The 56,879-nt window shown below is 63.1% G+C and carries 52 protein-coding genes (1 of these 52 cut by a window edge); 27 read left to right on the top strand and 25 right to left on the bottom strand.

Annotation, left to right across the window (positions count from 1 at the left end):
* A protein-coding gene (locus PMI07_RS23830) for a MaoC family dehydratase (RefSeq protein ID WP_007758875.1) crosses the window boundary here: on the top strand, window positions 1-92 show its 3' end. Its footprint begins 367 nt before the window's first position; only the last 92 of its 459 coding nucleotides appear in the window; its start codon lies off the left edge, out of view; the stop codon is at window positions 90-92.
* Window positions 89-556: a MaoC family dehydratase gene (locus PMI07_RS23825; RefSeq protein WP_007758874.1), complete on the top strand. Its 468-nt coding sequence runs from the start codon at window positions 89-91 to the stop codon at window positions 554-556. The genes PMI07_RS23830 and PMI07_RS23825 overlap by 4 nt, the downstream gene beginning before the upstream one ends.
* 39 nt (window positions 557-595) lie before the next feature.
* Here the strand turns inward: PMI07_RS23825 and PMI07_RS23820 are convergent, their stop codons facing one another.
* From PMI07_RS23820 to petA, 4 genes are all read right to left on the bottom strand, one after another.
* A complete protein-coding gene (locus PMI07_RS23820) occupies window positions 596-1,135 on the bottom strand; it encodes an adenine phosphoribosyltransferase (protein WP_007758873.1) in 540 nt (179 codons plus the stop codon).
* A 113-nt stretch (window positions 1,136-1,248) separates the two neighbouring features.
* Entirely contained in the window at window positions 1,249-2,124 is an 876-nt protein-coding gene (locus PMI07_RS23815; protein WP_007758872.1) for a cytochrome c1, read from the bottom strand.
* A 27-nt stretch (window positions 2,125-2,151) separates the two neighbouring features.
* Window positions 2,152-3,423 carry a cytochrome b N-terminal domain-containing protein gene (locus tag PMI07_RS23810; RefSeq protein WP_024164088.1) on the bottom strand — a complete coding sequence of 424 codons (1,272 nt, stop codon included), beginning with the start codon at window positions 3,421-3,423 and terminating at the stop codon, window positions 2,152-2,154.
* Window positions 3,424-3,437: 14 nt separating this feature from the next.
* Window positions 3,438-4,016, bottom strand: a complete 579-nt coding sequence (gene petA / locus PMI07_RS23805) for a ubiquinol-cytochrome c reductase iron-sulfur subunit (RefSeq protein WP_024164087.1) — start codon at window positions 4,014-4,016, stop codon at window positions 3,438-3,440.
* A gap of 392 nt (window positions 4,017-4,408) precedes the next feature.
* On the opposite strand from petA, the gene PMI07_RS23800 reads away from it, so the two are divergent.
* Window positions 4,409-5,347: an endonuclease/exonuclease/phosphatase family protein gene (locus tag PMI07_RS23800; protein ID WP_007772854.1), complete on the top strand. Its 939-nt coding sequence runs from the start codon at window positions 4,409-4,411 to the stop codon at window positions 5,345-5,347.
* 10 nt (window positions 5,348-5,357) lie between these two features.
* Here PMI07_RS23800 and PMI07_RS23795 read toward each other — a convergent pair whose 3' ends face one another.
* The 3 genes from PMI07_RS23795 to PMI07_RS23785 form a co-directional block, all read right to left on the bottom strand.
* Window positions 5,358-7,271 (bottom strand): ABC transporter ATP-binding protein, encoded by a 1,914-nt coding sequence (locus PMI07_RS23795; protein WP_051484249.1) that lies wholly within the window; start codon window positions 7,269-7,271, stop codon window positions 5,358-5,360.
* A gap of 154 nt (window positions 7,272-7,425) precedes the next feature.
* Window positions 7,426-9,348 carry a methyl-accepting chemotaxis protein gene (locus PMI07_RS23790; protein WP_007761818.1) on the bottom strand — a complete coding sequence of 641 codons (1,923 nt, stop codon included), beginning with the start codon at window positions 9,346-9,348 and terminating at the stop codon, window positions 7,426-7,428.
* A 251-nt stretch (window positions 9,349-9,599) separates the two neighbouring features.
* Window positions 9,600-11,456 (bottom strand): ABC transporter ATP-binding protein, encoded by a 1,857-nt coding sequence (locus PMI07_RS23785; RefSeq protein ID WP_007761811.1) that lies wholly within the window; start codon window positions 11,454-11,456, stop codon window positions 9,600-9,602.
* Between the two features lie 379 nt (window positions 11,457-11,835).
* Here PMI07_RS23785 and PMI07_RS23775 point away from each other — a divergent pair, with 379 nt between their 5' ends.
* From PMI07_RS23775 to PMI07_RS23765, 3 genes are all read left to right on the top strand, one after another.
* Window positions 11,836-12,315 (top strand): tRNA (cytidine(34)-2'-O)-methyltransferase, encoded by a 480-nt coding sequence (locus PMI07_RS23775; RefSeq protein WP_007761810.1) that lies wholly within the window; start codon window positions 11,836-11,838, stop codon window positions 12,313-12,315.
* Between the two features lie 68 nt (window positions 12,316-12,383).
* Window positions 12,384-12,866, top strand: a complete 483-nt coding sequence (gene soxR / locus PMI07_RS23770) for a redox-sensitive transcriptional activator SoxR (RefSeq protein WP_007761809.1) — start codon at window positions 12,384-12,386, stop codon at window positions 12,864-12,866.
* A 156-nt stretch (window positions 12,867-13,022) separates the two neighbouring features.
* Window positions 13,023-13,451, top strand: coding sequence for a hypothetical protein (locus tag PMI07_RS23765; RefSeq protein WP_007761807.1), 429 nt, complete (start codon window positions 13,023-13,025; stop codon window positions 13,449-13,451).
* Between the two features lie 9 nt (window positions 13,452-13,460).
* On the opposite strand, the gene PMI07_RS23760 is transcribed toward PMI07_RS23765, so the two are convergent.
* Window positions 13,461-13,718, bottom strand: coding sequence for a hypothetical protein (locus PMI07_RS23760; RefSeq protein ID WP_007761805.1), 258 nt, complete (start codon window positions 13,716-13,718; stop codon window positions 13,461-13,463).
* A 175-nt stretch (window positions 13,719-13,893) separates the two neighbouring features.
* On the opposite strand from PMI07_RS23760, the gene hemF reads away from it, so the two are divergent.
* The 3 genes from hemF (at window position 13,894) to PMI07_RS23745 (ending at window position 15,498) form a co-directional block, all read left to right on the top strand.
* Entirely contained in the window at window positions 13,894-14,808 is a 915-nt protein-coding gene (hemF, locus tag PMI07_RS23755) for an oxygen-dependent coproporphyrinogen oxidase (protein ID WP_007761802.1), read from the top strand.
* Window positions 14,809-14,935: 127 nt separating this feature from the next.
* Complete coding sequence (locus PMI07_RS23750) at window positions 14,936-15,202, top strand: hypothetical protein (protein ID WP_037088036.1); 267 nt, start codon at window positions 14,936-14,938, stop codon at window positions 15,200-15,202.
* Between the two features lie 104 nt (window positions 15,203-15,306).
* The gene (locus PMI07_RS23745; RefSeq protein ID WP_007761792.1) at window positions 15,307-15,498 is read left to right on the top strand and encodes a DUF1059 domain-containing protein; all 192 of its coding nucleotides are present in this window, start codon (window positions 15,307-15,309) and stop codon (window positions 15,496-15,498) included.
* Window positions 15,499-15,609: 111 nt separating this feature from the next.
* On the opposite strand, the gene PMI07_RS23740 is transcribed toward PMI07_RS23745, so the two are convergent.
* From PMI07_RS23740 to PMI07_RS23730, 3 genes are read right to left on the bottom strand one after another with little or no spacing between them, the layout of a single operon-like run.
* Window positions 15,610-16,872 (bottom strand): CCA tRNA nucleotidyltransferase, encoded by a 1,263-nt coding sequence (locus PMI07_RS23740; protein ID WP_007761791.1) that lies wholly within the window; start codon window positions 16,870-16,872, stop codon window positions 15,610-15,612.
* On the bottom strand, window positions 16,869-17,504 hold the full coding sequence (locus PMI07_RS23735) for a CoA pyrophosphatase (protein WP_007761790.1): 636 nt from the start codon (window positions 17,502-17,504) through the stop codon (window positions 16,869-16,871). Before PMI07_RS23735 ends, PMI07_RS23740 begins: the two co-directional genes overlap by 4 nt.
* Window positions 17,501-18,124, bottom strand: a complete 624-nt coding sequence (locus PMI07_RS23730) for a DUF1285 domain-containing protein (RefSeq protein WP_007761789.1) — start codon at window positions 18,122-18,124, stop codon at window positions 17,501-17,503. The genes PMI07_RS23735 and PMI07_RS23730 overlap by 4 nt, the downstream gene beginning before the upstream one ends.
* 201 nt (window positions 18,125-18,325) lie before the next feature.
* Here PMI07_RS23730 and PMI07_RS23725 point away from each other — a divergent pair, with 201 nt between their 5' ends.
* The 6 genes from PMI07_RS23725 to PMI07_RS23700 are packed head-to-tail and all read left to right on the top strand — an operon-like array spanning window position 18,326 to window position 26,085.
* Window positions 18,326-19,339, top strand: coding sequence for a MoxR family ATPase (locus PMI07_RS23725; RefSeq protein WP_007761786.1), 1,014 nt, complete (start codon window positions 18,326-18,328; stop codon window positions 19,337-19,339).
* Window positions 19,340-19,367: 28 nt separating this feature from the next.
* Window positions 19,368-20,291, top strand: a complete 924-nt coding sequence (locus PMI07_RS23720; RefSeq protein ID WP_007761782.1) for a DUF58 domain-containing protein — start codon at window positions 19,368-19,370, stop codon at window positions 20,289-20,291.
* Window positions 20,288-23,125 (top strand): DUF4159 domain-containing protein, encoded by a 2,838-nt coding sequence (locus PMI07_RS23715; RefSeq protein WP_024164085.1) that lies wholly within the window; start codon window positions 20,288-20,290, stop codon window positions 23,123-23,125. Before PMI07_RS23720 ends, PMI07_RS23715 begins: the two co-directional genes overlap by 4 nt.
* Before the next feature lie 12 nt (window positions 23,126-23,137).
* Window positions 23,138-25,204 (top strand): hypothetical protein, encoded by a 2,067-nt coding sequence (locus tag PMI07_RS23710; RefSeq protein ID WP_007767111.1) that lies wholly within the window; start codon window positions 23,138-23,140, stop codon window positions 25,202-25,204.
* A gap of 4 nt (window positions 25,205-25,208) precedes the next feature.
* Window positions 25,209-25,625: a GNAT family N-acetyltransferase gene (locus PMI07_RS23705; RefSeq protein WP_007767113.1), complete on the top strand. Its 417-nt coding sequence runs from the start codon at window positions 25,209-25,211 to the stop codon at window positions 25,623-25,625.
* Window positions 25,626-25,665: 40 nt separating this feature from the next.
* The gene (locus tag PMI07_RS23700) at window positions 25,666-26,085 is read left to right on the top strand and encodes a GNAT family N-acetyltransferase (protein WP_007767115.1); all 420 of its coding nucleotides are present in this window, start codon (window positions 25,666-25,668) and stop codon (window positions 26,083-26,085) included.
* A gap of 6 nt (window positions 26,086-26,091) precedes the next feature.
* On the opposite strand, the gene PMI07_RS23695 is transcribed toward PMI07_RS23700, so the two are convergent.
* Window positions 26,092-27,405, bottom strand: a complete 1,314-nt coding sequence (locus PMI07_RS23695) for an MFS transporter (RefSeq protein ID WP_007767119.1) — start codon at window positions 27,403-27,405, stop codon at window positions 26,092-26,094.
* A 78-nt stretch (window positions 27,406-27,483) separates the two neighbouring features.
* Window positions 27,484-28,002 carry an N-acetyltransferase gene (locus PMI07_RS23690; protein WP_007767126.1) on the bottom strand — a complete coding sequence of 173 codons (519 nt, stop codon included), beginning with the start codon at window positions 28,000-28,002 and terminating at the stop codon, window positions 27,484-27,486.
* Window positions 28,003-28,267: 265 nt separating this feature from the next.
* Between PMI07_RS23690 and PMI07_RS23685 the strand changes: the two genes are divergently transcribed.
* Entirely contained in the window at window positions 28,268-29,257 is a 990-nt protein-coding gene (locus tag PMI07_RS23685) for a glutathione S-transferase family protein (RefSeq protein WP_007767130.1), read from the top strand.
* Between the two features lie 207 nt (window positions 29,258-29,464).
* Here PMI07_RS23685 and PMI07_RS23680 read toward each other — a convergent pair whose 3' ends face one another.
* Entirely contained in the window at window positions 29,465-29,953 is a 489-nt protein-coding gene (locus tag PMI07_RS23680) for an NUDIX domain-containing protein (RefSeq protein WP_007767131.1), read from the bottom strand.
* 65 nt (window positions 29,954-30,018) lie between these two features.
* Between PMI07_RS23680 and PMI07_RS23675 the strand changes: the two genes are divergently transcribed.
* The 3 genes from PMI07_RS23675 (at window position 30,019) to PMI07_RS23665 (ending at window position 32,398) form a co-directional block, all read left to right on the top strand.
* A complete protein-coding gene (locus PMI07_RS23675; RefSeq protein WP_037088032.1) occupies window positions 30,019-30,972 on the top strand; it encodes a metallophosphoesterase in 954 nt (317 codons plus the stop codon).
* 98 nt (window positions 30,973-31,070) lie between these two features.
* Window positions 31,071-31,550, top strand: coding sequence for an RNA polymerase sigma factor (locus PMI07_RS23670; RefSeq protein WP_007767133.1), 480 nt, complete (start codon window positions 31,071-31,073; stop codon window positions 31,548-31,550).
* Window positions 31,551-31,552: 2 nt separating this feature from the next.
* Complete coding sequence (locus PMI07_RS23665; protein WP_007767134.1) at window positions 31,553-32,398, top strand: anti-sigma factor; 846 nt, start codon at window positions 31,553-31,555, stop codon at window positions 32,396-32,398.
* 253 nt (window positions 32,399-32,651) lie between these two features.
* Here PMI07_RS23665 and leuA read toward each other — a convergent pair whose 3' ends face one another.
* Together leuA and PMI07_RS23655 are read right to left on the bottom strand one after the other, a co-directional pair.
* Window positions 32,652-34,373, bottom strand: a complete 1,722-nt coding sequence (gene leuA / locus PMI07_RS23660) for a 2-isopropylmalate synthase (RefSeq protein WP_007767136.1) — start codon at window positions 34,371-34,373, stop codon at window positions 32,652-32,654.
* Window positions 34,374-35,015: 642 nt separating this feature from the next.
* The gene (locus PMI07_RS23655; RefSeq protein WP_007767142.1) at window positions 35,016-36,194 is read right to left on the bottom strand and encodes a benzoate/H(+) symporter BenE family transporter; all 1,179 of its coding nucleotides are present in this window, start codon (window positions 36,192-36,194) and stop codon (window positions 35,016-35,018) included.
* A 283-nt stretch (window positions 36,195-36,477) separates the two neighbouring features.
* Between PMI07_RS23655 and PMI07_RS23650 the strand changes: the two genes are divergently transcribed.
* The 4 genes from PMI07_RS23650 to PMI07_RS23635 all read left to right on the top strand — a co-directional run bounded on the left by PMI07_RS23650 (window position 36,478) and on the right by PMI07_RS23635 (window position 42,609).
* Window positions 36,478-37,428 carry a sensor domain-containing diguanylate cyclase gene (locus tag PMI07_RS23650; RefSeq protein WP_007767145.1) on the top strand — a complete coding sequence of 317 codons (951 nt, stop codon included), beginning with the start codon at window positions 36,478-36,480 and terminating at the stop codon, window positions 37,426-37,428.
* Between the two features lie 180 nt (window positions 37,429-37,608).
* Window positions 37,609-38,580 (top strand): class I SAM-dependent methyltransferase, encoded by a 972-nt coding sequence (locus PMI07_RS23645; protein ID WP_007767147.1) that lies wholly within the window; start codon window positions 37,609-37,611, stop codon window positions 38,578-38,580.
* Window positions 38,581-38,770: 190 nt separating this feature from the next.
* Window positions 38,771-41,467 carry an EAL domain-containing protein gene (locus tag PMI07_RS23640; RefSeq protein ID WP_024164084.1) on the top strand — a complete coding sequence of 899 codons (2,697 nt, stop codon included), beginning with the start codon at window positions 38,771-38,773 and terminating at the stop codon, window positions 41,465-41,467.
* A 107-nt stretch (window positions 41,468-41,574) separates the two neighbouring features.
* Window positions 41,575-42,609, top strand: coding sequence for a MerR family transcriptional regulator (locus PMI07_RS23635; RefSeq protein ID WP_024164083.1), 1,035 nt, complete (start codon window positions 41,575-41,577; stop codon window positions 42,607-42,609).
* A 130-nt stretch (window positions 42,610-42,739) separates the two neighbouring features.
* Here the strand turns inward: PMI07_RS23635 and PMI07_RS23630 are convergent, their stop codons facing one another.
* Window positions 42,740-43,330 carry an ATP-dependent Clp protease proteolytic subunit gene (locus PMI07_RS23630; RefSeq protein ID WP_024164082.1) on the bottom strand — a complete coding sequence of 197 codons (591 nt, stop codon included), beginning with the start codon at window positions 43,328-43,330 and terminating at the stop codon, window positions 42,740-42,742.
* A 215-nt stretch (window positions 43,331-43,545) separates the two neighbouring features.
* Between PMI07_RS23630 and PMI07_RS23625 the strand changes: the two genes are divergently transcribed.
* Together PMI07_RS23625 and PMI07_RS23620 are read left to right on the top strand one after the other, a co-directional pair.
* Window positions 43,546-44,130, top strand: a complete 585-nt coding sequence (locus tag PMI07_RS23625) for a HupE/UreJ family protein (RefSeq protein WP_024164081.1) — start codon at window positions 43,546-43,548, stop codon at window positions 44,128-44,130.
* Window positions 44,131-44,239: 109 nt separating this feature from the next.
* Window positions 44,240-45,088: a DUF2076 domain-containing protein gene (locus PMI07_RS23620; RefSeq protein WP_024164080.1), complete on the top strand. Its 849-nt coding sequence runs from the start codon at window positions 44,240-44,242 to the stop codon at window positions 45,086-45,088.
* 187 nt (window positions 45,089-45,275) lie between these two features.
* Here PMI07_RS23620 and queF read toward each other — a convergent pair whose 3' ends face one another.
* From queF to PMI07_RS23590, 6 genes are all read right to left on the bottom strand, one after another.
* Entirely contained in the window at window positions 45,276-45,740 is a 465-nt protein-coding gene (gene queF / locus PMI07_RS23615) for a preQ(1) synthase (RefSeq protein WP_007765146.1), read from the bottom strand.
* Window positions 45,737-46,651: a cation diffusion facilitator family transporter gene (locus PMI07_RS23610; RefSeq protein ID WP_037088117.1), complete on the bottom strand. Its 915-nt coding sequence runs from the start codon at window positions 46,649-46,651 to the stop codon at window positions 45,737-45,739. The genes queF and PMI07_RS23610 overlap by 4 nt, the downstream gene beginning before the upstream one ends.
* A 228-nt stretch (window positions 46,652-46,879) precedes the next feature.
* The gene (locus PMI07_RS23605; protein ID WP_245277228.1) at window positions 46,880-47,962 is read right to left on the bottom strand and encodes an autotransporter outer membrane beta-barrel domain-containing protein; all 1,083 of its coding nucleotides are present in this window, start codon (window positions 47,960-47,962) and stop codon (window positions 46,880-46,882) included.
* Window positions 47,963-49,258: 1,296 nt separating this feature from the next.
* Window positions 49,259-49,765 (bottom strand): GNAT family N-acetyltransferase, encoded by a 507-nt coding sequence (locus PMI07_RS23600; RefSeq protein ID WP_024164078.1) that lies wholly within the window; start codon window positions 49,763-49,765, stop codon window positions 49,259-49,261.
* Window positions 49,762-50,202, bottom strand: coding sequence for a hypothetical protein (locus PMI07_RS23595; RefSeq protein ID WP_007771047.1), 441 nt, complete (start codon window positions 50,200-50,202; stop codon window positions 49,762-49,764). The genes PMI07_RS23600 and PMI07_RS23595 overlap by 4 nt, the downstream gene beginning before the upstream one ends.
* Window positions 50,203-50,205: 3 nt before the next feature.
* Window positions 50,206-52,395: an anthranilate synthase gene (locus tag PMI07_RS23590; RefSeq protein WP_007771049.1), complete on the bottom strand. Its 2,190-nt coding sequence runs from the start codon at window positions 52,393-52,395 to the stop codon at window positions 50,206-50,208.
* Between the two features lie 310 nt (window positions 52,396-52,705).
* On the opposite strand from PMI07_RS23590, the gene PMI07_RS33765 reads away from it, so the two are divergent.
* Both PMI07_RS33765 and PMI07_RS23580 read left to right on the top strand, forming a co-directional pair.
* Entirely contained in the window at window positions 52,706-53,956 is a 1,251-nt protein-coding gene (locus PMI07_RS33765; RefSeq protein ID WP_007771051.1) for an extensin family protein, read from the top strand.
* Window positions 53,957-54,097: 141 nt separating this feature from the next.
* A complete protein-coding gene (locus tag PMI07_RS23580; protein WP_024164077.1) occupies window positions 54,098-54,499 on the top strand; it encodes an endonuclease domain-containing protein in 402 nt (133 codons plus the stop codon).
* Between the two features lie 97 nt (window positions 54,500-54,596).
* On the opposite strand, the gene PMI07_RS23575 is transcribed toward PMI07_RS23580, so the two are convergent.
* Both PMI07_RS23575 and PMI07_RS23570 read right to left on the bottom strand, forming a co-directional pair.
* Entirely contained in the window at window positions 54,597-54,974 is a 378-nt protein-coding gene (locus tag PMI07_RS23575; RefSeq protein ID WP_007762324.1) for a VOC family protein, read from the bottom strand.
* 218 nt (window positions 54,975-55,192) lie between these two features.
* On the bottom strand, window positions 55,193-56,872 hold the full coding sequence (locus PMI07_RS23570; protein WP_007762321.1) for a formate--tetrahydrofolate ligase: 1,680 nt from the start codon (window positions 56,870-56,872) through the stop codon (window positions 55,193-55,195).
* Between the last annotated feature and the right edge of the window lie 7 nt (window positions 56,873-56,879).

Here is a 56,879-nt window from a genome sequence, read left to right as displayed (position 1 = left end):
ACGAGGTAGAGAACCAACGCGGCGAGATCGTCATGCGCGGCGAGAACCCGATCATGATGCGGCTGCGAGACGCCCGGGAAGATGCTGCATGAGGCTGATCGAGCTTTCCCCGCCCGGCAAGAAGATTATCACCGGAACGCTTCTGTTCACCGCCGAGGACATCGTCCTCTACGCGAAGAAATTCGACCCGCAGCCCTTCCATGTGGATGCCGAAGCGGCAAAGAACTATGTCTTCGGCGCTCTCTGCGCCTCCGGTTGGCACACCTGCGCCGGCTGGATGAAGACCTATGTCGCCTACTGGAAAGCCGAGGTGGCGCGCCTCGAAAGCGAGGGCATCACCGCCCCGAAGCTCGGGCCGTCGGCCGGTTTCAAGAGGCTGCAATGGCTGAAACCGGTCTATGCCGGCGACAGCATCACCTATTCCGTTGCGCTGACCGAAAGCCGGCCGCTCACCTCCCGCCCCGGCACCTGGATCAACATGACCGTCTGCGACGGCGTCAACCAGCACGGTGACGTGGTGATGCGCTACGTAGGCACGGTGCTGGAATTCGCGTGAGGGGTTCCCCTCACCCGAAACGCCTCTGCAGCCGATGCGTCAGTGACCTGAGAACTCCACCAGCGTCCTGACTTCCACACCGAGCTCTTCGAGCTTCCTGCGGCCGCCGAGATCCGGCAGGTCGATGACGAAGCAGGCCGAGACGATCTCGGCGCCGAGCTGCCTGAGCAGCTTCACCGCACCTTCCGCCGTGCCGCCTGTCGCGATCAGGTCGTCGGTCAGGATCACCTTCTCACCGGCCTTCACCGCATCCACATGGATCTCCATCTCGTCGGTGCCGTATTCCAGGCTATAGGCCATCCGCACGGTCTGGTGCGGCAGCTTGCCCTTCTTGCGGATCGGCACGAACCCGGCCTTCAGCTGATGCGCCAGCGCGCCGCCGAGGATGAACCCCCGCGCCTCGATGCCAGCGATCTTGTCAATGCCGAGTCCCGCATAGGGCTCGACCAGCTCATCCACCGCCCGGCCGAAGGCAACGGCATCGCCGAGCAGCGTGGTGATGTCGCGAAAGATGATGCCGGGCTTCGGATAATCCGGGATGGAGCGGATGGCGGCGGAGAGATCGGTTTTGAAAGACATGTGAACCCAAACGATTGGCGGCAGGAACAGGGAACGAGCCTATCAACTGAAGCCCGTCCTCCCAACAAAAAAGGCGGCCGGGGCCGCCTTTTTCACATCACGAGGTCAGGACCTCAGTGTTCCTTGCTGGCATAGACCGACTTCTTGGTCAGGTAGATCAGGCCGGTGAAAATCACCAGGAAGATCAGCACCATGAAGCCGGTGCGCTTGCGTTCTTCGAGATGCGGCTCGGCAGCCCACATCAGGAAGGCCGAGACGTCCTTGGCATACTGGTCGACCGTCTGCGGCGCGCCGTCGTCATAGGTCACCTGGTCGCCACTGAGCGGCGGAGCCATGGCGAGTGCGGCAGCACTGGCGAAATACGGATTGTAATGGGTGCCCGGAGCAACCTCGACGCCAGCCGGCGGTTCCTGGTAACCGGTCAGCAGCGAATGGATATAGTCCGGTCCGCCTTCCTGGTACTGGGTGAACATGTCGAAGATGAACTGCGGGAAGCCGCGGGTCACGCCGCGGGCCTTGGCGAGCAGCGACATGTCCGGCGGCGCTGCGCCGTTGTTGGCGGCAGCGGCAGCCTGGGCATTTGCGAATGGCGACGGGAAGTAGTCGGATGGCACGGCGGCGCGTTCGAACATTTCACCGTCGTCGTTCGGGCCGTCCTGAACCTTGTAGTTGGCGGCGAACGCCTTCACCTGGGCTTCCGAATAACCCAGGTCTTCCAGCGTGCGGAAGGAGACGAGACGCATCGAATGGCAGGCGGAACAGACTTCCGTGTAGACCTTCAGGCCGCGCTGCAGCTGGCCCTTGTCATAGTGGCCGAACGGACCCGCAAAGCTCCAGTCGGTTTCCTTGGGATGGTTGATCGGAAAATGCGGCGTTTCCGAATGTTCGGCAGCGGGTGCCGCAGCGTGATTTTCCTGCGCCACGGCCGAGGCAACGCCCACTCCCGCCAGAAAGGCCAGCGAGACGAGGCTTGTAACAAGCTTTTTCATAATTCTAATCCCTCTCGGTCGCAGGCGTCAGGCGCGGGCTTCGGCGGATTTGCCGTTCTTTTTTTCAAGAACCGCTTCCGTGATGGAATTCGGAATGCGCCTCGGCGTTTCGAACAGGCCGAGCAGCGGCATGATCACCAGGAAGAAGCCGAAGTAGTAGACCGTGCCGAACTGCGACATCAGCGTGAAGACGCCTTCCGCAGGCTGGGAACCGAGCCAGCCGAGCATGATGGCGTTCGCAACGAAGAGCCAGAAGAACAGCTTGTACCACGGGCGATAGACGGCAGAACGAACCTTGGAGGTATCGAGCCAGGGCAGGAAGAACAGGATGATGATCGAGCCGAACATCACGAGCACGCCGCCGAGCTTGGAGTCGATCGGGCCGACATTGAAGGTGATGGCGCGCAGCATCGCGTAGAACGGCAGGTAGTACCATTCCGGAACGATGTGAGCCGGCGTTTTCAGGGCATCGGCCGGAATGTAGTTGTCCGGATGGCCGAGGAAGTTCGGCATGTAGAAGATGAACCAGGCATAGACGATCAGGAAGACGGAGACGCCGAGCGCATCCTTCATCGTCGCATAAGGCGTGAAGGCGACGGTGTCGGTCTTGGTCTTCACTTCCACGCCGGTCGGGTTGGTCTGGCCGGTGACATGCAGCGCCCAGATGTGCAGCACGACGACGCCGGCGATCATGAAGGGCAGCAGGTAGTGCAGCGAGAAGAAGCGGTTCAGCGTCGGCTGGTCGACGGCAAAGCCGCCGAGCAGGAACTGCTGGATCCACTCGCCAACCAGCGGGAAGGCCGAGAAGAAGCCGGTGATGACGGTCGCGCCCCAGAAGGACATCTGACCCCAGGGCAGAACGTAGCCCATGAAGCCGGTCGCCATCATCAGCAGGTAGATCACCACGCCGAGGATCCAGAGGATTTCGCGGGGCGCCTTGTAGGAGCCGTAATAGAGGCCGCGGGCGATATGGAGATAGACGGCGACGAAGAAGAACGATGCGCCGTTGGCATGCATGTAGCGCAGCAGCCAGCCATGGTTGACGTCGCGCATGATCTTTTCGACCGAGTCGAAGGCGGCACCGGTCGATGCGACATAGTGCATGGCCAGAACGACGCCGGTGAGGATCTGGACGATCAGCATCACCGACAGCATGGCGCCGAAGGTGTAGGCATAGTTCAGATTGCGGGGAACGGGGTAGGAAATGAAGCTGTCATGGATCATGCGCGGCAGCGGAAGCCGCGAATCGATCCACTTCTCGATGCCGGTCGACGGCTGGTATGTGGAATGACCGCTCATAAGTATGTATCCCCTCACCCGATCTGGATAACTGTATCGGACTTAAAACTGAAAGTCGGAATGGCGAGGTTCTCCGGGGCCGGGCCTTTACGGATACGGCCAGCCGTATCGTAGACCGACCCGTGGCACGGACAGAACCATCCATTGTATTCGCCGGACTGGCCGAGCGGCACGCAACCGAGATGGGTGCAGGAGCCGATCATCACGATCCAGTTTTCCTTGCCGGCGCCGCCCGAGCGGTCGATGCCGGTTGCCTGCGCATCGGGTGCCAGGTTGGCATTGCGGGCGACCGGATCCTTGAGCTCGGCCATCGGCACGTCGGCGGCAGCCTTGATTTCTTCCGGGGTGCGGTTGCGGATGAACACCGGCTTGCCGCGCCACTTGACCGTCAGCGACATGCCCGGCTGGAGAGCCGCGACATTGACTTCGATCGAGGCGAGCGCCAGCGTCGAGGCGTCCGGACGCATCTGGTCGATGAAGGGCCATGCCACGGAAACAGCGCCGACGGCGCCGGCCATACCGGTCGTCAGGTAAAGGAAATCACGGCGAGTGGGCTCGCCCAGTGTTTCGCTATGTGTGTCGTGCTCGCTCACGGCTCAATCATCCTTCTCACGCAATTCGCGGAAACCGCCCTGCCCCCGTCCGGGCGAATCTCGGTTGAACACAATTCGACCATAGATTCCCCAGCAATCCGGCGCGTTCTATGCTTGATCGCAAAATATGTCCAGCCTTGGCAAGGGGCTGCGACCAGTTTGTCGCGGGAAAACCCGAAGGGTTCCGGGCCACCGTGTCGGGCAGAGCACAGGCCCAAGAAACATGGCATGGAAAGGCGTGATCAGCCCGAAAAAACCTGGCCTTTTGCGAGGAAAATGACGGGGATGGCGGGCTTGCCGTTAACTGCCTTGCCGGGTGCCGCATTGCAACAAATCGGGCCTCATGTTAGGCCAAGCGCACGACAGAAGGCGGCCGTCCCGGACATACCCGAATGAGACAAACACTATCGGTTGCCATCTGCGTCATCGTGTCGCTTGTGCTGATGGCGATCGGGACGCGTTACATACACCCGCACTGGACTTTGGGAACGCTCTACAGCCTGCAGCTGCATGCAGCAGTGGCTTGCGTTTTGGCCCTGATCGTCGCGCTGCTCGTCAAGCGGCACTTCGCCGTCTGGCTGCTGTTCGCCGTCTCGGTTCTGTTTGCCGGGCATGCGGTGCTGATGGGCCGCGAATTCGCAGCACCTCTGGCGGCAGCGGAGGCCAATGCACCGACCTTCAAGCTACTGTCCTTCAACATCCTCAACGACAATTTCACCAATGCGGAAGGTATCGTCCGGACGATCCAGACCTCCGGCGCCGACCTCGTCAACATCATGGAAGCGGCACCGCTCCGCGTCTACATGGACGAGCTCGCAAAAACCTATCCCTACCGGGTCGGCTGCGGCGTGCTGATCGAGGATTGCGACCAGCTCATGCTCTCCAGGGTGCCGATCGAGGCGCCCATCGTGCAGTCGCTCAGCGACATCTTCCCCGATCGCTTCATCCTGGCGAAGGTAACCGTCGCCGGCCGGCCGATCAATTTCGTCGGCATGCATACGACCAAGCCCTATTTCGACAATTTCCATTCGATGGAACTGAACCGCGCCGCGCTGGCGATCGGCGAAACGACCGGCCCCCTGCTCCTGTCCGGTGATTTCAACGCCTCGAGCCTGGCGCCGAACATGCGACGGTTCCTCAGCAATACCGATCTGGCGACCGCCGGGTTCGAACCCGCCACGTGGCCGATCCGGGCAGGCGTGTTCGGCCTGCCGATCGACCATGTCTATGCGCGGGCGCCGCTGAAGATAAAGTCGCTGACCCGCATTCCCGATGCGCTCGGCTCGAACCACTACGGCCTGATCGCCGAGATCGCCATCACCGGGCAATGAGCGGGAAATATTATTGGGCGGCGTCCGCGGCGAGGAAGCCGCCGGACTGCCTTGCCCAGAGCTCCGAATAGAGCCCTCCCCGCACGATCAGCTCGCTATGGGTGCCGTCCTCGATGATCCGGCCCTTGTCCATGACAATGAGGCGGTCCAGCGCCGCGATGGTCGACAGCCGGTGCGCGATGGCGAGCACGGTCTTGCCCTGCATCAGCCGCTCCAGGTTTGACTGGATCGCCGCCTCCACCTCGGAGTCGAGCGCCGAGGTGGCCTCGTCGAGCACCAGGATCGGCGCATCCTTGATCATCACCCGGGCGATCGCCACACGCTGGCGCTGGCCGCCGGACAACTTGACGCCGCGCTCGCCGACATGCGCGTCAAAACCCTTGCGGCCACGCTGGTCCTCGAGGGCGGCAATGAAGGTATCGGCCTCCGCCTTGCGCGCCGCCTCGACGAGCTGCGCCTGGGTCGCGTCGGGCCGGCCGAAGAGAATATTGTCGCGGATCGACCGGTGCAGCAGCGACGTATCCTGCGTCACCATGCCGATCTGGGCGCGCAGCGATTCCTGGGTCGCTTTGGAAATGTCCTGCCCGTCGATCAGGATGCGACCGCCTTCGAGATCGTAGAAACGCAGGAGCAGGTTGACGAGCGTCGACTTGCCCGCGCCCGAGCGCCCGACGATGCCGAGCTTTTCGCCCGGCCGGATGGTGAGCGACAGGTTGTCGATGACGCCTTTTGCCTTGCCGTAGTGGAAGCTGACATTCTCGAAACGGATTTCCGGGCGTTTTACCACCAGCTGCGTTGCGCCTGGCGCATCGACCAGCCCGATCGGCTGCGAGATCAGCTCGGCCGAGTTCTGGATCGTGCCGATATTGCGCATGATGCCGTTGAGCTGCGTCATCAGCCGACCGAGCAGAAAGTTCAGCCGCAGCATCAGCGCCATGGTGAAGGCGACTGCGCCGGACGAGATCAGGCCAGAAAGCCACAGATGCACGCTCATCGCCGCCATGGTGACGATCATCGTGCCGGAGAGAAAGGCCATCGAGGCGCGCACGCTGGTGAGCAGCCGTGTGAACGCGATTATCGTGTCCTGAAAACTCTCGAAGCCCGACAGCATGTATCGGTCGTTCGCCTCGTCGCGGCCGAACAGCCTGAGCGTCTGGATATTCGAATAGGCGTCCACCATGCGGCCGCTGATCATCGATCCCGCTTCGGCTGTCTGCTTCGAATGCTCGCGGATGCGGGGCACGTAATGGCGGGCCAGTAAGGCGAAGATGGCCAGCCAGGCGACGACCACCACAGCAAGCCGCCAGTCGAGGCCCGCGACCAGCGCGATGGTCGAGACGGAATAGATGCCGACGAACCAGACGCTTTCCATGAAGGAGGTCAGGACGTCACCGGTCGCCTGGCCGGCCGACCAGACCTTGGTGACGATGCGACCGGAAAAGTCGTTCTGGAAGAAGGAGAGCGACTGGCGCGAGACGTGGATGTAGGACTGCCAGCGCACCAGGTTGTAGAAACCGGGGGTGATGATCTGCTGGTCGACGAGAGCGGTCATCAGTCCGATCAGGAAGCGGCCGATGCCGACCACCAGCGCCATGACCACCAGTTCGGTGCCGTGATTGGCGAGCAGCCCCGACCAGCCGTCGGCGGGCTTCGTCGTGTCGAGGATATCGACCAGCCGGCCGACATACCAGAACATCGCCGCCTCGACACCGGCCGCAAGCCCACCGAGCACCAGCATCACGAAGAAGGGCAGCTTTGCCTGACGGACATAGAACCAGATGAAGCCGACAAGACCCGCGGGCGGCTTCAGGTCGTCCCGCCTCGCAAATGGCTTGATAAAGCTTTCGAAGATGCGGAAGACCGATTTCAACATGGACCGGATATAGGCGGATTCTGATCGGCAGCAAAGCGAAAGCCGGCTCATGGCGGCTTACATTTTCTTAATGATCGGCGCCAAGACGATCTGCCATGGCTTCTTCGGCATCCCGCCGAGCGGGGACATGCCTTTCAGAGATCAACCGACGCCGGCTGGGGGAAGCCGGCGCCGGTTCTTCGAGGTAACGCGGGGTGACGCGACCTCAAAACTCCGACCAGTTGGCCGCAGCCTGGCCACCGCCATAAGCTTGTGCGAGCTTCTGGCCGATCGCCCGGGCAGGCGATCGAACCGGCACCGCGCCTTGCGATGCCGCCCGGACCTGCGTGCCATAACCTTCGCCAAGCTTGAACTGGTTGAGAAGCTGGATCAGCGCAGCGACCTCCCTGGCGAGACTGTGGGTCGCAGCCGTCGTCTCCTCCACCATGGCGGCGTTCTTCTGCGTGCCCTGGTCCATCTGGTTGACTGCAACGTTGATCTCCTGAAGTCCGGTCGACTGTTCCCGCGAGGTCGTGACGATCGCCGAAACGTTGCCGTCGATATTCTTGACCTGCGAGACGATCGCTTCGAGCGTCCGTCCTGTTTCGCCAACGAGATCTACGCCCTGGCGAACCTGCTCGCCGGACTTGGTGATCAGCGCCTTGATCTCCTTGGCAGCCTGGGCCGAACGCTGGGCAAGCTCGCGCACTTCTTGAGCGACGACCGCAAACCCCTTGCCCGCCTCGCCGGCACGCGCCGCCTCGACGCCGGCATTCAACGCCAGAAGGTTGGTCTGGAAGGCGATGTCGTCGATAACGCCGATGATGTTGGAAATCTCGCCAGAGGATTTTTCGATCTCGTGCATGGCGGTTACGGCATCGCGGACGATCACGCCGGAGCGCTCCGCACCCGCCTTCGTGTGGGCGACGAGCCGACCGGCTTCATCGGCGCGCGACGCCGCATCCTTGACCGCCGTCGTCACTTCTTCGAGCGCCGCAGCCGTTTCCTCCACGGAAGAGGCCTGCTGCTCGGTGCGCCGCGAAAGATCGTCGGCAGCCGAGCGGATTTCACTGACGCCGGCATCGATGGCGCGGGCATTCTCGCCGACTGCGACCAGCGTTGCCTGCAGCCTCTCCATCGAGGTGTTGAAATTAGTCCGCAGCTGATCGAGTTCACCGGCAAAGGGTGTCGCGATACGGTGAGAGACGTCGCCGTCGGCAAGACTTGAAAGACCGGATGCGATACCGTCGACGGCGACCTTGATCTGCGTTGCCTCGGCAGCTTTCTGCTGCTCGCGCATCAGCCGTTCCTTTTCGGAAAGGCTGCGGTTTTCCTCGGCACTGCGCTCTAGCCGGATACGGTCGAGCGCGTTGTCGCGGAAGACGGCGGTGGCAGCGGCCATCGAACCGATTTCATCACGGCGTTCGGTAAAAGGAATGACGCTGGCATTGTCGCCGGCGGCAAGCGCGCCCATGGCCTGGGTAATCGTTGCGATCGGTTTGGCCACGCGGAAATAGCTGATCAGCGCGGCTCCCACCGCCACGAGACCGGCAAGCCCCAGCGCTGCGATCGTCATCCACCATCCCTGCAAATAAACGTCGTCGCTTGCCGTCACGGTATTCTGGCTGATCTCATGGTTGTTCACCGTCATCGCGTCGAGCGCGGCCGTGACGGCGCGGCCGGCGTCGCGCATCGGTCCGCGGTAGGTATCCTCGGCCGCTTCGGGCACTCTTTTGTCAACCTGACCCACGAAGACCTTGGCCGCCTTGTCGTAATCCGCAAGCGCCGTTTTCAGGGCAGCAAACTGCTCCCGCGTCTGCGGCTGCTGGGTGGTTTCAGCGAAGGTCTTCAACAGTTCATCGCGTTCGGCAATGCGCTTGGCGAGGGCATCGTAGCTCGCCTTGAGCTCGTCCTGATCGTCGGCGAGGAGCAGATCGGCATGGTTGCGGCGAAGGAGGCTGACGACATGATCCATCTTGCTGATCATCATGATGCGCGGCATCCGTTCACGTCCGAGCAGATCGACCTGGTTCTTCAGCGTATCGAGAGAAATGAGTGCGGCGACGCCCTGTGCGACGGCGATGAATGTCACGCCGGCAAACAATGCCGGCAGCAGAACCTTGATCTTCAGATTGGATGCAAAACCCATGACCCTACCTCGAATGCTGGACACCCGTGCTGCCCGATCGGCATCGGCGTCCCTTGCGTTTCAAAAGACCGGCGGAGCCCAATATCCGCGGACGAGATCAGGTTGTTTGTTTAGCGCTAATGAATATTTAACACGCAATGCGAGAATTGATTGCTGATTTAGCAACCATCAATTCCCGCAACGCAACTTTAGAGAATATTTTATCGGACAAAAACTCATAGGTTTAGCATGCCGTATGATGGCGGCGGAGCTTACTCCGCCGCCTCTTCTTCGATCACGTCGTCGTGACCGATGAAGCCACCCGACTGGCGGTTCCAGAGGTCGGCATAGATGCCGCCGGTCGCAACCAGCTCGCGATGGGTGCCGGCCTCGATGATCCGGCCGCGATCGAGCACGATCAGCCGGTCCATTTCGGTGAGCGTCGATAGCCGGTGGGCGATCGCGATCACCGTCTTGCCCTGCATCAGCGAGAACAGGTTCTCCTGGATCGCCGCCTCGACTTCCGAGTCGAGCGCCGAGGTCGCCTCGTCGAGCACCAGGATCGGCGCGTCCTTCAGGAAGACGCGGGCAATCGCGATGCGCTGCCGCTGGCCGCCCGACAGCTTCACGCCGCGTTCGCCCACATGCGCATCGAGACCCTTGCGTCCCTGCATGTCGGCAAGCCCGTCGATGAAATCCCAGGCATTCGCCCGCTTCGCCGCCTCGATGATATCCGCGTCGGTCGCATCCGGCTTGCCGTAGGCGATGTTGTCGCGGATCGACCGGTGCAGCAGCGACGTATCCTGGGTGACGACGCCGATCAGCGAACGCAGGCTGTCCTGCGTGACGCCGGCGATGTCCTGGCCGTCGATGGTGATGCGGCCGCCTTCCAGATCGTAGAAGCGCAGCAGCAGGTTCATCAGCGTCGTCTTGCCGGCGCCGGAGCGGCCGACCAGTCCGACCTTCTGACCGGCCGGGATATCGAGCGTCAGGCCATCGATGACGCCCTTGCCCTTGCCATAGTGGAAGTGGACGTTGTCGTAAAGGATATGGCCCTTTTTCGCGGTCAGCGTCGAAGCGCTCTTCTGGTCCACTACGTCATGCGCCTTGGTCATCATCGACATGCCGTCATAGACGGTGCCGATGTTTTCGAAGAGCGCCGAGACTTCCCACATCACCCATTGCGACATGCCGTTGATGCGCATAGCAAGGCCGATGGCAATCGCGATCGCCCCGATCGAGATGACGCCATCCAGCCAGAACCAGATCGACAGCGCGCCGACCGTAAACAGCGCCACGCAGTTGTAGAAGTAGACCAGCGCCTGGAAACCCGTCACCTTGCGCATCTGCGCGTGCACGGTCTTCAGGAAGATATCCATGGCGTCGCGCGCATAGGTTTCTTCCCGTCCCGCATGCGAAAACAGCTTCACGGTTGCGATGTTCGTATAGCTGTCCACCACGCGGCCGGTCATCATCGAGCGGGCATCCGCCTGTTCAGCAGAGATCTTGCGCAAGCGTGGCACGTAATAGGCGACCGTCAGCGAATAGAAGATGATCCACAACACGAGCGGCACCGCAAGGCGCAGGTCGGCGGCCGCGACGATCGCGATCATCGAGATGAAATAGGTGAAGACGTAGACGAACACGTCGAGCACCTTCATCACCGTTTCGCGGATCGCGAGCGAGGTCTGCATCACCTTGGTGGAGACGCGGCCGGCGAACTCGTTGGCGAAGAACGTCATCGAGTGGCGCAGCAGGAAGCGGTGCATCTGCCAGCGTGCGATCATCGGGAAATTGCCCATCAGGATCTGATGCATGATGAGCGAGTTCAGCGTCGCGACCGCCGGCAGGCCAACCAGCACCACGAAGGCCATGAAGAACAGTTTCGGCCCTTCCCTTTCCAGGAAAGTCGTCCGATCGGCATTCGACAGCCAGTCGACGATATCGCCGAGGAACTGGAACAGCGCCACTTCGCCGATCGCGATCAGCATCGTGCAGGTCGACATGATGACGACCCAGGGCCAGACCGGCTTGGTATAGTGCCACAGGAAGGCCGCAAGGCCGGCGGGCGGTAGTGCGGGCGCCTCGTCAGGATAAGGATCAACGCGCCGTTCGAACCACGAGAACATGAAAAAGCTCCGTAAATCGGATTGCCGTGCCGGCTCGGCACGCAAGGCGGCCAGAATCGGGCGGCGAAAACCTAGGATACCGAGGCCGGATGTCGGCCACGTAACGAGTCAGGAAGGGAAGAGTTTGCGAGAAACCGCGAACGCCTAGGCCAGAAAGCGAATAATCTGGCGGCGGAGGCGCGAAAGCACGGTCATATCCATGTAGGCCTCCATAAGTGGCGTTGAGTGACACAAGTCTTCTACCCTCTCGGGCACAGATTGAAAAGAGCAAATCGCCGCGTCCGACCACCCAGGGCTTTTCTGTTGCCCGATCGTCACAGCCATGCCGTGCATCGAAAGAGCTTGAGATCGAGCGCCGGTTTCCCGTAAGGACGGGCCTATGACCAACATTTCCTCTGGCCTGCACATCGCCCTTTACCAGCCGGATATCGCAGGCAATACCGGCACGATCCTGAGGCTCGCCGCCTGCCTTGGCCTTTCGGTCGATATTATCGAGCCGGCGGGCTTCGACATTTCCGACCGGAACCTGAAACGCTCGGGCATGGACTATCTGGAGAGCGTCACGCTTGCCCGCCACGTCAACTGGCAGCGTTTCGATGACTGGCGCAAGGCAAACGGCAGGCGCGTCGTGCTTGCCTCCACCAAGGCCGCCCTGCCCTACACGAGCTTCGCGTTCCGGCCGGACGATATCCTGCTCTTCGGCCGCGAAAGCGCCGGCGTGCCGGACCAGGTGCATGAGGCCGCCGACGCCCGCATCCTGATCCCGATGGTCCAAGGCCAGCGCTCCATCAACGTCGCCATGTCGGCGGCGATGATATCAGGCGAGGCGCTGCGGCAGACGGGTTTTTTTCTTCATTGACCTAGGCTCCGGTTTTCTTTCAGCAAGCCTCTACTATAAAACCTCAAGCAATATTGAGGTCAACAGCATTGACGAAGAAAAATCCAGGTGCCAGGCTGGAGCTGGAACTGACGGTCGGCGAAGTGGCGACACGCAGCGGCGTGGCGGTCTCGACCCTGCATTTCTACGAGACCAAAGGGCTGATCCAGAGCCGCCGCAACCGCGGCAACCAGCGCCGTTATCCCCGCGTCGTGCTGCGTCGGGTCGCGGTCATCAAGGTTGCCCAGAAGACCGGCATACCACTCGCCGATATCGCCGAGGCGCTTTCCGTCCTGCCGCACGACCGGCCGCTGACGGCAAAGGACTGGCAGCGCCTTTCGGAAACCTGGAAACGCCAGCTCGACGCACGCATCGCCAGCCTCACGGCGCTGCGCGACCACCTGACCGGCTGCATCGGCTGTGGCTGCCTGTCAATGCAGGACTGCCCGCTCAGGAACCCGCTCGACATGCTCGGCGAAAAGGGTGCGGGGCCGATCTTGCTGGAGGCGGACGAAGAGGTGAATGTCAGTTGATTGCGCGGATAGGCTCACTCCCTGCTCCCGCCTGTTCAGCATCTTTCGAAAAACACATGTCAAACCGATCGAAGGCCATGGGCCAAACATCGGAGATCGCCTATGTTTCCGCGATCGAGCTTCGTACTTCCCAGCCCCAGGCCATCAAGGACCGAGATGCGCAATCTGCTTTTCTACACGATGACTGTTGCCGCCCTTGCCCTAACGGCTTCGTCCGTCTGCGCCCAGGAGGCAGAACACTATACCGCGGTCAGCAAGACGGCGATGAGCGTCACCGGCGACGTCTGGCTGGACGATTTCAGCATCACCTTCGAGAACGAGGAATCGCTGGAATTCTCCGACCTCGTCGCCGACAATTTCCGCGTGAATGGCAGGCGGGTGCCGGCATCGGTCTACCGCGTCGCGGAACCGGCCGATCCGGAACTCGAGAACGGCAACCAGCTCTGCGGATCGGGCGACGTAACCTATGTCGCCAATTGGGCGTCGGCCAAGGGAATGTCGGCGATCGCCGTGTTTACGGGGAGAAATCCGCCGAAGAGCAGCGACGAGATGTGCGCGCTCTACACCTATGAGGACCCGCAGTGATGGATCGGGTCAATCCGCCGTCGGCAGCCGGCGCATGGTAAATTCGATGCGGTCGCCTTCGAGCTGGCGCCAGCTTTCCACTTCCGTCCAGTAGGCGGCCTTCGGAAATTCCTGAAACCATTCGCGCGCCTTTTCGCGCGCTTCTTCCCGCGAGAGCTCGAAAGTCTGCCGCACGAACATGCCCTGTCGCTCGCCGGCCTTTTCCTCCCGGTGGCGGTCGATCCTGCGTTTCAGCCCGTCGAGCGGCGGGGGTGTGAACTTTGCCATGAAAGCCTCTGATCAGCACCTGTTTATGAGGTAAAGATAATGCCGAGCGACACGCTTTGCGAGTCTCATTTTCCACCTGCGACAACCGATGGAATGGTTCGCGAAAGCCAGAACTGCTAATCCCCGATCGGAAAAATGCGAATCGCGCCAAGGGGATGGCGAGAGGAATAAAGACATGGAACGGCCGGTACTGCCAAAGGGGCTGCCCGAGGACATCGAAGACAAGAAGGCGACGGCGCGCGCCTGGTTCGAGAGCCTGCGCGACACGATCTGCGCCTCGCTCGAAGGCCTCGAGGACGAGCTGACCGGCCCCCTCTCCGACCAGGAGCCCGGCCGCTTCAAACCCAAGGACTGGCTGCGCGACGGCGGAGCCGGTGGCGGCGGCAGGATGTCGATGATGGAGGGGCGCGTCTTCGAGAAGGTCGGCGTCCACACCTCGACCGTCCATGGCGAGTTTTCCGCGGATTTCCGCAGCCAGATGCCGGGTGCCGAGGAAGACCCGCGCTTCTGGGCGTCGGGCATTTCCCTGATCGCCCACCCGGTCAATCCCAACGTGCCGACCGTCCACATGAACACCCGCATGGTGGTGACGTCGAGCCAGTGGTTCGGCGGCGGCGCCGACCTGACTCCGGTGCTCGACCGGCGCCGCACCCAGACGGACCCCGACAGCACGCTCTTCCATCGGGTTATGGAAATCACCTGCAAGCGCCACGAGGCGGTCGCCGACTACGATCGCTACAAGGCCTGGTGCGACGACTATTTTTTCCTGAAGCACCGTAACGAAGCGCGCGGTATCGGCGGCATCTTTTTTGACTGGCTGCATCCTGTCGAGGAAAAGGGCGGCTGGGATGCGGACTTCGCCTTCGTCCAGGATGTCGGCCGTGCCTTCAACCTCGTCTATCCGAAGATCGTCCGGGCCAATTTCAACAGGCCGTGGACGGAGTATGATCGCGACGAACAGCTGATCCGCCGCGGCCGCTATGTCGAGTTCAACCTGCTTTACGACCGGGGCACGATTTTCGGGTTGAAGACGGGCGGCAATGTCGAGTCCATCCTGTCGTCACTGCCTCCGGTTGTAAGGTGGCCTTAGATCTAAATCACGAAATTAACGATTTCGGGTAAAAAACAGGCCCCAATATCTCGCCCTTAACAAATGCGATATCAGAATCGATTCGGCGGTGGTAGCGTCCCCTTGGTTGTACCGGAGGAGGATCGCCATGATGGCACCGAATAGCATGCCCATGCCGGATGCGTCTGAGAACAAGGACGCCCGTTCCCTTGACACCATTGAAATGATCGACCGCCTTGCGACGGAATTGCGCGCGAGAACCGGCGGCGAGCTTCCCCATTCCTTCTATGTGGACCAGGTCACGCGTCAGCTTGCCGGCAAGTCGGTCGCCACGTCGGCTGCCAATGACGAACCGGCACGGGAAAGGGGTAAGGAACAGGCTTCCGTCTTCCACGCCTGGGCACTTTCCGAATAAACGCCGGGAACGGTCGTTGTAGTTTCCGAGTTATCGGGATTGGCGGCCGGCGGATATGAGGAGATGTCCGCCGCCTCCAGTCCAACGCTAACAGGAGAAATGTCATGCGACTGTTCGAATGCGGAACGCTCGTGCCAGGTTGCCAGTGGCATACCCGTGCCGATGAGGATGCCGAAGTGGTTCGCCGCGCCGTGGAACATCTGCGTACGGCCCACGGCGAAGAGATCATCCGCGAAAACATGGTCGAGAACATCAAGGCGCGCATTCACGACGAAAACGGAGCTGCAGCGGCCTGACGCCTGGAACGGACCGAGGCGGTCAGCCGTTCTGCATCGAAGCGCTCGGGTCTGTTTTCGTAAGCCGTAAGCGGCAAGCCGCCGGATGTCAGAGCGGTAAACCGCCTGACATCATAGCGAACTACGGATCATATCTTCCAGCCGGGCAGCCAGCGCCGCCCGGTCGAGAGCAAAATTGCGCTCCACCCAGAAGTCTTCCAGTTCCTTCAGAATTTCCCCGACCCGCTTTCCGGCCGGCACGCCGGCTGCGACGATGTCGGCACCGCCGAGCGGGAAGACCGGCTTCTCGTACTTCTCCGCCCTCTTCAGCAACACCGACAGCCGCGCGGATTTGCGCATCGCCGCCGGATCGCCTTCCGCCGCGGTTCGCGCCGAGGCGAGAGCAAGCTTCAGCCGCAGGATCAACCCCTCCGCGCCGTGGCGGTAAAGCAGCCGGTCGAAGCCGACATCAGTCACCTCGTCCGGCGGCGCCGGCGCATTCGCCCAGGCTGCAAGCCGGGTAGCTTCTGCATTCGACATCCTCAAACGCTTCGCCAAGGCATCCAATCGCGCCGCGTCCGGCGGCACGATCGCCGCCAGCCGTAACATCGGGTCGGGAAGCCAACCGAGCGCCTTTTCAGCCGCAACGAGGCCGTGAATGCCGTCGATACCCCACTTTTCCGTCTCGGGCAGGACTTCGGTGAGCACGCCCGCCTGCCGCATCCACAGCAGCGCGCGGGAAGGATCCGTGGCGGAGAGGAGTTTCTTTGTCTCGGACCAGACCCGCTCGGCCGACAGCGTCGAAAGCTTGTCCTTGGCGCGTGCGCAGGCCCTCAAACCATCCGCATCCGGCCGGCCGGAACCGTAGTGGGCAAAGAAGCGGAAGAAGCGCAGGATGCGCAGGTAGTCCTCGGCAATCCGCTCGGCGGCCTCGCCGATGAAGCGGACAGTGCGCGTCTGGATATCCGGCAGCCCGTTCACGAGGTCGATCACCTCGCCTTGAGCGTCCGCATAAAGCGCGTTGATCGTCAGGTCCCGCCGTTCGGCGTCCGCCTGCCAGTCGGTGCCGAAGGCAACCTTGGCACGCCGCCCGTCCGTCTCGATATCGCGCCTGAGCGTCGTCACCTCGAAACCGTGGCCGTCGATGACAAGCGTTACCGTGCCGTGCTCAATTCCTGTCGGCACAGCCCTGATACCGGCCGTCACCGCCCGCTCGACCACCTTTTCCGGACGAAGCGTGGTCGCGACATCGACATCGGCGACGGAAAGCCCCATCAGCGCATTGCGCACCGCGCCGCCCGCCACCCGCGCCTCGCCGCCATCGGCATTGAGCAGGGTCAGGATGCGCTGCAGCGCCGGGTCCCGGAACCAGACCTCGTCGGCTACACTGGTCATGCATAAAGCCTTTCATAGAGCGTGCGCAGAATGCCCGCGGTAATGCCCCAGATTTCTCGTTCCTCGTAGGACATCACGTAGAAATGCCGCTCCATGCCGTCCCATTCGCGGCTGCCGCGCTGGTGGTTGGCCTTGTTCATCAGGAAGGACAGCGGCACTTCGAAAACCTCGTCCACCTCGGTCGGGTTAGGCGTGATCTCGAAACCGCGCTTGACCACCGAAAGCACCGGCGTGATGCGAAAGCCCGTGGCGGCATAATAGGTCGGCAGCCGCGACAGCGTTTCGACAAAGGAGCGGTCGAGACCGATCTCCTCCTCTGCCTCGCGCAGCGCCGCCTGTTCCGGCGACCGGTCCTCCGGGTCGATCCCGCCACCCGGAAAGGCGATCTGGCCGGAATGCTGGCGCATCGTCGATGTCCGCTGCGTCAGGATCACCTTGGCTTCGTCGCCGTCGTCGACGACCGGCACCAGGACCGCCGCATCCCTCAGCTTCAGCCCCGCGGCGAAATCGACCAGCGTCGGATTGAGCAGATGGTCGCCATGATCGCGCCAGGCGTGATCGATCGGTCCGCCATTCTGGTTCAGCGCCCGGCGGCGGAAATCGCCGGCCGAAAAAAGGGGATAGTCACTCATTGCGATAAGGCGTCCAATTCGGCCTCGGGCATCACGGGAAAGACCTCCGTTCCGGAGCGGACGGAGAACATCGGCACCCCGTCTATCACGATCGCCTCACCGAGTTCCACGAGATCGTACATCACGGCGCGGGAGACCAGCGCCTCCAGCCGGCCGCGGACCAGAAGATAGGGCTTCAGCTCGCGGTTCTCGCCCGCTATCTCGAAGCGCAGGGCATGTTCCGGCCCCGCCTCCACCACATCACCGACATTTGTCCTGAATGTGAGGACGCGGCGGCCTTCACGCTGCGTCACCTGCATCTCGACCGCGAGGAAGGGCGCGTCCACGACGCGGATACCGACTTTTTCCACAGGTGTTACGAGATAGGTCCGGCCGTCCTCATCCTTTCGCAGAACCGTCGAGAACAGCCGCACAAGCGGTGCGCGGCCGATCGGCGTGCCCATATAGAACCAAGTGCCGTCGGCACGGATTTCCATGTCGATATCGCCGCAAAAGGGCGGATTCCACTTGTCGACAGGCGGTAAACCGCGCTTTCCGTCGCCCGTTTGCTCGGAAGCGCGCGAAATCAGGGCCGCAAGCCCTGCGGCATCGGCTGCCGAATTTATCGTTTGCACTGCCATCTTTCAGTCCCGGTTCGTCCGTAAGCATTGACGAAAGCAATTGTTCCTCACGAGATAGTCATTCAATACGTGCTTGTCAGCCATGTTTCGGGGAATAAGTTTGATCGGATAGGGCGGATGCTGCGATGCAGCGATTCGCCGCCGGGATATGAATAAGCCCGGCCTTGGAAAGCCTGCCGGTTCTGGATGATGGAGAGCGACATGGGCCTGATGAATTCCACCGATAGCGTCCTCGATGAAAAAGCCATCATCGCCTCCGCCGAAATGGCCCTGTCGGACATCGCCGCCATTCGCACCGAAATCGCCAAGGTGATCTTCGGCCAGGAAAAGGTGGTCGAGAACACGCTGCTGGCGGTCCTGTCCGGCGGCCATGCGCTGCTGGTCGGCGTCCCCGGCCTTGCCAAGACCAAGCTCGTCACCACGCTGGGGACCGTGCTCGGCCTCGGCGCCAACCGCATCCAGTTCACCCCCGATCTGATGCCGTCCGATATTCTCGGCTCCGAAGTCATGGATACCGACGATGCGGGTCGCCGTTCCTTCCGCTTCATCAAGGGCCCGGTCTTTGCCCAGCTTTTGATGGCCGACGAAATCAACCGCGCCTCGCCGCGCACCCAGTCGGCGCTGCTGCAGTCCATGCAGGAATACCACATCACGGTCGCCGGCCAGCGTTACGATCTGCCCGCCCCCTTCCACGTGCTCGCGACCCAGAACCCGCTGGAGCAGGAGGGCACCTATCCGCTGCCCGAAGCGCAGCTCGACCGCTTCCTGCTGCAGGTCGACGTGCTTTATCCGGAATTGGCCGCCGAACGTCAGATCCTGCTCGAAACCACCGGCATGTCGGAATCCAAGGTGCGCGGCGTCATCGACGCTGCACGGCTCCAGGAAATCCAGACCCTGATCCGCCAGATGCCGGTGAGCGACAAGGTGGTCGACGCGATCCTCTCGCTGGTGCGCTCCGCCCGCCCCGGCCACGGCAATGCCCATACCGACAAGCACGTTGCCTGGGGTCCCGGCCCGCGTGCCGGCCAGTCGCTGATGCTGACGGCCCGTGCCCGCGCCCTTTACGAAGGCCGTCTCGCGCCGTCGCTGGACGACATCTATGCGCTCGCCGAACCGGTGCTCGAACACCGCATGGCGCTTACCTTTGCAGCCCGTGCCGAAGGCATGTCGGTGCGTGACGTCATCGCCGGTCTGGTGAAGCAGGCCCGCGGCTAAAGCTGCGACGGCTTAGAAAGGAACCTGCGTGGCATCCACCATTGGCCAGATCGTAGAGCAGACGCCCAGTAGCGAAGTCCTCTCCCGAGCCCAGGCCCGCGCGACACTGGTGCCGGACTGCATGGTGGAAGCAAAGCGCATCGCCAACACGGTGATTGCCGGCTGGCATGGCCGCCGCAAGCGCGGCATCGGCGAAAATTTCTGGCAGTTCCGGCCCTATGCGGAAGGCGAAAGCCTGTCGCGCATCGACTGGCGCCGTTCCGCTCGCGACGATCATACCTATGTCCGCGACCGCGAATGGGAAGCGGCCCACACCGTCTGGCTGTGGGCCGACATGTCGCCGTCGATGATGTACAAGTCGACGCTCGCGATCGCCTCCAAGGAAAGCCGTGCGCTGGTGCTGATGCTGGCTTTGGCCGAGATCCTCGCTCGATCCGGCGAGCGGATCGGCTGCCCCGGCATCATGGAGCCGGTTTCCGCCCGCAACGCCGCGGAGCGGCTTGCTGCCTCGATCATGCACGCGCCGCCGACAACAGGCCTCCCGGATACCGCGATGATCCGCGGCCATAGCGACATCGTGCTGATCGGCGACTTCCTCGACGACGCCGACCGGGTGATGGAGCGCATCGGCCCGCTCGGCCGCCGCGGCCTGCGCGGCCATGTGGTCGAGATCGCCGATCCGGCCGAAGAGACCTTCCCTTATACCGGTCGCACCGAGTTCACCGATCCCGAGACCGGCGAAAAGCTCGTCTCCGGCCGCGCCGAGATGATCCGCGAGGATTACCAGCACGCCTATTTCGCCCGTCGCGATGCGCTCGGTGAATCGCTGCGCCGTATCGGCTGGAGCTTCGTTTTCCATCGGACCGATCATCTCGCCTCCGAGGCGCTGGTTGCCGTGCATGGCTATCTGTCCGGCTTGCCGGCAGCGAAACCGGTCGGAGACAGGTCATGAGCGCGCTGATTTTCGCCAATCCCGCCATCCTCTTCGGCCTGATCGCCCTGCCGGTCATCTGGTGGCTGCTGCGGCTCACCCCGCCGCGGCCCAAGGCGGAAGTTTTTCCGCCGCTGAGAATTCTCGCAACGGTTCTCAAGCGGGAGGAGACGCCATCAAAAAGCCCCTGGTGGCTGACGCTGCTGCGCATGGCTCTGGCCGCAGCCGTGATTCTTGCGATCGCCGACCCGGTGATGAATCCGCGTGCCAACTCCCTGAATTCCGGCGGCCCGCTGGTGCTTGTCGTCGACAATGGCTGGGCGACCGCCGCCGACTGGGAGCGCCGCGTCCAGACCGCCAACCTGCTGATCGACGACGCCGAAAGCGCCGACGTGCCGGTGTCGATCACCTTTACCGCCGATGCCAGCCATGAGGCCGTGCCGGGCAGCGCAGCGGCTGCCCGCGACAAGCTGACGGCCGCCAGCCCCAAACCGCTGGTTCCCGATCGCGCCCGCGCCGCCCAGGCGATCAGGGAAGCGATGAGCGGCACCCGTCCCGGCACGCTCGCCCTCCTCTCCGACGGCATGGCCGCCGGCAGCGACAACGACGCCATGTCGGCGCTATCGGCCCTCTCGCCCGCCGAGATGCGGCTGATCGAAGGCGACGGCCACAGCGCCGTGGCGCTGACCGACGCGGTGAACAACGCCGCCGCCATGAACGTGACGGCGACCCGCCTCTCGACGGCATCGGCGCAGCAGCTGAACGTCAATGCTCTCGACGCGCAAGGCCGTGCGCTCGCTTCCGGCACGCTGCAGTTTGCCGCAGGCTCGGGAACCGCCACAGCCGAGATCGCCTCGCCGTTCGAGCTGCGCAACGATTTCGCGCGGCTGAGCATCGATGGCCTCGCGACCGCCGGCGCCGCGCATCTCCTCGACGACGGCTTCAAGCGCCGCCGCATCGCGCTTCTCGCCGGTGAAAGCGGCAGCGACTTCCAGCCGCTCCTCCAGCCGCTCTATTACATCAGCCGCGCGCTGCTGCCCTATGCGGATGTCATCCAGCCGAACACCGCCGATCTTTCGGTCGCCATCCCGCAGATCCTGCAGGGCAATCCGTCGGCGATCATCCTCGCCGATGTCGGCCGCCTGCCGGCCGAAACCTACGCGCCGCTGCAGCGATGGATCGCTCAAGGCGGCACGCTGATCCGCTTCGCCGGCCCACGGCTTGCCGCAGCGCCCGCCGACGATCCGCTGGTGCCGGTCATCCTGCGCCAGGGCGAGCGCGCGCTTGGCGGCGCCATGTCCTGGTCGGAGCCGCAATCGCTCGCCGATTTCCCGAGCTTCGGAGCGTTCGCCGGCATGCCGCGTGCCACCGATATCACCGTCACCCGCCAGGTCCTCGCCGAACCGACGCCCGACCTTGCGGAACGCACCTGGGCAAGCCTTGCCGACGGCACGCCTCTCGTCACCGAAAAGGAGGTCGAAGCCGGCCGCATCGTACTCTTCCACACCAGCGCCGAGGCGACCTGGTCGAACCTGCCGCTATCGGGCAACTTCGTCGAAATGCTCCGCCGTCTCGTTCAGCTCGCCCGCGCCGGCGGCGCCGCTTCATCCGGCTCTGCTTCGGATGCCGCCGCAACACTCGCTCCCTACCGCCTTCTGACCGCCGACGGCATCCTGACCACCGAAACCGGCACGGCGCGGCCGATCGCGATCGCCGCCAATCAGGTGCCGGTCGCGAGCTTCGACCATCCGCCAGGCCTCTACGGCACCGAGGACGGTTTCACCGCCGTCAACCTGCTGGCGCCGAAGACGGTGATTGCCCGCTTCGATCCGACCACAGCCGGTCGCCCGCTGGTGCGAGAAGGCCTCGCCGGCGGCGAAGCCGTCTCGCTCCGCCCCGCCCTTTTCGCAGCCGCCTTCGCGCTCCTGATCCTCGACAGCCTCGTGGTGCTCTTCATGAATGGCGCCTTCTCCCGCGTGCCGACCCGCCGCCGGACAGCCGGCAGTGCCGCAGCGATGATCACCGCCCTCGCCTTCGGGCTCTTCGCCCTGATGCCCAGCCAATCGCAAGCACAGGAAATGGCACCCGGCGCCGGCACCAAGCCCGGCGACGAGCAGATCCTCGAACGCCTCGACACGACCCACCTCGCTTATGTCGTGACAGGCGAGCGGGACGTCGACAGCATTTCCGAACAGGGCCTGGAAGGCTTGAGCCAGTTCCTCACCTACCGCACGACGCTGGAACCCGGCGCGCCGGTCGGGCTCGACATCACCAAGGATGAACTCTCCTTCTACCCGATCATCTACTGGCCGATTTCCGCCACCGCGCCGATGCCGTCACAGGCGGCGATCTCCCGCATCGACGCCTACATGCGCAACGGCGGCACGGTACTCTTCGACACCCGCGATCAGTATTCCTCGCTCGACGGCGGCGGCGCGACGCCGAATGGCGAACGGCTGCAGGCGATCCTCGCCAATATCGACATCCCGCCGCTGGAGCCGACGCCAGCCGACCACGTGCTGACCCGCTCCTTCTACCTGCTCACCAATTTCCCCGGCCGCTATACCGGCAGCCCGCTCTGGGTCGAGGCGCGGCAGGAAGCCAAGAATACCGGCGCCCAGCTCTCCTCCAGCGGCGACGGCGTCACTCCGCTGCTGATCACCGGCAACGACTTCGCCGGCGCCTGGGCCGTCGACAGTCAGGGTGGGCCCGTTCTGCCGACCGTCCCCCCGGACGAGATGCAGCGTGAATATGCCTATCGCTCCGGCGTCAACATCATGATGTACATGCTGACCGGCAATTACAAAGCCGACCAGGTGCATGTCCCGGCGCTTCTCGAACGGCTTGGCCAGTAAGGACAGCCGAACATGACCATCGAATTCGCCCCCTTCTTCTCCTGGCCGATCCTGGCCGCCCTCGGCGTCTTCGCGCTGATCCTCGCCGGCCTTGCCTTCTGGCGCGGCATTCGCGGCGCGACCTTGCGCACTCTGGCGCTCGCCGCCCTGCTTCTGGCGCTCGCCAACCCGACGCTGCTGCAGGAGGACCGCGACCAGCTTTCGACGGTGGTGCCGATCATCGTCGACCGTTCGCAGAGCCAGGATACTGCCCAGCGCAAGCAACAGACCGACGAGGCGCTCGCGAGCCTCCAGGACCGGTTCTCCCGCTACCCGCGCATCGAAACCCGCGTTGTCGAAGTCGACGATGACGGTGATTCCGATACCCCGTCCACCAAGCTTTTCACCGCCCTGCGCTCCGCGATCTCTGATGTCCCCCCGGCCCGTATCGGCGGTGCGGTATTCCTCACCGACGGCCAGATCCATGACCTGCCGGGCATCAACCAGGACCTCGGCTTCAACGCGCCCGTCCATGGCCTGATCACCGGCAAGCCCGACGAATTCGACCGCCGCGTCGAAGTGGTCCGTGCCCCGCGCTTCGGCATCGTCGGCGAGGAACAGGAACTGACGCTGCGGGTCTTCGACGACGGCCGCACCGGCGGCGGGCCGGCGCAGGTTACCGTGCGCATGAACGGCCAGCAGACCGCGACGTTGCGCGCCACGCCCGGCCAGGAGACGCCCTTCTCCTTCACCGTTCCGCGCGGCGGCAACAACGTCATGGAATTTTCGGTCGCCGAGCTTCCCGGCGAAGTGACCACCGCCAACAACCGCGCCGTCCACGTCATCGACGGCATCCGCCAGAATCTCCGCGTGCTGCTCGTCTCCGGCGAACCGCATGCCGGCGAGCGCGCCTGGCGCAACCTGTTGAAGTCCGACGCCTCCGTCGACCTCGTCCACTTCACCATCCTGCGCCCGCCGGAAAAGCAGGATGGCACGCCGATCAACGAACTGTCGCTGATCGCCTTCCCGACCCGCGAACTGTTCGTCGAGAAGATCAAGGATTTCGACCTGATCATCTTCGACCGCTACAAGCACCGCGGCGTACTGCCGATCCTCTATTACGATTACATCGCCCAATACGTGAACAATGGCGGCGCGCTGCTGATCGCCGCCGGCCCCGAACATGCCGGCGAGGATTCGATCGCCTCGACGCCGCTCGAACAGGTCCTGCCGGCCGCCCCGACCGGCGAGGTCCACAGCGCCGCCTTCTATCCGCATCTGTCGCCGGAGGGCGAAAAACACCCCGTGACCCGCGGGCTCGACGGCTCCAACGCCAACCCGCCTGCCTGGGGCCGCTGGTTCCGCACCATCGACGTCGACACGCCGCAGGGCCAGACCGTCATGGAAGGCGACGGCGACCGTCCGCTTCTCGTCCTCAACCGCCAGGGCGAAGGCCGCGTCGCCATGTTGCTCTCCGACCAGGGCTGGCTCTGGGCCCGCGGTTTCGAAGGCGGCGGCCCGCATGTGTCGCTCTATCGCCGCATCGCCCACTGGCTGATGAAGGAACCGGAACTCGAGGAAGAGGCACTGACCGCCCGCGCCGTCGGCCGTACGCTCGAAGCGACCCGCCAGACGATCGGCGACGATCCGGGGCCTGCGACCATCAAATACCCGTCCGGCCGCACAGAGACGGTGCCGATGACCGCGGCCGGCCCCGGCCAGTACCGGCTGGAACGCCGCATGGAAGAGACCGGCCTGTTCGAGGTCACCAATGGCCAATTCTCGACGCTTGTGCATGTCGGCACCGTCGATGCGCCGGAATTCAAGGCGATGATCTCGACCGAGGCGACGCTGAAACCCTATGCCGACAAGACCCGCGGCCTCGTCACCCGCGTCGCGTCCGGAGACGGCATCTCGCTGCCGGATATCCTGCCGGTACGCGGCGAAGTGCGCGTCAACGATCCCGATCGCATGGTCATCCGCCTGACCGACGAAACGGTGCTGCGCGGCATCAACACGCTGCCGCTGTTTGCCGGGTTCGCCGGCCTCTCCGCCCTGCTCTTCGCAGTCGCGGCCATGTGGTGGCGTGAGGGTCGCTAAAGGCATGACGCAGATCGATGTCACCGCCTCGCCCACGGCCGAGGAACTGGCCGTGATCGGCGAAGGGCTGACCGCCTTCAACGACGCGGATGTCGGCCCGTCGGAGCGTAAAGCCCTCGCCGTACTGATCCGCGATGTCGAGGACAAGGTGATCGGCGGGCTTTCCGGTTACACCGCCTGGGGTTGGCTCTTCACCCAATGGCTGTTCATCCCCGAAACATTGCGGGGTGAAGGCATGGCGGGCAAGCTGCTGGGCCAAGCCGAGGAGGAAGCCCGCGCCCGCGGCTGCCATGGCGCCTGGATCGACACGTTCAGCCCGCTCGCCCGCAAGGCCTATATGCGCCAGGGCTACGAAGTCTTCGGCGAGCTGCCGGAATTTCCGAAGGGCCGCACCCGCACCTTCCTCAGGAAAGCTCTGTAGTCTATCCATTCGCTCCGAAAATGGGACGAAGAAGCGCCGCATGGATATCGACCTGAAAATCATCGAAGGCATGACCGCCGACGAGGAGGATTTCATCCTCGAACGGCTGATGACCCACAATGCAGTGACATTCGGCCCCAGTAACCGCCGGGAGCTGGCGGTGCCGCTGCTTGACGACGACGGCAACCTCATCGGCGGGCTGACCGGCTATACTGGCCGCGGCTGGCTCTATATCTCGATGCTCTACATCCCGGACGAGCTGCGCGGCCGCGGCCTTGCCGCCCGCATGCTCGACATGGCGGAGGCCGAAGCCCGCGCCCGCGGCGCGATCGGCGCCTATATCGACACGATGAATCCCGAGGCACTCAAGCTCTATCTCAAGCAGGGTTACACCGAGATCGGCACGCTGAAGGGCCTCGAAGGAGGCCATTCGGTGACGTGGTTGGAAAAGCGGTTCTGACCGGCCTTAGGCCAGGGAGACCTGGCGCGTCTCGGCATTGATCATCGTGGCGGCAATCGCCGCGATCACCAGCAGGCCGGCGAAAATGCCGATCGTCAGGCCGAGACCCTGGACCACGACATAACCGACCAGGGAGGGCGCCAGCAGGCCGCCGAGACGGGCCATGGCGCCGGCGGCTCCCATGCCGGTCGCCCGCGACGCGGTCGGATAGAGTTCCGGCGTGTAGGCGTAAAGCGCACCCCAGGTGCCGAGCAGCGCAAAGCTCATGATCAGCAGCGCCGCCCCGATCAGGAGGGCGCTGGGGGCTACGACGAACATCAGGCAACCGAGCGCCGACAGCAGGCAGAAGCCGATCAGCGTCGGCTTGCGACCCCATTTTTCGACGCCATAGGCTGCAAGCGCATAACCCGGGATCTGGGCAAGCGCGACCAGCACCAGAAAACCGTAACCGCGCACGAAACCGAAACCGTCGCCGGCAAGCCGTGCCGGCATCCAGGTGAAGACGCCGTAATAGGACACCGAAACCAGGAACCAGATCGCCAGGATCATGATGCTGCGCTGGCGCAGTTCGCCGGAAAATATGCCGGTCCCCTTCACGGGCGGGGGCGAGATCAGACTGGTTCCGGCACCGAGCGGTGGATGGCCATTGACAGCGAGCATCCGCTCGACAATCGCCTTGGCCTCCTCGTTGCGGCCGGAGCGCAGCAGGTAGAGCGGCGATTCCGGTACCAGGAAACGCAGGCCGAGCCCGGCGATCGCCGGAATGGCGGTGACCGCAAAAATATAACGCCAGGCATCCGCGACGCCGGCAAGGCTTGCGGCCCAGGCGGCGAGCGCGACGATCAGCGTTCCGACCGCCCAGAAACCTTCGAGCAGGACCAGCCAGCGGCCGCGGTTCCTGGCGGGCAGGAATTCCGCCATCATCGCATAATCGACCGGCAGCGTGCCGCCGACGGCTGCGCCGGTCAAGAAGCGCAGGAGAAGCAGGATCGTGAAATCCGGCGCAAAGATGGAAAGCGTGCCGAACACCGCGTCGCAGGCAACCGTGACGATCAGCACCCGGCGGCGGCCGATCCGGTCGGCGAGCCTGCCGAAACCAAGCGCGCCGAGCAGCATGCCGAGGAAGAAGGCGGTGCCGGTCTGCAGCGCCTGCGGCACAGTCAGGCCGAAGCTCGCCGCGATCGAGGCGGCCGTGAAGCCGACCGCCAGCACCTGCATCGCATCGGCCGTCCAGACGAGGCCAAAAATGCCCATCAGCCGTCGCTGGTAGGTCCCCGCCCCGGCGCGGTCGAGCGCCTCGTCCATGGTGATCGCTGCCATCCGCCTGTCCCTCGCGCTTTTCGAATCGTGCGGCCGGCATGGCCGACCGATCTGCCCGAAAGGCTTAAAGGAATTGGCCTATTCGCGCCAGCCGATGACGCCTTTCAGCCGCGGATGGACATCATCGCCGATCGGCACGACCAGAACCCGGCCCGGATCGACAGGCCCTGGGAATTCCAGCGCGTTATAGGCGACCTTCTCGAAGCCGAGCGGGCCGTAATAAGGCGGATCGCCGACGAGGATGACTGCTTCGGAACCCTTGCGTTTCGCCGCCTCGATGGCGATCCGCACCAGCTCGCGGCCGATCCCCTGGTTCTTGTGCGACGGCCGCACCGCAAGCGGACCGAGCAGATGGCCTTTCACCGTGCCCGCCATAACCGGCGTCATCCTGACCGAGGCGATCGTTTCGCCATCGTCGGCGCAGACGAAGGAGAGCGAGCGGTCATGCGGCCCCTGCTCGCGGATGCGGGCAGCGGCGCGGGTATGCCGGCCGGGGCCGAAGGCTTCCGCGTTGATGAGTTCGATGACCTCGTCATGAGACGAGTCTTCCGTGAGGTAAACGAGGTCGTGCTTATAGAGAAGGTTGTGCTGGGACATAAGGGTACCGAAGCCGTAGGATAAAGAGCGGACAGGACAAGGGATATCGATGACGCCTTTGTCGGCGTCGTGGTCGATGATCAGCGTCGTCGCAGTGCCCGTACTTCGGTCATTGAATGTTGATATCCCGAAAAAATGTGAAAAGCGACCTAGCAGGAAATTTTCGGCACGTCCAACGCAAAAACACAGCGTTCATAAAATCCTGTCTCGCATTCGCGGGCCGGTGCCGTATCTATGGCCTCAAGGAAACTCCAAGGAGATCGCCATGGGCAGGCTCGTCGACGGAAAATGGCAGGACGTCTGGTACGACACCAAGGAAAGCAAGGGCCATTTCAAGCGGGCCGAATCGCAGTTCCGCAACTGGGTGACCGCCGATGGCTCGGCCGGTCCCTCCGGCAAAGGCGGCTTCAAGGCCGAGGCCGGGCGTTATCACCTCTACGTTTCCTATGCCTGCCCCTGGGCGCACCGCACGCTGATCTTCCGCAAGCTGAAGAAGCTCGAGGACCTCGTCTCGGTCTCCGTCGTCGACTATCTGATGCTGGAGAACGGCTGGGAATTCAAGAAACGCGATGGCGCCACCGGCGACCACCTGTTCGGCTCGGACTACCTCTACCAGGTCTACCTGAAAGCCGATCCCAACTATTCCGGTCGCGTCACCGTACCGGTCCTCTGGGACAAGCTTGAGAACACGATCGTTTCGAACGAAAGTTCGGAAATCATCCGCATGTTCAACAGCGCCTTCAACGGCCTGACCGGCTCGACGGCGGATTTTTATCCGCAAACCCTTCGCAGCGAGATCGATGAACTCAATGCGGTCGTCTACGACACAGTCAACAACGGCGTCTACAAGGCCGGTTTCGCCACCGCCCAGGACGCCTATGAGGGCGCCGTCACCCGGCTGTTCGAAACGCTCGACACGCTGGAAAAGCGCCTTTCGGACAGCCGCTACCTGTTCGGCGAAACGACGACCGAAGCCGACTGGCGACTGTTCACCACGCTCTTACGCTTCGATCCGGTCTATGTCGGCCACTTCAAGTGCAACATCCGCCGCATCGCGGACTACCCGAACCTGTCCGGCTATCTCGCTGATCTCTATCAGCAACCGGGCGTCGCCGAGACCTGCAACCTGTTCCACATCAAGCACCACTATTATGAGAGCCACAGGACCATCAACCCGACCGGTATCGTCCCCGTCGGCCCGGTGATGGACCTCGACGCGCCGCATGGTCGGGAGAAGATGAAGCAGGCGGCTTGATAGAGACGCATCCGCCCCTCATCCGCCTGCCGGCACCTTCTCCCCGCAAGCGGGGCGAAGGACGCAAGCGGCAAGCTCCCAGCCTCTTCCAAACCAAAACCTGAGGTTGGGGGAGACGGTGCGGCATCTGTCCTTCTCCCCGTCAGAACGGGGAGAAGGTGCCCGGCAGGGCGGATGAGGGGCACCTTGGATCCCTCGCTTACCCTCTCACCAATAATCCGCCCTCTCCGCCTCGCCCCTCAGCTCCCGCAACCGTCGCAGCGTCGCCGCGGTCGTATCCTCCGGAAGCGCATCGAGCGCAAAGAACCCGCTCTCTGCAATCTCGCGATCCGGCGCACGCGGCGTGGTCTGCTCCACCGTCACCCGATAGAACAGCACATGGTCACGCCTGCTGGCATTGCGGTTGTAGTAGGCATGGAAAAGCACGATCTCGCCACGGATCTCCAGATTGCCTTCCTCGCGCAATTCCTTGCGCAGCGCCTCGATCGCCGTCTCCCCGCGCTCGACGCCGCCGCCCGGCATGTACCAGCCGGGGACGTAGGTATGGCGAACGAGAAAGATGCGGCCCTCGGCATCGAAGCAGGCGGCGCGCACCCCGAGCGTCATGCCGCGCGTCATCATGAAGACACGATGCAGCAGCCAGACGACGATCCGGGTGCGCAAACCGCGGATTTCCGGCACGCCTTCGCCGCTCATTCATAACTCCGGGAGCGTCCAGAAAATCGATAACGATTTCCGCCCTCATGCGTTATGTGTGCGCCATGTTCAAATTCGCGCATATTTCCGACATCCATCTGGGGCCGCTTCCAAAACTCACGCTTCGCGAGCTTTTCTCGAAGCGGATCACCGGGTTTGTGAACTGGCACCGCAATCGGCGCAAGCACCTTTTCGTCAATACGCTCGACCTGCTTTTGAGCGATTTGAAGACGCGCGAACCGGATCAGCTCGTCATCACCGGCGACCTCGTCAACCTGGCAACCAAAATCGAGACGCGGCTTGCCGGCGAGTGGCTGTGTACCATCGGCGACCCCAATGACACGACGGTGGTGCCCGGCAACCACGACGCCTATGTGCCCGGCGCGCACGACAAGTCGGTCAACGAATGGTACCCGTTCATCAAGAGCGACGACGATCCGGCCGAATGGCCCGAAGACGACCATATCTTCCCGACCCTGCGCCGGCGCGGTCCGCTCGCCATCATCGGATGCTCGACCTCCAATGCCACCCTACCCTTTTCGGCGTCGGGTTATTACGGCTCGCGGCAGGCGCGCGAAACGGTCAACCTGTTGAAGCAGGCAGGCGAGGAAGGCCTCTTCCGGGTCGTGCTGATCCACCATCCGCCGATCCGGGGCGCGGCCTCGTCGCACAAGCGCATGCTCGGCATCCGGCGTTTTGCGGCCGCGATCTCCACGGGCGGCGCGGAACTGGTGCTGCACGGCCATACCCACCTCAACACGCTCTATTGGCTGCGAAGCCAGAGCGGAAACGTGCCGGTGGTCGGCATTGCCTCTGCCTCCCAGGGCCCCGGCGGGCACAAGCCGCGCGCTGCCTACAATCTCTTCACGCTGTCCGGGGAAGCCGGCGCCTGGAACCTGCTCTGCGAGCGCTACGGCCTCACCGAACGGGGCGACGGCGTCGCGCTCGACAACAGCCGGCTTCTCTACGGCCACGAGCCCGCGACCATGTCGATTCCGCAAGTGGCGAGAATGTTGTAGAAACAATGCCGTGATTGTTGCGGAATCGCCACAATCTCGTCATAGCTAGTAGCTCGTTCTGGTTATTGCAGTAGATCATAGGTAATTCGCCCCGATCCATGACCCAACCGAGCCCATTGACCGACATCCGGCGCGATCTCGTAGCGCTCCTGCCGCGCCTGCGCCGTTTTGCGCTGACGCTGACGGGAAGTGCTGCCGAGGCCGATGACCTGGTGCGTGAAGCAGCCGGGCGGGCAATCCAGAAGAGCCATCACTGGAAGGGCGAAGGCCGGCTGGAAAGCTGGCTTTTCAGCATGATCCGCAGCACCTTCACCGATGAGGCAAAGAAGCGTCGGCGCGCTGAGGGCAATGCCGCCGACGACGCTTCCTCGGCTGAAAACGCCCGCCAGTCGAACGCGCTCGCCTGTCTGCCGGACGGGCTGGCGAGCGTCTTTCTGCTCGCCGATGTGGAAGGCTTTGCTTATGCCGAAGCCGCCGCCATCCTCGGCATCCAGCCCGATCTCTTCGCCACCCGCCTTTGCGCCGCACGTCTCAGCCTGGCGGCCATCGCCGCGGAAACGAACGAGCGGAGAGCGTGAGGATGACCATCCCCCAGCCGTCACCACTCGAATTGCGGCTTTCCGCCTTTGCCGACGTCCAGACCAGCGACGAGGAAAGGCATGATATCGAGGAACTGCTGGTCAACGACCCGCAGGCCCGGTCCCTGCACGATGCGCTGAAGCGCGGCGCCGACCTCGGCCGGCGCGCCTTCGACGACATGCTGAAGGAACCGGTTCCGCTCGATCTGGTGCGCACGATCAAGAATGCGCCGCTGCCGCGCCGGGCCATACGCCTGCCGCAGGCGCCGCGTCCGACGCTTTCCTTCAAACCGTCCGGCCTGCAGGCGATTGCCGCTTGCGCCCTGGTTTTCGTGCTCGGAGGCGGCATCGGTTATATGATCGGTGGCAATGGGGCCGCGGCGCAATTTTCGGCGTTTTCCATGCCCGGCGTCAGCAGCCGCGACTGGCTGGACGATATCATCGCCCATTACCGCCTCTATGCGCGCCAGACCAATCATCTCGCCGAAATCCCGGCCGAGCGGCCGGCCGATATCCTCGAATGGCTGACCACCAATACCGGCGTCGGTTTCCGCATCCCCGATCTCAGCGACAGCGGCCTGACCTTTGAGGGCGCCCGCCTGTTTGCCGCCGGCGGTACGCCGGTCGGCCAGCTTCTCTACCGGCGCACCGACGGCGATGGGGACGGCGACGTGATCGCCATTTCCTTCACCAAGATCCGGCCGGAGGGCAACCGCTCAATCGAGGAAATCCGCAACGACACCAGCCTCGTCTCCTGGGCCACGCCGCTCGCCACCTACATGGTCGTCGGCCCCTCCTCGGCGGCCGATCTCGACGATATCGCGGCCAAGGCTGCGGGGCTGATCTAGGCCGCGGCGCGGTTGATCTAGCTCAATCCCGGATCCATGGCTTCGGCATAACCTCCGTTGAAACCAGTGGAGGTCAACCATGCCAATCGAAACTATAGTTGTCGTCAGCTTCATCGTGGGCGCATTTGCCGTCTTTGCCGCCGCCCTTGCGTTCGCCAGCGCGACGTCGAGCAAGTAATCCCGCCCTGCGAATCAAAAAAGCCGCCCGAAGAATCAGGCGGCTTCTCTCCTATAGCTATGTGGTAACGAGGGCTTACCCCTTCGTCGCCAGCACCCGGTTCGCCGCCGAGACGATCGCCTCGAGCGAGGCTGCGACGATGTTCTTGTTGATACCGGCGCCGAAGAGTTTTCCGTTCGGGTGCTCCATCTCCACATAGGCAATGGCGGACGCGTTCGAGCCGTGCTGCAGCGAATGTTCGGAATAGTCGGCGACCGAGAGTTCTATGCCGAGATAAGTCGAGAGCGCGTTGATGAAGCCATCGATCGGCCCCGTGCCCTTGCCTTCGATCCGCTTCACCTCGCCGCCATCGATGATCTCGGCGGCGACGACGCGGATGCCCTTGTGGTCAGTGCCCGCCGGATAGGTATGGTGGTCGACGAATTTCAGCCGTGCGCCGGGTTGTTCCACGTAGCGCTCGATGAAGCTCTCATAAATACGCTTGGCGGGAAGCTCCACGCCCTCTTCGTCGGTGATCCGCTGGATTTCCTCGCGGAACTCGACCTGCAGGTTGCGCGGCAAGTTGAGGCCGTAATCCTCCGCCAGGATATAGGCGATGCCGCCCTTGCCCGACTGCGAATTGATGCGGATGATCGCCTCGTAGGAGCGCCCGACGTCGCGCGGATCGATCGGCAGGTAAGGCACTTCCCATACCGGATGGTTGGCGACCTTTATCGCCTTCATGCCCTTGTTGATCGCATCCTGGTGCGAGCCGGAAAACGCCGTATAGACCAGTTCGCCGACATAAGGGTGACGCTCGGGAATGACCATCTGGTTGGAATATTCGTAGACGGCCTTGATCCGCTCGATATCGGAGCAATCCAGTTCAGGATCGACACCCTGCGTGTACATGTTGAGCGCCAGCGTCACCACGTCGACATTGCCGGTGCGTTCGCCATTGCCGAACAGCGTGCCTTCGACACGGTCGGCGCCGGCCATCAGGCCGAGTTCAGTGGCGGCGATGCCGGTGCCGCGATCGTTATGCGGATGCAGCGAGATGATGATGTTTTCGCGGTTGTCGAGATTGCGGCACATCCATTCGATCTGGTCGGCATAGATGTTCGGGGTCGCCATCTCCACCGTCGAGGGCAGGTTGAGGATCAGCTTGTCTTCCGCGGTCGGCCGGATCACCTCGGTGACCGCGTTGCAGATTTCCAGCGCCACTTCCAACTCGGTGCCGGTAAAGCTTTCCGGTGAATACTGGAAGCGATAGCCGCCGCCGGCCTTCGCCGCCATGTCGGTGATCATCTTCGCGGCATCGACGGCGATCTGCTTGATGCCGTTGACGTCCTTGGCGAACACCACGCGACGCTGCAATTCGGAGGTCGAATTGTAGAAATGGATAATCGGCTTGTGGGCGCCTTCCAGCGATTCGAAGGTGCGGGTGATCAGTTCCGGCCGGCACTGCACCAGAACCTGCAGCGACACGTCTTCCGGCACCCCGCCCTCTTCCACGCACCAGCGGGCGAAATCGAAATCGGTCTGCGAGGCCGACGGGAAGCCGATCTCGATTTCCTTGAAGCCCATATCGAGCAGCAGCTTGAACATGCGGGCCTTGCGGTCGTGGCCCATCGGATTGACCAGCGACTGATTGCCGTCGCGCAGATCGACCGAACACCAGATCGGCGCCTTGTCGATGACCTTCGAAGGCCAGGTGCGGTCGGGAATGTTGATGGGGGGATAGGAGCGGTATTTCACCGCCGCGTCGGGCATGCCGGATTTATGGCCGGATTTCGGGGAATGAGTCTTGGCGTCCATTGTCGTCGTCTCTTCTCGCTTCACGCGTCGCTCGGCATCCGTCAGGGGGAAATTGGCCGTCGTCGATGCGGACCTTTAGCGGTCTTTTGTGGCTTGGTCTTGAATGTTCGTGAGAGGAGCTCTTATGCCGGGCGGGCTTTCGGCCGCCGGGCGCTCCTCAACGGACCCGGCAACCGCGCGTAAGGTCGAGGCTAAGAAGCGAGGAAAGCGCAAATACCATCGTCCCGGCCGCGGAGCGGCGGGTAGACGAACGGTCGGACATGATTGCGCCTGTCATGGTCATGAGCGAAGTGTATAACCGTGCAAGGCGGATGAGGCAAGTAGGCTATTTTGATTGACGAGAGATCTCAAGTCGTTCCGTGATCCACTGTGTCACGAGAGACTCGCGCGTCACGCCGAGCCGTTCCGCCTCCTTATCCAGATCGCGCAGCATCCAGGCCGGCAGATCGATATCGACACGCTGGGGTTCTAACCCCGGACGAGTAGCCTTCGACTAATCCACATATTCGCTGATGTCCTCGCCGTTGTCGAACTTCTCATCAAGTTCCGCGGCTGTGATGGTCTTCATAATGCTGCCTTTCCATTTCCCGTGCTCGCCACACAGAAATGATCTGGAAGGTGAAAAATACAACCTGAAGAATATTAGGTGTTTTTTACCACCCGCTGCAATCCCATCATCACGCCACCCGCGACAAGCCCCCAGAAGGCGCCGGAAATGCCTGCGAACGAGAGGCCCGACGCCGTCACGAGGAAGGTGATCGCCGCAGCTTCCCGCGTCTGCGGCTCGCGATAAGCGGCAAAGGCCGCGTTGGAAAAGGCGCCGATCAGGCCGAGCCCCGCCACCGCCTGTAACAGGATTGGCGGCGCCAACGACACGAAGGCGATGATGCCGCCGGCGATCAGGCCGAACACGATGTAACCGAAGCCGGCGACGATCGCCGCCCAGTAGCGTTTAGCGGGATCGGGGTGGGCATCCTCGCTGGCGCACATCGCCGCGGTGATCGCCGCCAGGTTGACCGGCACGCCACCGACCAGCCCGCCGAGGATCGAGAAGATGCCGGTGCCGGCAAACAGAACGCCCGGCGGCGGCTCGTAGTGATGCACCTTCATGATCGCGATGCCGGGAATGTTCTGCGAGGCCATGGTGACGATGAAGAGCGGCAGCGCCACCGAGATCGCCCCGTGCAGAGTGAAGACCGGCGTGATGAAGGTGAGGTCCGGGTGGATCGCCGCACCGATCTGCGCCATCGCATCCGGGGCAAGGTCGACGCCGAAGATCAGCACCAGGACCAGCGCACCGAGCGAGGCCGGCACCGCCCACAGCCGCCACCTGGAAACCACGACCATCCAGGTCAGCACGATCGGCAGGCCGAGCGCTGCATTGAAGGCGACGGCCTTCACCGGCGCGAGGCAGAGGCTGAGCAGGATACCGGCGAGCATGGCGTTGGCAAGCGGTGCCGGGATCAGCCGGATCGCCCGGCTGAGCGGCCGGAACAGGCCGGAGAGAATGATCAGCACGCCGCAGACCACGAAGGCGCCGACGACGGCCGGGAACCCGCCTTCGATCATGCTGATGCCGGACAGCAGCGCCGCACCCGGCGTCGACCAGGCGATGCTGATCGGCATCCGGTACCAGCTCGAAAACACGATTGCCAGCAAGCCCATGGAGATCGATTGCGCCAAAAGCGCCGAGGCGATTTCCGGCGCGGTCGCACCCATCGCCTGCAGCCCCTGCATGATGACCGCAAATGAGCTGATGAACCCGACAAAGGCTGTGAGCAGCCCCATCATCAGGGCCGAAACGGAAAAATCCTTGAGCATACGGGCGGGGACTCGTGAATTCGAAAGGCACAATCGAGCATGAGCCTGCCCGCAAAGGCAAGGCGCCTTTGCAGCAAAAGGGTACGGCCGAGGCGGAAAGCCTTGGGCGCCGCCGGCCATTTGCCCTTGCCGCGGCGCCAGCCTCCCTCTCTTCATGTCTGCGAATATTCGCATCTGTTGATAATTTCGAAGGAGTTTGGCGATAGCATCGGAACCGTGCGCCCGTTGCTTCCGGTCGGTCCGGCCACGCAGTCCGGATCGCATCGAACGCCCCGGGAACTCAATGACGGCATCGCCAGCTCACCAAGCGCCAAGTATCGAGATCGGACAGGAAACCTGCTTTTCCCGCGATCAGCTCTATTTCATTCTGTCGGCGCTCCCGGATCCCTGTTTCGTCCTGACCCGGAGCGGCCGTTATGCCGCCCTCTTCGGCGGCAAGGACACCCGCTACTATCATGACGGCAGCAATCTCGTCGGCAAGAGCGTCCATGACGTCCTCGTCTTCGAGAAGGCGCACCGCTTCGTACGGGAAATCGAAAAGGCGCTCGCCTCGCGTTCCCTGCATATCGTCGAATACAGCCTCTCCGGCAGCGACGTGAAGGGACTGGAGGCGGATGGTCCCGACCACGCGATCTGGTTTGAAGGCCGCGTCCAGGCGCTCGATTTCCAGGTCGACGGCGAGGATGCGGTCGTCTGGGTCGCCAGCAACATCACGGAAAAGAACGCCGTCGAGAACCAGTTGCGCCATCAGAGCGAAACCGATGCGCTGACCGGCTTCTTCAATCGCCGCAAGCTGATGGACGTGCTCGCCCTGAAATTCGAGCTCTTTCGCGAGGAGCATATCCCGTCATCGGTCTTCATGTTCGACATCGACCATTTCAAGACCGTCAACGACGAGCTTGGGCATGCGATGGGCGATGCGGTTCTGAAGGCGATCGCCGGCGTCTGTCGCCAGGAATTGCGCAAGACCGATTTCCTGGCCCGCCTCGGCGGCGACGAATTCGTCGTGGTCATGCCCGCCACCCGCCAGGAGCACGGCACTGTCATCGCCAACCGGCTGCGCCAGCGCGTCGCCACGGAGGTCCGGGAGACGCTTGGCCATCATGCCACGATCAGCGGCGGCTTGAGTGAATTCCTGCCCACGGATGCCTCCTCCGAGGACATTCTGAAGCGTGCCGACGACGGCCTCTACCGTTCCAAGCGTGCCGGCAGGAACCGGGTCAACGCAGTATAGCCACGCCGAAATCCCCCTTCCGGTACAGAAACGGAGTTGTGTGCACCTGCGACGCATGCGGACTAGCGAGGGCCATTCCCAAACTTAACCACATACCCCATCGGTAGATCATCATTTTGGGCATGTTGTTGAAGATCGGCATCCTCGGCAAATTGCGGCTATCTTTGGCCGGAGCACGAGATGACCTGCTTTTCCTGCGGTGGGCAGACTGCCCCGTGGACGCATATGCCACTCGACCCGATCAAGGGCACCGAAAACACCCATAAGGACTTCGTCGTCTGCACGGAATGCGGGCTGGGCGCCGTCAGCCCCATGCCCAGCTCGGAAGAAATTCCGTCCTTTTATGATACCGCCCAATATTACACCCACGGGCAGAGCCATCTCGCGGAGGTCAATCCGACCCTCCTCGACAGGGCGTTGCACCACATCGCCTGGCGCTTCGACAAGGGCCAGTCACTCGATCCCGAGCGCATCGCCAAGGATCTGCCGCCAGGCGCCTCGATCTGCGACCTCGGTTGCGGCGGCGGTGAACTCCTCGGCCGTTTCAAGCCGCTCGGCTTCAACGTCATCGGCGTCGACCCGGATGCAGCGGCAAGAGCCGAGGCGGCCAAGGCGGGCATCACGGTGCTTGCGGGCACCTGCGAGGAGCTTCCGGCCGATCTCAAAGGACAGAGCTACGATCTCGTGATCATGTCCCATGTGCTGGAACATTGCCGCGATCCGAGCCTGGCGCTGCAGAAGGCCTTCTTCCTGACGCGTCCGGGTGGGATGCTGTTCTGCGAAGTGCCCAACTGCGCGGCCACCCATTTCAAAAGCCTCGGCGTCTGCTCGGCCATGTTCGACGCGCCGCGTCATCTCCACTTCTTCACGCCCGCCTGTCTCCGCAAGGCGATCAGCCTCAGCGGCTTCACCTTCTCCAGCTTCCAATACATGGGTTATACCCGCCACCACCATGCGAGCTGGCGGCAATGGGAGGCCTCGATCTACGACCGAACCCGCCAATATACCGCCCATCCTTTGGGCCGCCGGCATACGGTGCTGCGGTCGATCCAGCTTCTTCTTTCTACGGCCTTGGCCTCCGACGAGAAGAAATACGATTCCGTCGCCGTCTACGGTCGCCGGCCGGGCGCGCCGGAGCGCGCCCCGGTATAGGCACCCCAGATGACGCGAAAGATGTCCTCCCTGAGGAGCGCCAGGTGGCAATAGTCGATGCGGCAAGCGTTGTTCCCGCCGTGCCGGTCCTTGGATCGTCGCTATAGACACCTAATCCAAGCGATACGGCGATAAATTAGACAATCTTAAAGCTTGTCGGCGACAGTGGGGGATACCACCGGAAATCCCCATGATCTCGCTGCCATTCATAACGAAATCGAAATCGTCCCGTCTTCAGTTCTTCGGCCTCGGCTATTTCTTCCCGGCCATCCTGGCTGTTGCCGGAGTGCTGGTCGGGATCGTTCGCGCCGACATCGAGAAACGCGAGCAGTACCACGTGGCCCAGCAGGTCAAGGCAGCCGAGCAGCTCGCCCGGGTGGCCGCGAGCCTTGAGACCAATATTCACGGCAACGTCAACCTGATCTACGGACTGGTCGCCGCGATTGCCGCCAACCCGAACATCAACCAGCCGCAATTCACCGCACTTTCGGAGCGGATTTTCAGCGTTCCCTCGCAGATGCGCAATATCGCCGGCGCCAAGGATCTGGTGATCAGCCTGGTCTATCCCGAGGAGCCGAACAAGAAGAGCCTCGGCCTCGACTACCGCACCAACGAGCTGCAGAGGGATGCCGTGATGAGGGCCGTCGAGAGGCGGACGCTCGTCATCACCGGTCCGGTCAACCTGGTCCAGGGCGGCCAGGGGCTGATTGCCCGTTATCCGGTCTTCTCGCTTGCCAACGGCCGGTTCTGGGGTGTCGTTTCGGCGGTCATCGATCTCGACCGGCTTTACAAGGACAGCAATGTCAACACCCAGCGCCAGGCGCTGGACATCGCGATCTCGCAGCGGCCCATCCCCGCAGAGCACGACATCTTTCTCGGAAACCGGGACGTATTTTCGCAAGACCCCGTCAAATCGAGGATCGAGCTCGGTTACGACACCTGGTACCTCGCCGCAGTCCCCAAAGGCGGATGGCAGGCCTCGCCACCGGACATGGTCGGCTTCCGGGTCACCGCCCTTCTGATTGCCTTCTGCATCGCCGCACCGCTTCTCTGGGCGGGCCTGCTGATGAAGCAGCGCCACGGCCACATCCTCACCCTGCAGCAGCGCGAGGAACAGCTGGAAACGCTGTCCCAGCGCCTCGAACTGGCGCTTCAGGCCTCGGGCGTCGGCGTCTGGGAATATGAACCTTCGAGCGACACGCTGATCTGGGACCAGCGCATGCGCGAACTCTATGACGCGCCGCCGGACAGCGATGTCCTCGAATACACGGATTGGCGCAATGCGCTGCATTCCGACGACAGGGAAGCTGCCGAAATCTGCTTCCGCCAGGCGCTCAGGGATGAAACGAGCTACCGCACCGAGTTTCGCGTCGTGTCCGGCAAAGGTGAGATTCGCCACATCCGTGCCCACGGCGCCACCTACCGGACCACGAGCGGCGTCAAGCGCATGGTCGGCGCCAATTGGGACGTCACCAGGGACGTCACGCTGCATTCCGAACTGCGGCTGGCGCAGACGAAGGCCGAGCTGCAGAACGACGAATTGCGCTCGGCAAGGCGCACGCTCGAGCATCAATCGCTACACGACGCCTTGACGGGCCTGCCAAACCGACGCTTCCTCGACCAGTTCATGATCGCCGGACAAAGCCAGCCCGCGGATCACCGGCTGGCATTCATCCACATCGATCTCGACCGCTTCAAGGAAGTCAACGACACGCTCGGCCATGCGGCCGGCGATGCGGTCCTGAAGGCAGCCACGTCCCGCCTGCTCGAACTCATCGACCACGACGAGTTCGCCTCACGCATCGGCGGCGACGAGTTCGTCGTCGTGACTGGGGGCGCGGAACCGCAGCGCCGGGCCGAATACCTTGCCCAGTCGATCGTCAGCACCCTTGCCCGCCCCATCGATATCGGCGGGCATCAATGTCGCATCGGCTGCAGCGCCGGGATCGCCTGCCAGAGCGAGACTGGCGAGGAGCTGAGCCAGCTGCTGATCAATGCCGACATCGCACTCTATGAGGCCAAGAAACGCGGCCGCAACCGAGTCGAGGTGTTCTCCAAGGAACTGCGCTCCGCCGCCGTCCTGCGCAAGCGCATGTCCGACGAGTTCCTGACCGCACTCGAAGGCGACGAGATCGTTCCGTTCTTCCAGCCGCAGTTCGATGCGCATTCGCTCGCCATCGTCGGCGTCGAGGCGCTGGCCCGCTGGCAGCATCCCAAACGCGGCATGCTGTCGCCGGACAAGTTCCTGGCGATCGCCGAAAGCCTGCACCGGGCGGCCGATATCGATGCGATCATTCTCGAAAAGGCGCTCTTCCAGCATGCGAGATGGCGCGCCCTCGGGCTCGACATCCCGCATCTCTCGGTCAACATCTCGGCGCAGCGCCTGAAGGACGAAAGACTGTTCAAGCGGCTGACCGAATTGCCCATCACCCCCGGAACCCTGTCGTTCGAACTTCTCGAATCGATCTCCTTCGAAGATCAGGACAAGGAGCTGAGGTCCGCCATACTCAGCCTCAAGGCGCTCGGAATCGAGATCGAGATCGACGATTTCGGCACCGGCCACGCCTCGATCGTCAGCCTTCTCGAACTCGGGCCCAAGCGGCTGAAGATCGACCGCAAGCTGATCGCCCCGCTCGAAGCCGCCGGCTCGCAGCGCCGGCTGGTCGCCTCGATCATCGAGATCGGCCGCTCGCAGGGTATAGAGATCGTTGCCGAAGGGGTAGAGACGGTCGCGCATGTGGACATCCTGCGCAGTCTCGGCTGCCAGACGCTGCAGGGCTATGTCTTCGCCAAGCCGATGCCCGCCAACGAGTTCATCGCCTTCGCGACGGATTGGCAGGCCGGCAATCGCTCGCCCTTCGCACCATCGCTAGCGATCTCGAAATAAACGAGCTGCCCGCGAAGAAAATTCGAGAACCTCGCACGACACCTGTTGACCCGGCCCCTGGGGCTGCCCCGATAGGAGGAGCGGTCAACAACCAACGAGGTGATTCCTTGAGTTCTTCCGCACACTATCTGAACCCGTCCGACGCCGCCGAGCGGCTCGGCATATCCCCAAAGGCGCTGCGCCTCTACGAACAGCGCGGCCTGATCGCTCCTGTCCGCACCGCGGCCGGATGGCGGACATACGGCCCGGCTGAAATGGCCCGCGCCGCCGAGATCGCCGCATTACGCGCCCTCGGCCTCAGCCTCGCGCAGGTGGCCCGCGTGCTGGGCGGCGATGCCCAGGAACTCGCGCCCGCGCTTGCCGCCCATCAGGCGAGGCTCGAAACGGAGGCCCGCAGGATCGCCGAGACGGTCGAAAAAGTCCGCAGCCTGCGCGCGGGCCTTGCCGGCGGCGAACCGCCCCAGATGCACGAGCTGACGCGGCTGGCGTGGCCGGCGGCCGAGATCGTGGCTGCTTTCGACCTTCCCTGGCCCTGGGGCGGCGAACACTTCGAGCTCAGGGATATAAGACCGGTCAACTACATCATCGGCCCGCTCGGCAGCGGCAAGACCCGGTTCGCCAAGGCAATCGCCGAAAACCTGCCGGGTGCGATCTTCGTCGACCTCGACCGTGCCGCGGACGACGCCGCCGACGCCCGGGCACGGATGGAAACCGATCCGGCACTGAAGTTGCGCGTCGAGCAAGCACTCGCCTGGCTTCTGGACGAAGGAGCGGTGGCGACGCCTGCCCTCACCGCCCTCGTCGTCGCGCTGGAAGCCGAGGGGGTTCAGATCCCGGTGATTGACATGATCGAACACGGCCTGGACCAGACATCGCAGGAAGCGGTCGCCGCATACCTGCGCAATCGCGGTCCCGGCGCCCGGCCGCTCTTCGTCATGACGCGCTCTTCGGCGATCCTCGATCTCGGCGCCGTCGGCCAGGACGAGGCGATCATCCTTTGCCCCGCCAACCACAGCCCTCCGAGCCGCGTAGCGCCCATCCCGGGTGCGCCGGGTTACGAGGCCGTCGCCACCTGCCTTGCCGCGCCCGAAGTCCGCGCCCGCACCGAAGGCGTCATCGCCTGGCGTCCGCAGGTGGCCTGAACCCGCAGACGGAAAAGTCTGCCAGTCGTCCGGCAGGCGCCCACCCGCGGTAACGCGAGCCGGCACGCAACAAAAAGCCCCGCCAACATTTCGCCGGCGGGGCTTTTTCAATTCAGATTTCCGCGAACGATCAGATTTCGCTCTGCGACGTCACGATCCGCGAAACCAGGCCGTAAGCCTTGGCTTCTTCGGCGGACAGCCAGTAGTCGCGGTCCGTGTCGGCGGCGATCTTCTCGACCGACTGGCCAGTGGCTTCGGCCATGATCCTGTTCAGCCGCTCGTTCATCTTGATGATTTCGCGGGCCTGGATCTCGATGTCGGATGCCATGCCGCGGGTGCCGCCGGACGGTTGATGAAGCAGGAAGCGGGTGTTCGGCAAGCAGATGCGGCGCTCCTTCGGAACGGACACGTAGATCAACGCGCCGGCCGATGCGACCCAGCCGGTACCGATCATCCAGACCTTCGGCTTGATGAACTTGATCATGTCATGGATCGAGTCGCCCGATTCCACGTGGCCGCCGGGCGAGCTCACATAGACGCGGATGTCGTCGTCGCTGGCAGCGGCAAGCGCCACGAGCTGCGTATTGACCTTCTGCGCCAGTTCCTGGGTAATCGTTCCATAGATGAAGATCGAACGCGACTTGAAAAGATTCGCTTCCGTTTCCTTGCCGAGCGGCAGTTCCTTGGTCTTGTCGTCCTTGTCGTCTTCGTCGTCGAGCACGCTGAGAGTCTCCTGCATCAGATTCATATACCGGACATAATGTGTTCGCCGCCGTAAAACAATGGAGCGTAGAGTCTAAGACGGCACCTTCCACGGACTAAGGTGAATGACGTAGTACCGAGCCTCATGCCGCGGCAATTGCCGATGGACAGCCACAAAGCGCTTGCCTATCCTCCGATACCATTCCGCATGCACATAATTTCCAGGGGACCCAAATGCTGAAACGCCTTTCGCTCACCGCCGCCATTCTTGCCGCCGCAGCAGCACCTGCCTTCGCCCATCTTAACCCTGAGGAACATGGTTCGCTGCTGGCCGGATTCTCGCATCCGCTTTTTGGCGCCGACCATATCCTGGTCATGGTCGCAGTCGGCCTCTGGGCGGCGCAGATCGCGAGCGGCAGCAACCGCAAGGCGCTGTGGTTCGTCCCCTCGGCTTTCGTCGGCACGATGGCCGCCGGCTTCCTCCTCGCGCTTGGCGGCGTCAGCCTCCCCTTCGTCGAACCGGCGATCCTCGCCTCGGTGATCGGCCTGGGCCTGCTCGTCGCAACGGCGGTGAAACTGCCGGTTTCGGCGGCAGCTGCCGTCGTTGGCGTTTTTGCGCTGTTCCACGGCCACGCCCATGGCGGCGAACTCGGGTCCGCGGGTGCATTGCAGTTCGGCATCGGCTTCATGATCGCCACCGCCCTCCTGCATGCCGCCGGCATCGCACTCGGCCTCGGCATCGCCCGGTTCAGCCCTTATATCGCCCGTATCCTCGGCGCAGCGACCGCGCTTCTCGGCGTATCGCTGATCTTCGGCTGATCCCCCGGTCACTCGCCAAGATTACCGAAATGTAAGGGATTCCGGCTTTGAAATGCCGGAATCCTTGCCTACCTTCTTGTGCACGGCAAACGCCTGCAAGGAGGCAAGCATGTCACCGGAAGAACGCCAGCTTCTGACCGCCCTTTTCGACCGCGTCCGCACCGCCGCCGCAACCCCGCGCGACCGTGACGCCGAAACCCTGATCGACCAGGCCACCCGCGAACAGCCCTACGCCACCTATTATCTGGCCCAGGCTGTCATCGTGCAGGAAAAGGGCCTGGAAGCCGCCGCCAACCGCATCCGCGAACTCGAAGACCGCGTCCACCAGCTCGAAGCGGAGACGAGCGAACATCACCGCGCCGAACAGAGCGGCGGGTTCCTGAGCTCGATCTTCGGCACCGGCCAGGTCCAGCAGCCGATGCCGGCTCCCCGCCCCGCTGTCCAAAGCGGTCCCCAGTCGGGCCCGTGGGGCAGCGCCCCGCGCCAGAACTACCGCACCGGCAGCGACTATGACGACGGTTATCGTACACCCCCGCCATCCGCCGCCCCCTGGAGCGGCCAGGCGTCGGCTCCTTCAGCCGGCGGCAGCTTTCTGCGCGGCGCGCTCGGCACCGCCGCGGGCGTCGCGGGCGGCATGCTGCTCGCCAATTCTCTGTCGGGCATTTTCGGCAGCCATATGAACTCGCTCGGCTGGGGTTCGCCGCTCGCCGGTGCGAACCCGTTCGGCAGCGGCAACGCCCCGGTCGAGGAAACCGTCATCAACAACAACTATTTCGGGGATGACGCGATCCGCCAGGCCTCGGATGGCAATGCCCCCGCCAACAGCAATGATGCCACCGACAAGTCCGGCTCGAACGACGGCTGGCAGCAGGCCGGCTACACCGACGACGATTTTTCCGACGACCAGGCGGATTTCGACAACAGCGACATGGGCGGCGACGATTCGATCGACGTGTGAGTGCGGGCGGAGGGCCTATCTTCTACGTGGGAGGGGGGTGACGGACTGCAACATCAATGTCGATCGCACGCCACACTCGCTCGGTTTCGAGGAGCCTGCCGCACCCATCCCGGCGCTTCGCTTTGGCTCAGCGCGTTCGGCGCTCAAAACGCTCCACTGGAGCGTTTTGCCGGCAAGCCGTCGCGCCTCACCCACGTCCCCGATACGTCGCCACCCCCTGCTCCGGCAGCCATACGCCGGTGGGCGCCTCGCCCGTCTGCCAGAACACGTCGATCGGGATGCCGCCGCGCGGGTACCAGTAGGCGCCGATGCGGAGCCACTTCGGCTCAAGCAGATCGACGATCCGCTTGGCGATGTAGATCGAGCAGTCCTCGTGGAATGCGCCGTGGTTGCGGAACGAATGCAGGAACAGTTTCAGCGACTTCGACTCGACCAGAAACCCGTCCGGAATATAGTCGATGACGATATGGGCAAAATCCGGCTGGCCGGTCATCGGGCAGAGCGAGGTGAATTCCGGCGCCGTGAAGCGCACCACGTAATCGGTGCCCTGGTTGCCGTTCGGCACCTTTTCCATCACTGCGGTTTCGGGGCTCTGCGGAGCCTCCACCTGGGATCCGAGCTGCGAGAGCCCGCTGACATCCGTCATCGTCATTTGCCTGTTCCTTCGAATTCGACCTTCTGTCCATGTGGATTTTCGCTTTCGGGCTCCACATGGATCGCCAATGTGGCGCCCGCAATAATCTCTTTGATGGCATCTTCCAAGCGGTCGCAGATCGCATGTGCCTCTTCGACGCTCATGTGAGCCGGCACGACCAGATGGAAATCGATGAAGGCGGCCGCCCCCGCCCGGCGCGACTTGAGGTCGTGGACGCCGAGCGCGCCGACCGAATGGGTAGCGATCGCCTCGCGCACGGCCGCTTCCTCGTCCGGCTCCAGCGCCTTGTCCATCAGCCCGCCGACCGAATGGGCGATCACCTTGTAGCCCTGCCAGAGGATGTTGATCGCAACCAGAATGGCGAGCACCGGGTCGAGGATCGCGTAACCCGTCGCAAGCGCAAGGATGAGGCCCACGAGCACGCCGGCCGAAGTCACCACGTCGGACATGATGTGCTGGCCGTCGGCCGCCATGGCCGGCGAATAATGGGCCGTGCCGACCCGGATCAGCGTCGTCGCCCAGACACCGTTGATGACGGCGGCAAGCGCGTTGATTGCAAGGCCGAGCACCGGCGCTTCCGGCAGCCTTGGCGTCAGCAGCCCGTCCCAGGCCTCGTTGATGATCAGGACGGCTGCAACGATGATCAGCCCGCCTTCGACGACCGCCGAAATATATTCCGCCTTGTGATGGCCGAACTGGTGGTCGTGGTCGGCCGGCCGCTGCGCGTAGCGGATCACGAAATAGGCGATGAAGGCGGCGGCGACGTTGACGAAGGATTCGAGCCCGTCCGAGAGCAGCGCGACAGATCCCGTCACCCACCAGGCGAGCATCTTCAACGACATGACGACGAGCGACACTGGAATGCCCCAGAAGGCAAGCCGCTCGACGATTTTGACTTCCCTCGCCACGATGTCTTCCTTTTTGCGCGTGCGAATGATTTGCAGGACCGAAGGCCCAAAACGGCGAAACCGCCGCAGCGAGATGGTCTCGCTGCGGCGGTTTCGAATGGCCTGCATATGACTCAGATAAGCCGGTTTGTCAAAGGGCCGGCGCAGTTGTCGATGTGGGATTGGTGCCAGCGAGCGGGACGGCAAACCATCCCGCTTGTTAAATATCCAGATAGACAGGCCCGACGGCTACCACCTGACACGGAAACCGACGGAACCACCCAGGGCATAGTTGTCGCCGGCGTCCTTCAACAACGACTTGGCGGACACCTCGCCGTGGACCGAGAACCGCTCGTCGCCCCAACTGTAGGAGCCGCCAAGCGTAAGCCCGGCCCAGACCTCGTCGCCTCGGCTTGCGAAGCGGCTGCCGGCGACATCGACCGAGACGCCGTCAAGGAATTCGTAATAGAGGTTGGCAGCACCGTAGAATTGCGCTCGCGCCATGCCTCCGCCGGCGGCCTGCCAGCTTTCCTCGCGATTCAGCGCCAATCCCATCCGGCCATTGAGGCTATCGCCGCGATCAAGCGAAACGCGCGCGCCGAACGGATCGTTGAAGCTGCCGAAATCCACGGACGAATAGACGAGCTGCGCCTGGGGAGTGACTGACCATGCCCCCGCAACGTCGAAACGCTGGCCGGCCTCGAGGCTGAGAGCATAACCGAAGCCGGTATTGCCATCCGCGAGCGCCGTGCCAACAGCATCCGACCTGAGGTTGCTGTCGTAGAAAGTCGTCTGACCCTGCGCATCGACATAGAACCCGCGCTCGCCATACCAGGTCAGCGTCGCGCCGACGCCGTAGCCGGAGGTGGAAATGTCGCCATTGCCGGCCAACGAGCGAAGGTCGCCGGATATCGTGCCGTACTGCGCGGTCAGGCCGGCAATCAGCCTGCCGTCGTCATTCCGATAGATCTCGCCGTCGATCCCGGCCTGCAGCCGCCACAGGTCGTAGTCCTGGTCGGCATCGCCCGCGCCGGCATCGGGATGAAGGCTGCCATGCATGCCATCGGTCCGCAGCCACAAGCCTTCGAGCCCCTGGGTCGAGACCGTCCGAAGATCGGCCGACAGCGCGCGGCTGCCGACACGCTGCTGAAGCGTGCCGAGCTGGTTCAGGCTGAGCAGCAGCTGGGGATAGGCCTGATAGACCGGTACGCCGGGCTGCACCATGTCGGAACGGAGATACCAGTCGCCGTCAGCCGGCGTCGAGACGCCATTCTGGTAGAGGCGATAGGCGTAGGCGCCATGTTTCCGACGACGTTTCCCTCGATCACGGATCCGGACTGAAGCTCGAGATTGATCGTGCCCGATGTCACGGTCGACGCCAGCCGGATCGCGTCGGTCTGTCCGGCGCCCGCCCGGATGGTGCCGCTATTGGTGAGGTTGAGATTGACCGATGCGCCACTGGTGATGACGGCGAGCGCACCGCTGCCACCCTCGATGAGCCCGGTATTGACGATCGGATTGGTTCCCGTCAGCACCCGGAGGGCTATCCCGCTGTTGCCGGTCCCGTTGGCCGGCCCCGTACCACCCCGGATCGTACCATTGTTGATGAGCGTGTTGTTCCCTATCGGACTGCCGATATCGACCCCGGTGCCGCCGCCGGACGTGAGGCTGTCTCCGCCCTGGATTGTTCCATTGTTGACGACCGTCGATCCGCTCCGGACCTCCGCGCCGACGCCTCCAAGGCCGACGATCCCCGTCCCGCCCAAGATCGTTCCGTTATTGACCAATGTCGACCGGCTGAGCAGGATTGCCCCGCTGCCTCCGTTGCCTCCGCCACCGCCGCCGGTGCCACCGGTTATCGATCCGTTGTTGACGGCCGAAGCCTGTAAATTGAAGCTCAGACCGCTGCCGCCCGCGGCGCTCACCGGCGCAGCGCCCGCATCTCCGCCGACCAGCGTGCCCTCGATGGTTCTTGTTCCGCCGAGGCCCGAAAGAGAGACCGACGAGCCCGCTCCCGCCGCATTATCCGTGCCCGACAGAACGAAGCCCTGCGTGTCAATTGTGATCGGTTTCGTCGTGGCAGTCAGCGAAGTGCTTGATATGGCGAAACTGCCCGTCATCTTGATCGTCGCGGTCGCATCGCCATCGGCATTTGCCGAGGTGATGGCGTTCCGCAATTCGGTCTCGTTGCTGACGAGATAGGTTGCGGCCGATGCCGGCGTGGATCCTCCCCCGATGGTCAATGCCAGCCAGCTGATCCCTGAAAAAAGGCCGGGGGCTAAAGATTTTCGCATCCCATAGTCACGACGCCGGAAGTTAGTCCCTACAATTTTTCCCATAAAAATCCCTAGGAAGATCAACTAAAAATTGCCATAACAGCCGGAAAAACAAGACAAAACAACCCGTTTGCCAACTATCTGTGCAGGCCTAAATGAAAATTGTTTCAAGAATATTGCGCTGCAACAAACAGGTTTTAGTACCTAAAATATACTAGGAAGAAAAATACGGCGCCTTGTGCCGAGATACTGTCTTTTACTGAGGGGCGGCGGATCGCCGGTTTCAAATGCGAACGGCGCCTGGACGATCAAGCCCTGGCGCCGCCGAATCTCCCGCAATACGAAAACCTTGCTACCCGAAGATCACCGCCATGCTGATACTGTCGATATACCGCCCGTCGATCTTCACCGCATCCCGCGCCACCCCCTCGCGCACGAAGCCGACCTTTTCGTAGAGCGCGATGGCTCTCACGTTGTCGGCATGGACATGCAGCTCGACGCGGTGGAAGCCGCGTTCGCGGGCCTGACCGACCGCAGCGCGGATCAGCCGCGTGCCGAGCCCCTTGTCGCGGTAGCCGGGGATGATGCCCATGCCGAGCGTGCCGCAATGGGCATGGATCGGGCGCGGATGCCGGCGGATGTCGCACCAGCCGACCACCTCGCCGCCGTTAACGGCGACCACCTGCGGATGGCCGTTCTCGATATTGTCGAGCACGAAGGGCCGCACGTCTTCAAGCGGCGGCGCCTCCAGGAAACTCAGGTACTTTCGCTCGCGCGAGACCGTATCGAGAGCCTTGTGAAAGCTCTCGATATGCTCTTCGCGGATGGATTCGATCGGGATGGCGGCTGCAGATGTCATGTGTCGTAGTCCAGAAATTCGATTCTTTCGATATTCGCCCGGATCATCCCATAGGCTCCGAAGCACGGCGCCAGGGTGATTTCGAACTCACCCACTTGCACGCCCGTCCCCGATTCCCACGGCTCGATCCGGCGTTCTTTCGTACGTCGGATTGTTAGCCGGTTGATGACGTTCTGCTGGCTGAAGCCGTTGAGATTGACATCAATCCACTGGTTTAGAGTGAACCTGACGAGCGCCTGCTTCGGCCCCTCTGTGACCTTCAGAACGAGCGTGCTCGTCCCCGACCGGTCGAGCGTGAGGCCGACGATTTCCGCATCATGGAAATCCGCCACACTGCCCAGTCGCGCCAGCAGATCCGTGCCGCCGGGTATTGTGCCCAGCAGCGCGGTCGTCTCGTCCAGCTCGTCCCCGATGCCATCCGGCGATAAAGCCGACACGGCTCACGCCGCCTTGGTCTTCGCCCGCCGTGACAGATGCGCCACGACGTTCTCGATCATCCGCATGCCGGCGTCGCCCCCGAGCGTCATGATCGATTCCGGGTGGAACTGCACCGCCGCCACCGGTTCCTTGACATGCTCGATGCCCATGATCGTTCCGTCCTCGCTTTCGGCGGTGATCATGAAATCCGGATGCAGCGTCTTCGGATCGGCGAAGATCGAATGGTAACGTCCGACGGTCACTTCCTTGGCGAGCCCCGAAAAGACGATGCCCGGCTCCAGCACCCGGATGCGTGAGGGTTTGCCGTGCATCGGCACCGCCAGATGCCGGAGTTCACCGCCATAGGCCTCGGCAAGCGCCTGCAGGCCGAGGCAGACGCCGAAGATCGGCAGGCCTTTAGAGCGGGCCAACTTGATCGTCGCCTTGCAGTCGAAATCCTTCGGATTGCCAGGCCCGGGCGACAGCACGACGAGATCCGGGTCGAACCGGTCGAACACTTCTTCCGGCACCGGCGTGCGCACGGTCGAGACGGTGGCGCCGGTCTGGCGGAAATAGTTGGCGAGCGTGTGGACGAAACTGTCCTCGTGGTCGACGAGCAGGATTTTCACCCCCTGCCCGACCCGCGCCACGTCGCGGCCGACCTTGGCCGCATTGCCGGCCCTTGCATCACGGATCGCTGTCAGCATGGCAGACGCCTTCAGTTCGGTTTCAGCCTCTTCCTCGTTCGGATCGCTGTCGTTGAGCAGCGTCGCGCCTGCCCGCACTTCGGCAATGCCGTCCTTGATGCGGATGGTGCGCAACGTCAGCCCGGTATTCATGTCGCCGTTGAAGCCGACCATGCCGATCGCCCCACCATACCAGGCGCGCGGGCTCTTTTCATGGTTCTCGATGAACCGCATCGCCCAGAGTTTCGGGGCACCGGTGACGGTGACGGCCCAGGCGTGTGACAGGAAGCCGTCGAACGCGTCCATGTCGGGCCGCAGCCGGCCTTCGATATGGTCGACGGTGTGGATGAGCCGCGAATACATCTCGATCTGCCGGCGGCCAATCACCTTCACCGAACCCGGCTCGCAGACGCGGCTCTTGTCGTTTCGGTCGACATCCGAGCACATGGTGAGTTCGGACTCGTCCTTCTTGGAATTCAAGAGCTTGAGGATCTGTTCGCTGTCGGCGATCGGATCCTCGCCGCGCTTGATCGTGCCGGAGATCGGGCAGGTCTCAATGCGCCGGCCCGACACCCGCACGAACATTTCCGGCGATGCACCGACCAGATATTCCTGGTGGCCGAGATTGATGAAGAAGGAATAGGGCGACGGATTGATCGCCTTCAGCCGGTTGGAAATTTCCGAAGGCTTCGAGTCGCAGCGCTCCATGAACTTCTGGCCCGGCACCACTTCAAACAGGTCGCCGCGGCGGAAACTCTCCTTCGCCTTGGTGACGAGCGCCGCATATTCGCCCGGTCGATGGTCGCCCTTCGGCGGGATCGTATCGGTGCGCTGGAAGGGATCTGGCGCGATCTCCTGGTCCTTGCCTTCCGTCGTCACCCCGTCCTTGGAAAAGTCGTAGCGGTCGATCCAGGCCTTGGCGGCATGATGGTCGACGACCAGGATTTCGTCGGGCAGGAACAGCACCATGTCGCGCTGGTCTTCCGGCCGCTGCATCGAAAGCTTGATCGCATCGAACTGGAAGGCGAGATCGTAACCGAAGGCGCCGAACAGGCCGATCGCCGAATCCGCTTCCGAATGGAACAGGTCGACGATCGCCCGCAGCACGGAAAACACCGTCGGCATCTTCGAGCGCTCTTCCTCGGTGAAGACGCGGGTCGGCTCGTTGACGGTGAGGTCAAGGCGGCGGTCCGTCCGCGCCCCGAGCGCCAGGTCGGCCACGGTCTTCAGTTTGTCGGCGACGAAACCGAGCAGCACCTCGCCGCGGCCGTTGAAGGCCTCGATCCACACCTTACGGCCGTTCGAAGAGATCCCCAGCGGCGGATCGGCGATCGCCGTGTCCCAGCGGGTGTAGCGGCCCGGATATTCGTAGTTGGAGGAGAATACCGCGCCGCGCCGTTCGTCGAGCCTGTCGACATAAGAGGAGATCGCATCCGCATAGGGTGCAGCGCGCCGCTGCCGGCTGACCGCAATCCCGCCCCTCGTCTCGTAGACCTCCGAACCGTCATCCCGAATGATCGTTACCATTGTCCTGCCTCTCCAATGTCTTTGCCCGGGTCCCTGCGGCGGATAACAAAAAAGCCGCCTCGGGTTCCGGGCGGCTTGTGGTCTTGTCGATGGACATGACTGGTCAAGGCCGCGTTGAGCGAGCCGGCCACCAGTTAGCGATGTTCATCGAGTTCATCATGGGCCGAATTGTTAGCTGGGGTTTTTGAACCACGCAAGCGAATTTCCATGCCCCCCAAACAGAATTCTGGCGCCGGCATGCGACCAAAACCGGGCTTCGGCGTTTATCGTCCCTTAAGGGTCGAAGAAACGCAGCCGAGAAGGATACGGCATGCAGCATTCGTGGATCGCAATTCTGGCAGGCCTGCCCTTGATCATCGGGGCGGCAATGCCGCCCGAAAGACCGATACCGCAGGCGCAATATTCCGGCGTCCCGGTGGGCGTCGTGGAGGTGAACTTCCTCACCCGCCTTCTGCAGGACGGATCGCGCGATCCCGCGCCTCGACGCCGCGCATCCCCACGATCGCAGGCACGTGGTGCAGTTCCGCCACCACCCGCGCCGGAAAACGTTCCCCTGCCGATCCCGAAACCGGTCGGAGAAGCGGCGAAGCCGGCTGAAGCAGCTCAGCAGGCGGACAACACCGCCGACAAGCCGGTCGTTCAGGAGGCCCCGCCGCCCAAGGTCCCGCCCCCCGTAGCCCCGCCACCTGTGGCGCAGAACCGGCCGAACGAAAATCCGCAGAGCCCTCCCCCAAGCCCGCCTGTCGTCGAACAGCCCGGCACGGCCTCGGAACCGGCACATGCGGCAGAAGTTCCCAAGCCGTTGCCCAAACCGGGCACCACGGCTGCCGATGCGCCGGCAGACAAGCCCGACCGGGCGGCTGCACCAGAACAGGATGTGGCAAAGCCGGAAGACGCCAAACCGAACGAAACCAAGGCGGACGCCCCGGACGCCAACGGCAAGCAACCGGACGAGCAGAAGGCAGAAGCTCCGCCCCCGCCTCCACCGCCTCCGCTCGTCAAGGAAGACCCCGAGGAGCTGAAGGCCTGCCTTGCCGATCTCACCTCGCTCGGCGCCAAGTTCGAACCGACAGATCCGATCGACGACGGCAATGGCTGCGGCATCGAAAGCCCGATCGACGTAACCGAAGTCCTGCCTGGCGTCTCGCTGGGCGGCGCCACGATGCGCTGCAAGACGGCGGTCTCGATGGCGCACTGGCTGAAGGACACGGTCCAGCCGGCGCTCAACATCGCCATGCCGGGCCGCAAAATCACGGGCCTCGTGCCCGGCTCCACCTATGCCTGCCGCCTGCGCAACAGCGCCTCGACGGGCAAGATTTCCGAACACGCCCGCGGCAACGCCTTCGACGTCGCCGCCTTCAAGCTCGACAACGGCGAGAAGATGACCATGAAGCCGCGCGACGAAGACTCCACCATGGAAGGCGCCTTCCAGCGCACGGCGACAGCAGGCGCCTGCCTTCACTTCACCACCGTCCTGTCACCGGGCAGCGACGCTGCCCATCAGAACCACCTGCATCTGGACGTGCTGGAGCGGAAGGACGGGTATCGGTACTGCCGGTAGGTGGCTTCGCAACGCCTCTCTCGATGTACACGAATGGGGGCGCCTCCTGCACGGATCTTGAGATTCCGACGACGGCGCGGCATATTTCCTTCTCCCCGTCAAAACGGGGAGAAGGTGCCGGCAGGCGGATGAGGGGCTGCGATGCGGGGTCCAAAAACAAGCACGACTACCCGCGCCCGCTCGCTGCGCCATACCGACAATGTTTCAGAGGCAAAGCTTTGGGAGGAGTTGCGCGCCCGGCGCCTCAACGGCTTCAAGTTCGTCCGACAGCTTCCAATCGGTCGCTACTTTGCGGATTTTGCTTGCCGGGATCGAAAGCTTGTCATCGAGATTGATGGAAGCCAACACGCCGACAGCGATTACGACAGGCAACGGGATCGCTTCATGAATGCCGAGGGATGGTCAGTCGCCCGTTTCTGGAATGTGGCGGTGCTCACGGAAATGGAGTCGGTATTGGAGACCATCGTCGCGATCCTGGAGGGTAGGTTGAATGAGCCTGAGGATGCGCCGGATTTGAAATTCATGCCGGCAGACGAGGGATAGCGCCCCTCATCCGCCTGCCGGCACCTTCTCCCCGCAAGCGGGGAGAAGGAAATACGCCGCGCCGTTTCCGCTTCTCGTCTGAGGGCCAACCGCAGCTCTAACCTCGCCACCCCACCTCGATCATCACCCGGCCGGGGGCCAGGCAATAGAACAGGTACCCGCCGCGCATCTCGCGCGGCTCCCCCACCAGTTCGGCATCGCTCGCCTTGAGCTCCCGGTAGAGCCTGTCGACGTCGGCTCGCTCCGGCTGGATGAAACCGAGATGGTAGGTGACGACCCCGAGCGCCTGCTGTTCGGCACCGCCGAATTTTTCGACAGGCCGGCTGACGACGATTTCGAGGCCCGCATCGTCTGTCAGGATGGCCAGGCCGTTCGCGCCACGCATCTCACGCTGAGTCAGGCCGAAATGACGGACGAGGAAGGCGCTGGTTGCCGCAACGTCAGACACGTGGATATCGATATGGTTCATTCGCATCGTTTTTCTCGCAAGGTTACCCCGGCGGAACGCGACACGGAAAAGGCCACGAGAATCTGCCGAGAGCGGCACGGAATGTGCCGTTTCTCGTCGCGGGTTCTCAACGGTGGACCGAAGGATCAGAGCTTCCTTGCGGAAGGGGCCGTGCTTACCATATCCGGCCCTGCCTTTTTCGACGGACGGAGCTTTAACACAAGCCGGTTCGGGCGCTCAAGCCCTCAGAACAGCCCCTCCACGAAACCGTCCTCGTTCAGGAAGATCCGTTCCGCAGACGGCACGCGCGGCAGGCCGGGCATGGTCATGATCTCGCCGGTAATCGCAACGACGAAGCCGGCACCGGCGGAAAGCCTGACTTCGCGCACATGCACGATGTGGCCCTCCGGCGCGCCGCGCAAGGCGGGGTCGGTCGAGAAGGAATATTGTGTCTTGGCGATGCAGATCGGCAGGTCTCCGTAACCCTGCTCCTCCCAGGCCTTCAATTGGTCGCGCACGCCCCGGTCGGTGGTGACTTCGCCGGCGTGGTAGATCTTCGAGGCGATGATCTCGATCTTTTCGAGGAGCGGCAGGTGATCGGGATAGAGTGGCTGGAATTTTGCCTGGCCGCCCTCGGCAAGCTCGACCACCTTGAGGGCAAGCTCTTCGATGCCGGCAGACCCTTCCGCCCAATGCCGGCAGACGATGCCGTCCGCCCCGTGCCGCGCCGCGTAATCCTTCACGGCGGCGATCTCGTCCTCCGTATCCGAGGTAAAATGGTTGATGGCAACGACGACCGGCACGCCGAACTTCCGCACATTGGCGATATGGCGGCCGAGATTGGATGCGCCGCGCTTCAAAGCCTCGACATTCTCGCGGCCGAGATCCTCTTTTTTGACCCCGCCGTTCATCTTCAGCGCCCTGACGGTGGCGACGATGACGGCCGCATCCGGCTTCAGCCCCGCCTTGCGGCACTTGATGTCGAAGAATTTTTCGGCCCCGAGATCCGCCCCGAAACCCGCTTCCGTCACCACATAGTCGCCGAGCTTCAGCGCGGTGCGCGTGGCGATCACCGAATTGCAGCCATGTGCGATATTGGCGAACGGCCCGCCATGCACGAAGGCCGGATTGTTTTCAAGCGTCTGCACCAGGTTCGGCTGCATGGCGTCCTTCAGCAGCACCGTCATCGCCTTGTCGGCCTTGAGATCGCGGGCGAAAACCGGCGAGCGGTCGAACCTGTAACCGATGACGATATCGCCCAGCCGCCGTTCGAGGTCCCCGAGGTCGGCCGCAAGACACAGGATCGCCATCACTTCCGAGGCGACGGTGATATCGAAACCGCTTTCGCGCGGAAAACCGTTGGCGACGCCGCCGAGCGAGACGACCGTCTGGCGCAAAGCCCGGTCGTTCATGTCCATCACCCGTCGCCAGCTGATCCGCCGGGTATCCATATTCTCGGCATTGCCCCAGTAGATATGGTTGTCGATCATCGACGACAGCAGGTTGTGGGCAGAGGTGATGGCGTGGAAATCGCCGGTGAAATGCAGGTTGATGTCTTCCATCGGGATCACCTGCGAATACCCGCCGCCGGCCGCTCCGCCCTTGACCCCGAAACAGGGGCCGAGCGAAGGTTCGCGCACACAGATGACGGCCTTCTTGCCGATGCGGTTCAGCCCGTCTCCGAGGCCGACGGTGGTCGTCGTCTTCCCCTCGCCCGCAGGTGTCGGGTTGATGGCGGTGACGAGGATCAGCTTCCCGTCCTTCTTTCCCGAAAGGGAGGAGATGAAATCGGCCCCGACCTTCGCCTTGTCATGGCCATAGGGAGCAAGCGCCTCGACGGGGATCCCGAGCTTCGCGCCGATCTCGACGATCGGCTTCTTCTTCGCGGCACGGGCGATTTCGATGTCGGATCTGACTTCTGCCATGCAATCC

It is taken from the genome of Rhizobium sp. CF080 (assembly GCF_000282095.2).
Classification (GTDB): domain Bacteria; phylum Pseudomonadota; class Alphaproteobacteria; order Rhizobiales; family Rhizobiaceae; genus Neorhizobium.
Note: the sequence above shows the minus strand (reverse complement) of the source record. Positions and strands in the feature narration are given on the sequence as shown.

What these genes read in the sequence shown, in the direction of transcription:
- PMI07_RS23625 (WP_024164081.1), top strand. Translation starts at nt 43,546, where the DNA reads ATGCTGAAACGCCTTTCGCTCACCGCCGCCATTCTTGCCGCCGCAGCA.
- PMI07_RS23670 (WP_007767133.1), top strand. Translation starts at nt 31,071, where the DNA reads ATGACCCAACCGAGCCCATTGACCGACATCCGGCGCGATCTCGTAGCG.
- PMI07_RS23820 (WP_007758873.1), bottom strand. Translation starts at nt 1,135, where the DNA reads ATGTCTTTCAAAACCGATCTCTCCGCCGCCATCCGCTCCATCCCGGAT.
- PMI07_RS23725 (WP_007761786.1), top strand. Translation starts at nt 18,326, where the DNA reads ATGGGCCTGATGAATTCCACCGATAGCGTCCTCGATGAAAAAGCCATC.
- PMI07_RS23775 (WP_007761810.1), top strand. Translation starts at nt 11,836, where the DNA reads ATGACCAACATTTCCTCTGGCCTGCACATCGCCCTTTACCAGCCGGAT.
- PMI07_RS23795 (WP_051484249.1), bottom strand. Translation starts at nt 7,271, where the DNA reads ATGAGCCGGCTTTCGCTTTGCTGCCGATCAGAATCCGCCTATATCCGG.
- PMI07_RS23800 (WP_007772854.1), top strand. Translation starts at nt 4,409, where the DNA reads ATGAGACAAACACTATCGGTTGCCATCTGCGTCATCGTGTCGCTTGTG.
- leuA (WP_007767136.1), bottom strand. Translation starts at nt 34,373, where the DNA reads ATGGACGCCAAGACTCATTCCCCGAAATCCGGCCATAAATCCGGCATG.
- PMI07_RS23685 (WP_007767130.1), top strand. Translation starts at nt 28,268, where the DNA reads ATGGGCAGGCTCGTCGACGGAAAATGGCAGGACGTCTGGTACGACACC.
- PMI07_RS23790 (WP_007761818.1), bottom strand. Translation starts at nt 9,348, where the DNA reads ATGGGTTTTGCATCCAATCTGAAGATCAAGGTTCTGCTGCCGGCATTG.
- PMI07_RS23650 (WP_007767145.1), top strand. Translation starts at nt 36,478, where the DNA reads ATGACGGCATCGCCAGCTCACCAAGCGCCAAGTATCGAGATCGGACAG.
- PMI07_RS23600 (WP_024164078.1), bottom strand. Translation starts at nt 49,765, where the DNA reads ATGACATCTGCAGCCGCCATCCCGATCGAATCCATCCGCGAAGAGCAT.
- PMI07_RS23825 (WP_007758874.1), top strand. Translation starts at nt 89, where the DNA reads ATGAGGCTGATCGAGCTTTCCCCGCCCGGCAAGAAGATTATCACCGGA.
- PMI07_RS23785 (WP_007761811.1), bottom strand. Translation starts at nt 11,456, where the DNA reads ATGTTCTCGTGGTTCGAACGGCGCGTTGATCCTTATCCTGACGAGGCG.
- PMI07_RS23665 (WP_007767134.1), top strand. Translation starts at nt 31,553, where the DNA reads ATGACCATCCCCCAGCCGTCACCACTCGAATTGCGGCTTTCCGCCTTT.
- PMI07_RS23590 (WP_007771049.1), bottom strand. Translation starts at nt 52,395, where the DNA reads ATGGTAACGATCATTCGGGATGACGGTTCGGAGGTCTACGAGACGAGG.
- PMI07_RS23655 (WP_007767142.1), bottom strand. Translation starts at nt 36,194, where the DNA reads ATGCTCAAGGATTTTTCCGTTTCGGCCCTGATGATGGGGCTGCTCACA.
- PMI07_RS23740 (WP_007761791.1), bottom strand. Translation starts at nt 16,872, where the DNA reads ATGACCAGTGTAGCCGACGAGGTCTGGTTCCGGGACCCGGCGCTGCAG.
- PMI07_RS23620 (WP_024164080.1), top strand. Translation starts at nt 44,240, where the DNA reads ATGTCACCGGAAGAACGCCAGCTTCTGACCGCCCTTTTCGACCGCGTC.
- PMI07_RS23640 (WP_024164084.1), top strand. Translation starts at nt 38,771, where the DNA reads ATGATCTCGCTGCCATTCATAACGAAATCGAAATCGTCCCGTCTTCAG.
- hemF (WP_007761802.1), top strand. Translation starts at nt 13,894, where the DNA reads ATGGAACGGCCGGTACTGCCAAAGGGGCTGCCCGAGGACATCGAAGAC.
- PMI07_RS23760 (WP_007761805.1), bottom strand. Translation starts at nt 13,718, where the DNA reads ATGGCAAAGTTCACACCCCCGCCGCTCGACGGGCTGAAACGCAGGATC.
- PMI07_RS23750 (WP_037088036.1), top strand. Translation starts at nt 14,936, where the DNA reads ATGATGGCACCGAATAGCATGCCCATGCCGGATGCGTCTGAGAACAAG.
- PMI07_RS23580 (WP_024164077.1), top strand. Translation starts at nt 54,098, where the DNA reads ATGCGGGGTCCAAAAACAAGCACGACTACCCGCGCCCGCTCGCTGCGC.
- PMI07_RS23575 (WP_007762324.1), bottom strand. Translation starts at nt 54,974, where the DNA reads ATGCGAATGAACCATATCGATATCCACGTGTCTGACGTTGCGGCAACC.
- queF (WP_007765146.1), bottom strand. Translation starts at nt 45,740, where the DNA reads ATGACGATGACGGATGTCAGCGGGCTCTCGCAGCTCGGATCCCAGGTG.
- PMI07_RS23765 (WP_007761807.1), top strand. Translation starts at nt 13,023, where the DNA reads ATGCGCAATCTGCTTTTCTACACGATGACTGTTGCCGCCCTTGCCCTA.
- PMI07_RS23730 (WP_007761789.1), bottom strand. Translation starts at nt 18,124, where the DNA reads ATGGCAGTGCAAACGATAAATTCGGCAGCCGATGCCGCAGGGCTTGCG.
- PMI07_RS23705 (WP_007767113.1), top strand. Translation starts at nt 25,209, where the DNA reads ATGACGCAGATCGATGTCACCGCCTCGCCCACGGCCGAGGAACTGGCC.
- PMI07_RS23675 (WP_037088032.1), top strand. Translation starts at nt 30,019, where the DNA reads ATGTTCAAATTCGCGCATATTTCCGACATCCATCTGGGGCCGCTTCCA.
- PMI07_RS23700 (WP_007767115.1), top strand. Translation starts at nt 25,666, where the DNA reads ATGGATATCGACCTGAAAATCATCGAAGGCATGACCGCCGACGAGGAG.
- PMI07_RS23645 (WP_007767147.1), top strand. Translation starts at nt 37,609, where the DNA reads ATGACCTGCTTTTCCTGCGGTGGGCAGACTGCCCCGTGGACGCATATG.
- PMI07_RS23810 (WP_024164088.1), bottom strand. Translation starts at nt 3,423, where the DNA reads ATGAGCGGTCATTCCACATACCAGCCGTCGACCGGCATCGAGAAGTGG.
- PMI07_RS23570 (WP_007762321.1), bottom strand. Translation starts at nt 56,872, where the DNA reads ATGGCAGAAGTCAGATCCGACATCGAAATCGCCCGTGCCGCGAAGAAG.
- PMI07_RS23735 (WP_007761790.1), bottom strand. Translation starts at nt 17,504, where the DNA reads ATGAGTGACTATCCCCTTTTTTCGGCCGGCGATTTCCGCCGCCGGGCG.
- PMI07_RS23815 (WP_007758872.1), bottom strand. Translation starts at nt 2,124, where the DNA reads ATGAAAAAGCTTGTTACAAGCCTCGTCTCGCTGGCCTTTCTGGCGGGA.
- PMI07_RS33765 (WP_007771051.1), top strand. Translation starts at nt 52,706, where the DNA reads ATGCAGCATTCGTGGATCGCAATTCTGGCAGGCCTGCCCTTGATCATC.
- PMI07_RS23710 (WP_007767111.1), top strand. Translation starts at nt 23,138, where the DNA reads ATGACCATCGAATTCGCCCCCTTCTTCTCCTGGCCGATCCTGGCCGCC.
- PMI07_RS23680 (WP_007767131.1), bottom strand. Translation starts at nt 29,953, where the DNA reads ATGAGCGGCGAAGGCGTGCCGGAAATCCGCGGTTTGCGCACCCGGATC.
- PMI07_RS23690 (WP_007767126.1), bottom strand. Translation starts at nt 28,002, where the DNA reads ATGTCCCAGCACAACCTTCTCTATAAGCACGACCTCGTTTACCTCACG.
- PMI07_RS23695 (WP_007767119.1), bottom strand. Translation starts at nt 27,405, where the DNA reads ATGGCAGCGATCACCATGGACGAGGCGCTCGACCGCGCCGGGGCGGGG.
- PMI07_RS23745 (WP_007761792.1), top strand. Translation starts at nt 15,307, where the DNA reads ATGCGACTGTTCGAATGCGGAACGCTCGTGCCAGGTTGCCAGTGGCAT.
- PMI07_RS23715 (WP_024164085.1), top strand. Translation starts at nt 20,288, where the DNA reads ATGAGCGCGCTGATTTTCGCCAATCCCGCCATCCTCTTCGGCCTGATC.